The sequence below is a fragment of the Chelatococcus asaccharovorans genome (assembly GCF_003201475.1).
Taxonomy (GTDB): domain Bacteria; phylum Pseudomonadota; class Alphaproteobacteria; order Rhizobiales; family Beijerinckiaceae; genus Chelatococcus; species Chelatococcus asaccharovorans.
In genome coordinates this window covers 115,344-168,586 of record NZ_QJJK01000003.1, presented here as the reverse complement: position 1 = coordinate 168,586, position 53,243 = coordinate 115,344, and the positions used below count along the sequence as shown (strand labels likewise).

Here is a 53,243-nt window from a genome sequence, read left to right as displayed (position 1 = left end):
TCGAGCTTCTCCACGCCCTCCTCGAGACGCCGATAGTAATTGAGCGCGAGCTTGATGTTGGTCTTCGCGATCTCCTGGTTGACCCAGTCGCCTTCATCAATTTCCTCGATGAAGCCCCGCATATGCATCGTGATGCCGATCTTTGTGCCATCGCTAGACGCAAGTGCGCCGTGAATGGTGAACGGCTTGATGACGCCGGGCGCCAGGCCGAAGAGCGCGAAGCTCTGACGATGGACGCCATTCATCTCGATCTCGGCCCCGAGTTTCTCCGTTCCGAGATGCACCGGGAGCGGCGTATTCATGCCGCCGCCCATAAAGTCTTCAATGTGCATGGTCAGGACGGGCGGCCGAACCGTCGCCGCGTCGCCAATGCGGCCGACGCCATCAATGAAGACCGACATATTGTGGAGGACGTCGCGCATCGCGGACTCCCAAAAGAGAAGCCGCCCGGAGGGACGGGCGGCGAAAAACGATTGGGGACGTTAAGGATCAAGCCGCGGCGCGCTGGACCTGCGCGACGAGCTCTTCGTAGTAAGTGGCGTTCCGGTGCGCCCGGAAGGTCAGCCGCTCGATCGGCGCGGCCGGCTCAATGTCGAAGTCGACATGGACGTGTCCGGCCTGCAGAAGGGCTGGCGTGTTGATCGACGGGTCGACCCAGGCATTCCCGCCCACGATCGCGCCGTTGATCTGCAGGTGCCGCAGATACTCGCGGACGCTCTCCTGGATCTCGAGCAAAGAGTTCTTGCTGATGGGCCGGTCGATGGCCCAGAGCATGTTCGCTTCAATGCTCTCGTAGATCATATCCGCGGTGCGGCGGACGGACAGGAACGACCAGATCGGGTCGGTCGAGGTCGAGCGGTTGCCCCACAGGCGCACGCCCTGGTAGGCGACGATGGTCGCGACCTTCATTTCGTTCAGGTAGTTGGCTTCGCAATCCGGGTCGTTGGGCCGGAAGTCGATCGGCCGCGACGGGCCCAGAACGTTCAGAAGCTCCTGGTTGGACGCCGACCACCAGAACCCACGGTTGTTGTCCAGCCAGGCCTGCTGAGCGACCGCGTGGGGTGACGCAGGGCCATCGACGACTGCAGAAGTCGCGACGTCCCAGACTTGGGCGAGCGGATCGATGACGTAAAGACGATCGGAGCCCCAATCACTCGCGAAGGTCACGGCGGCGCCACGGGTCGTGCCGGGGCCGTCAGCCCAGACCGTGGCGCGGAAGCGCGGCGCCAAGCTAAGCAGCGCCGCGACAACGGGGTTCTTCACCGCGCCCAATGTGGCGGTCGCGGTAGCCAAGGTGCCCGCTCCGGCGATCGTGATGGTCGGAGCGCTTGAGTAGCCGAAGCCTGGATCGTCAACGACGATGGACGTAACAGCGCCCGCTACGACGACGGCATGCGCCTTTGCGGTGCGGCCACCAGCCGGAGCAGCCGCAACAGTCACGGTGGTGGTGCCCTGGACGTAACCGCTCCCCCCTGCCCCGACATTGATCGCGGCCACCCCCGTGGTCGGCCTGGCTCCGGTGAAACCCGGCGCGATCAGCATCCGCGGCTTGAGGCCGACTGGCGCGACGCCGCTGATCTGAGAGGTGTTCTTGAGGAAGGCATTCACCCCCGTCATCTGGGTGGCGTCGCCGATGATGTTGGACATCGTCTCAGGAGCCGTGGCGCCCTCGGTCACGCGGACGACGATGCACCAGGCCCAGACGCGCGACTGGATCGCGCGGAGCGCGTCTGGCAGCGTGCCCTCGACCCCGAGATCAATCGCATCACGCGGATTCAGTACGAGCACGGGTACGTCCAGAGGGAACTTTTCCACATCGGCGTCCGGGGCTGTGCCGATGATGCCGATGACAGACGAGCGCACGGTCTGGATGGGCCGGATGCCGTCCGAAATCTCGAGAGTCTCGAGTCCATGGAGGAATTGGGTCGCCATACTGGCCTCCAAAAGAAAAGGCCGCCTAGTGAGGGCGGCCTCAAACGTGGATTAGGTTATGCTTGTCGTTGACTTTGAGGGTCGAATATTCGCTAGAATTCGAGTTCCGGCGTCTTGATGTTGATGCTGTCTTTCTCGGCAGACCCGAGTACCACTTCGAGCACGGCCGGCGCTGATGTTCCCGCCGGACCGAAGATGCGGATTGAACGGACCCAGCCACCGTCGCCATCGGAGACGGTCTCGGTCACGACCACGTCGATCACCCCGGTGACCCGAAGCTTTTGGTTCATATGTTCGATGGACATGAGCCCCGCTCGCTATGTGCCGGGAACGCCGACCAGCTGGTAGGCTACGGTCGCGCCGTTGGTAGTTGTGAAATTCGAGCCGAAATTCGTAAAGCTTGCTCTTCCCCAGAGGCCACCACCGAAATCTTCGAGAGCCGATAGATCTATTGTGACGCCGTTAATAATGAGGGACCCAACGTTGGTTTTCATAATGAGGTCACCTCCACTTACTTGCGAAGGCGAGTCTGTCGTCCACGCAAACCGTGAAAAAACCAATGGATGCGTGACCGAACCGTAAGTGAACGCTCCGGTCGAGTATCCTCTACTAGAACTGTTCGATCCAACAGTTAGGGTGCCACCGACGGGCACCGCTGCGGCTGCGAAGACATACGGATTAATGATCAAGCTCACGTCTGGTACCCCACGAGCGTGACTTCCAGGCCGCGGGCCGACCCGTTGCCGATCTGGTCAACGTCAATCGTGACTTCATCGTCCGCAGAAAAACTCGACACCGAGATCACGGCAGCTGTGGCGGCCGTGGCGGAAGTCTTCTCGGTGTTGTCTATGGTGAGCTTCGTCGATAGCACCGTCGTGCCGTTCTTGTTGACGTCGACAGTGAAGATATTGCCGGACGCCTGCGCGGTCAGGAAAGAGGCTTTGACCGCTGTCAGGGTGAAGGCATAGGGCATACGGAGGTAGGCCTTGTTCGTACCCGCCGAAATCGCTGACGTGAGGTCGCTGCAGGCGAGGACGATCGTCTCAGGTTTGGCCTTGATGGCGGCGGCCTGTGCTGTCGAAACCGGCTTGTCTGCATCAGCGGTGTTATCGACGCTACCGAGGCCGACGTCGCCTTTCAGCAGGCCAATGGCGGTCTTGAGCGAGCTGCCTGTGATCGCACCTACGAGGCCGGCGACGGACGTCACCGCGTCGGTATTATCGATCTTGTCCCAGCTCGTGCCGTTCGACACGATCCAATCGCCGACACCCCAATCGCTGATCCCGCTGACAGAGGTCGTGCCAGCTGTCGAGACCTTGTAAAAGTAGCCCTTGTTGCCGCTGGACGCGGCCGGGATGGTCGGGCTATTGGTGTTGGCATTCCACGTGCCCTGGTAGGACATAGCGCCAAGAACGGCCGCAGGCAGTTGCGCCACAGGCACCTTGCCGCCACTGTCCAGTCCCGCATAGCCGTTGTTCGCGCCCTTGTTGGCCGCAGCCTCAGCGCCGATCACAGAGCGTGATACCGCCCCATCCGCGGCCGCCAAGAGCGATCTGGCGTGACTTGTCAGCGTCGCAAGCCCTACCGTGCCGGCGCCCGTCCCATAGATCAGCCGATCAGCGATCATCGTGAGCGCGGCGATATTGGTCAGGAGCGACGCAAGTGGTTGCTTGCCGTCCAGCGCTGTCTGCAGGCCTGAAACATCGCTGATAATGTGACCATGGCTGACCGGAGCGGCGCCTATATCCGCCGGCACAGAGGGTATGTTCGGCTTGTCGTCGAGGTCGACGTAGCTGTTACTTGTGGCCACGGTAGCCAGGTCAACAGCGTCCACCTTCGACACCAGTGCCATGGCGACATCGTCTGCATCAGCCTTATCCGCCAGCGCGGTGGATAGGCCGTCGATCGTCGAGATGGCCTGCGTTCCGGTGTGGTTCGCTCGGTTCAGCAGAGTGGAGTCGCTGGAGTTCGCCGTGGCGCCCGATGCGATCCCGTTGAGCTTCGTCTTGTCGGTCGCCGACATGAAGCCAGAGACTCCAGTCGTGGCGTCGGAGTGCCCGTGGCCGGCTGTGGCCAGGTCGCTGAGCTTCTTCCCCGAGTCCTTGCCAAGTTTACCCGTGCCACTCGCGAAAAGGATGATGTTGTCAGTTACCGCACCGGCCGGGCCGGAGAAGTCGCCGCTGCCAGCACCTGGCGGTCCAATGAGGCTGTAACCGCTATCTTGCCAAGTGCCAGATGCCTTCTCGTAGACGTTCCCGGTGACCAGATCGATCGCGAAGTCGTCGTTGTAGCCAAGACCAGCCGAAGGCGCGGCGTTGAAGGTCGCATACCAGCGGGTGCCGTTTCGGCCGTCCAAACCGGGCGGCCCCCGGAGCGCTTCGATGAACTCCGCTGCCGACCCGGTGTTGCCTTCGTCGAGCCAAGCTTGGTAGGCACTCGCGCCTGTAGGGCCAACGAGGCTCGCGAGAAACTCAGCTTCCGTGCCGACATTCCCCTGCGCCAACCAGAACTCATAGACGCTGGGGCCGGGGTCGCCTCGGTTACCGCGCAGAGCCTGCAGAAAGTCCGAGATCGACCCCGTATTTCCGGCGGCCAACCAGATCTGGTAGGCGCTGTCGCCGTTACTGCCAGGAGAGCCGGGTGGGCCAACAAGATCCGCGCCGTCCACAAAGCCTTCAGGCCCGAGAATATCGAGGCGGGTGCCTACCCACCGATGCGGGACCTTAAAGGAAGCCAGTGTGGCGGAGATCCGTGCCTCAGCGGATTGCGCGCGATCGTTCTGAGCAGTGGCGGCGGTCAGCGATCGGTTGGCATCAGTCAGGACACCACGAGCGATATCGATCGCCGCCAGCGCAGTCGCGCTGGCGCGCGTATCATACGATGTCATCGATGATTATCCCGCGTATGCAATTGCGCCGACGTAGGCGAGCTCGGCCGGTATCGTGATCGGCGACCAGCTCGCCCCGTGGTTCGTGCTCGTCTTCACAAAGGGGGTTGCCCCATCGTACCCCAGCAGGGCCATCCGACTGCCGCCAGATGTGATCTTGACGGGTTGCATGTCAGTCCATGTCACGAGCATCGACCATGCGGTGCCGTTCGTTGAGACGTAGCCGACATGATCTACGCCGTCCGTCGCTGCGGCGAAGAAAGCCGTGCCCGTGAAGGCAATAGTCATGACGTTCTTGCTTCCAGCGAAAAGATTGCGGACGGTCCAGCTGGTCCCATTATTCGCGGATGTGGCAAGAAGCCCTGCGGTCCCAATAACCACCCACATGCCCATAGCATAGATGGCGCCTGTTAGATTGCTCGCCGGTAGCGAGTTGGTCTTGGCTGCCCACGTCGTGCCATTTGTCGATGTGATGACATTTTGCGACGAGCCAACGGCCATCCAAATGCCATTCCCATAGGCGACGGCGCCGATCTGCCCGCTTGGGAAATTCGATGTCCGAAGAGTCCACGTCAGGCCATCGGGAGAGGTAACCAGGCGCCCGCCGGTGCCAGCGGCGACGAACAGGCCGTTCGCAAAAGCCATGCAATTGATCGTGGTGCCGTCCGGGACTGGCAGCATACCTGCGCTCGTCCAATCAAGCCCGTCGACCGATGTGAAGACCTCGTTGGTAGTGGCGATGGAAACCCAACGCCCAGCCCCCCGGCATACGTTGAACGAGGAGCCGGGGAAGGCGTCACCGCGGAACTCAAAGTTCACGCCATCAGAGGAGCCAGCCGCCTTCCACGGCCCGCTGTACGACGGGCCGCCCATCATCAGCCAGATATCAGGCGGCAGAGCCTCCTCACCCGAGCCGAGCATGTATTCCCAGAGCATTACTTGCTGTCCTTCTGGGACAGTGCCCAGCGGATCGTCGCGCCTGCGTCGCGGCTGATGCCGACGATGATGTCGACACCCGAGACGGTGAAGGCTGGCTGAGTTCCGCCCGGCCATTTCGCGCCGGACGGGAATGTCAAGGTCTTGGAACCGGGGTTGGTCAGCTCGAGAATGATTGGGAAAGCAACGCCGGACACTGGGGCTCCGGTGATCGTAAAGGTGGTGTTGCCCGTTACTGTCCCGCGAAAATGGTTCGCGTTGCTCAGGTTCAGGGCCACCGAGCCGGTAATGTTGTTCAGGTCGACGGTTGCGACGGACTGTGTCTTGACGTTCAGCAGCCCGGTCAACGTGCCGCCGGACAGCGCCAGCACCGCGGCCGCGGCAGCCTTCGCGGCCAAGGCGTCGGCCAGGCCGTTGATATTCGTCATGTCGTGAACGTGCGTGATCGCCGCCTTCGCGTCGAGCGCAGCTTGGAGGCCGGTGATGTTCGCAATGGTATGCAGGTGCGAGATCGCCGCCTTGAGCGCCAAGCCCTCTGTCAGCGCTGTGATAGTCGCCTTCTCGGCGAGCGCAGCCACTACGTCAGCTTGGTTCGCCTTCGACGCAAGCGCCGCTGGAAGGCCGGAAATCGATGAAATATCGCCGCCACCAACCTCGAGCCAGTCGCCCCAGGAGCCATCAGGACGGCGGAAGCGGATCTGACTGCCAGAGATCTCCTGCTCGGGAAAGAAGGTGTTGGAGGCCGAGATCCCGATACGCCAGTCCAGCGCACTACCAGCGCCGTTAGCCACAATGGCATTGACGGTGAGTTCGCCGGTATTCGCATCGTAGCCGCTGATCGGGCCACCCATTGAGAGGCTGGGATCGTTCGCAGCGGTCAGGTAAGCATAGGCTGGAATAGTCACCTGGCCGCGATATTGTGGCCACACCGTCACCATGCGCGGCCCGAGAGCGATCTCGACGTTGCCGGAAGCGCTGATATTTGACAGCGCGCCGACCTGCGCGATACCGGTGATCGACGCGACGAACTCCGCTAGAACGGCATTGACACGCTGATTGAAAGCCGAGATGGCCGCCTCTGTGCGCGTCTCGATATTGTCACGGCTGGCCTCACTCCCTTTGAGGCGGCCATCGATGTCCCCGAACAGACGGTTGAAGAAATCCGTCGTCAGTAGGGTATCGTCCGCGAATCGGTACAGATCGACCATTTCAGAGCTTTCGCGCTTCGCCGATCAGGTCTGTGATCTGGTTCAGGAGGAGTCCTTTGACCGAGGGATACTGCTGGTCGGGCCGCCACTGAATGCCCTGACGATCGGCTGGTTTCACAATCGTGACGGCGTAGAAGGCGTCGTCCTCGTAGGGCTTGTCGTCTTCGGGTTTCTTAGGCGTGGCCATTGATCCCTCACGTGGTCGCGTAGTGGCGGATAATCGAGACCAGGAACGGGTTGATGGCGGATGCCGTGGTCCCCGCGATCTTGATCTTGTAGTCGGTGATGTTGCCGCCGAGGGCGAAAGTGGACGTGCGCTCGATCGCGCCGCCCTCGACGATGCGATCCTGGACCGCGACGGCAGTGTGCGTCGTCGATCCTTCCTTTAGGGTGACGGCGCAGGTGTGGACGCCAGCGTCGAAACTCTCCAGCCGCGTCATGATCTTGAAGTTGTCACAGCCGGAGGGCAGGTGCTTGTTGTCAGACGCCCAGTTGAAAGCCGTCGCGCCGCGGCCATACAGCACGCGGGACTTGGTTCCAATGCCAATGCCGGGCATGAGATCCTTGGTGCCTGTGAACACGGCGCGGATCTGCAAGACGGCTGGAGGAACGGTGAAATCGACGCCGTTATCACCAGGGTCGAACGGCTGCCACCGGTTATCCACATAGGCTTCCCAGGTGAGCATGGTCGCCGCTGGGATATTGGCCTCATAGGTCAGATCGACCCACGTCACGCCGCCGACCAGCGAATAGGGCGCGAACTGTACGGTCGCGCGGTTGGAGCGGAATTGGGCCCCGTAGAACCGCAGCTTAATGTCAGTGACAAGGTCGCCGAGGAAGTAGCCGCCGTCGGTAGTGCGGAAGCAGGTCCCGTTAATGACGGCATTGTCGGCGGTTGTCGTCGCCAGATAGTGCTGGGCGTTGGCATTGACGATCAAGGCATAGCGCTGGCCGCCCTTGAGGAGGGTCGGCTGGATTGGCACCTTGGTCTCGCGAATGTTCGGGAGGCCCGCGCTGGCGTTGCCAGTGCCCACCTGGATGTCGGCGCGGTTCAGGGTAACGCGGGCGAGCACCTTGTTCATGTCGGGCTGACCGAGGAACGTCTCGGCGATCAGCACCTCCACATTGCCCGTAGCGGCGACGCGCGAGAAATAAAGCCCGACAGCGCTCAGCCAGCCATCGGCCGCCCATAGGAAGGTCTGGGCGACCTTCTGGCCCGAGATCGTGGCGGTCGAGGTGACCCGATCCCAGTAGTTCTCTTCGACCGTATCGACGAACATGCGCTTGAGGCGCACCTGGTAGTGCTGAAGGCGCAGGCCCTGCTGGTTCTGAACGTCCTGCCAGTTGACGACCTCGAAGGTCTCGCCGTTGTACCGCAGCGTGTGACTGATCGGATCGTATTGCCCAAGTCGCCAATAGTTGGAGTTGGTGCAGACGATGAAAGTCTCACCGTAGCGAATGCGTTCGCGCGTGCGGGTAAGCTGTACGATCTCAGTATTCGAGAAGACGTACTCGCCGATATTAATCTCGCCGGTATAGCCGGTGCAATCGAGGCGGATCGTGTCGTCGAACTTGGGGAGGATGAAGTTCGAGTTGATGACGATCGCCGGGTCGGTTGGATTGTAGAGAGCAAGAACATCAGGGGAGAGGAGATTGCTGGCCGCATTCGGGAAACGAATGCCTTCGTCGTGCACGGCCGAATAGCCAGCCTCAGCGGGATCACCGGTCGCCGGGTCGAGCAGATAATCCGTTTCATAGAGGACATAGGCGGCCGGCTGCGCGATATCTTTTTCGATCTGCGCGAACTTGTCCCAGATCTTGCGGATATCATCGTCAGTCGCGTAGAGCTCCAGCGAATCCTTGATGTTCGCCACGTCGGTGACGACGGTATCGATCCGTCGGCCTGTCTGATTGCGCCAGTTGGACAAGTCGGTGATCGCCGCGGCATTGCCGGCGACGGACGGGAGGCGGTTTGCCTCGACTTGCTCCACCTGAATGACTTCGTTGGGGTCGAGGGTCACATAGGCGATGATCAGATAATTCGCGTCGACCGCGGGAGCTTGCGGGTCCGGCGCTTCCGAGCCGGCCACAGAGCCGACCTCGGCGCGGCGCCGCTGCTCCATGGCCACGGATTCCGGCTCAGTCGCGCCTGTCTCGGGATCGACGAGGAAGTCACGCGGTTGAACGTCGACTTCGATCGTCGTGCCGTAGACCGTGATTGCGACCTTCTTCTTGGTCAGCAGCGGCATCACGTTGAACAGATCGATGACGGTGTCTTCCGCCTTGAAATAGACCGGACCGTTCGCATAGAAGCGCCCGCCCGAAACCGTCACCTGGTTGGCTCCGGTCTTCGTGACGGCGAAGCCGGTATAGCGGCGAACGCCGGCCGTCACCGCATCCTGGACAACGTGATCGATACTGTCGCGCGCAAAGCCCTGCTGGTTGCCAAGATCGCTGGACTGCAACTCTTGGCGGTCACGGAAGATGACCGAGCGCTCCATGTTAATTCCTCACAAGCATGCCCAAGCGGAAGCCGACCTTGAGACGGTCGCCGAGTCGGGGCGGACGTAGGGTTTTGGTTTCGAGAAGGATCTTGTCGCGGGCGCTCTTCGAGACGCCGACCGCGTGGCAGACCTTGTCGAGTGGCGCGCGGCTCGATTCCATGAGGTGACCACGCAGAAAGCGCCCTGCTGCGTACCGTGAGCGCTTGCCCCGGATCTCAACTTGCAGTTCGGCGTTGTAAGCCGGCATGCCGAGGCGGGTGTATCCGATGTGGGTCCAGCGCCGCCGAGCCTCCGGCAAGCGCGTCGGGTCCCACAGGTAAGTGCACTCGTAAATCCGCTCCCAGGCGGTCGAAGGCGGCAGGAAGGTCGTGCCGACGAAACGCGTGGGGAACGTCGCCTTCGCGGGCGCAACACCGGGTGCTTTCACGAGCTCGGGTTCGACCTGGATCGGGTCAAGCGATGGCACGATGGTCTGATAGCTGCGATTGCCGAGCGTGAAGGCGTAGCTGCGATCGATCCGCAGCGAGATGATCCGCTCCCGGACACCGGCCGGGCCGAAGAAGATACGCGTCTTCGGCCGTTGGCCCGCATAGATCGCGCCTGACGCGACTTGCGGAAGGATGATTTGCTCGAAATCGTAGGCTGTGAATCCGTCAAAGACTTCGCGGCGGACCTCCTTGTAGGTCAGCACCGTCTCAACGCCGCGATCCCAAAGCCGCGCCTCGCGGCGGTAGCGGTCGTAGGCGCGCGTGTCACGGGGGAACATGTGGCCGACAAAGGACATCTTCAGTCCCATCGACCCGTTGGTGGTGGTGATGAAGCGATCCTGTTCGCGCACGCGATAGGGATAGATGCGCAACTGCGGGAAGCGGGCCAGGAAGGACTGTCGCTCCTCATCCGTCAGCTTCGGCATCAGGAAGGTTTTCGCCGGAGGGACGGTAGCCTTAATGATCCGTCCGCCCATGATCGACACATGGGCTTTGATCCCTCCCAGCGTGCCTTTCGCGCGATGTAGTTGGAACGAGATCGATGCGATGTGGCGCTTCTTCTCGATCGGCCAGCTGTTGTCCCAAAGATCGACGGAGCGATCCCAGGCCAAGACCGGCAATACGGTTGGGTCGCACGTCAGCGGGCTGGTTTGCCTGACAATCCAGTGCGGATCGAGCTGTGACCACCGCCAGGCGTCAGTCAGCTCATGCGCGAGCTCCCAACGATTGGCTGAGGGAGGCAGCAGCGAGACCGGTTCAACCACGGAGCACCTGGATCGAAACGTTGACCCCCGTCAGACGGCCGAATTGGTAGCGTTCAGTCAGCACGTCATTCGTCGGCGTGACGTCTGTGACGTGGTCGACGCCACCCACATGGAGCGCAGCGACGACGGCCGAATGCGGCACGCCGCCAGCAAGTCGCTGGTAACGAGACGCCATGGCGTTGACGGATGTGATGGCTGCCTGGCGAATGACTTCCGGGTCAGGGCCTGACGGTACATGCAAGACGGCTGCGATCGTGTAGGGGATCGCGACAGCTCTCCGAACGGTCACGACGTCGGTGAGCATCTTGATATTCTCGGACAGCATCCGCCGCCGCACATCCTCCAGAAGGCTGTCGGAAGGCTCGCCGTTTCCGCTTGCGGACATGATGGTCAGCTCGACCGTGACATTCGGAGTGCCGCGGCCGAGCATCACGACTCCGACGTCATGGACATCGGGCGAGGTCGCCGTGGCGTGGTAGATGTAACCGCCGGGCGTCCCTGCCCCACCGAAGGCCTCAGGGGCGAGTTGGATGCGTGCGCGAAAGCGATCGTCGCTTTCCATGACGGCGTCCGCGCCGTTCATGGCGGGCGTGACCACAAGACGCGTCGTGCCGTATTCGATCCCCTTGAGATCGAGCAGGCGGCCCCGTCCAAAAGCCACGGTCAGATCGAGGGCGATATCGCGCATGGCTTGATGCGCGAGGAGCTCACGATAGGCAGACGTCTCCTGCCCCTTGATCGTGATGTCGCTTTCGAGGTTCTCGACGTTGAACGGGATGCCGGCAGCGCTAAGGCGGGCAAGGAGCCCCTCGGCACTGTGGATTCGCTCGTCCGTGAAGCCTTGGAAGGTGAGCGCCGGCCACAGCGAGGCCGGATCGAGGCTCGACAGGTCGAGCGTCGACGCGGTGAAGCGGGTCATGGGGAGCCCCTATGCGGCGCGCTGGATAGGGATGAAGATTGAACGGACGTCAGCCACCTTGAGATCGCCGAGGTGCGCCCGCGGCCGGTATTGCCCGATGATCTGCACGGTGAGGTGACCTGCGGTCGCGGCCTCGAGAAGCACCTGCGTCACCACGAAGCGGGGCTCCCAGCGATCCAGTGCTTCGTGGATGGCGAGCACGTAGTCGACGAGCGTGATGCGGTTCTGCGGCTGGTCAATGAGATCGGTCAGTCGGCTGCCGTAGTCTCGCAGCATCACGCGCGTACCGATGGGCGTGATCAAGATGTCCGCAATCGAGGCCTGGACGTGCTCCCAATCCGTCAGGAGTTGGCCTGTGAGCGGATTGGTGCCCGCCGAGTCCATCAGTCACCCGAGGGCTTCTTAGGCGACGGCTTCGGGTCAGGTTTGTCCTCTCGGGTGAGCTCGATCGACCCCGCGAGCAGATGGTATTTCGCCTGCTTCTCGGTCAGCGTGATGACGGCCTTCTCGTCCTGATAGGACTGGTTGAAGAAGCCGGCCTTGAGAACGGTGTAGCGGGGCATGATCATGTCTCCAGGAAGACGAGCGGTGAGCCGCTCGTGGCGTGGCCGCACGAGGCCTGGTGGCCCTCGCGGCACACGGGAATTGCGTTGATGAAGACGAAGGGCGAGCCGTGGACCATCGGGGGCGGCGGAGAGTGTGGCGGGAAGCCGTGGGCCTGAACGAGATCGCCCAGCACCACGACCTCGAAGCCTTCGCTGAAGACGAAATGCTGCTGGCCCGAGAGCTGATTCCCGCCCGCGATGTCCACGGGGCGGCGCGCGATGCCGTGCATCAGCCTTGCTCGAAATCCCAGCGGCCCATAACGGCCCTGATGCGATCAGCGCGCAGGGTGATGAGCCCATCCTCGACCGTGATGTACGAGGAGCCGCGCTTCATGCCGAAGAGATCTCCGCGGCTTTCGAAGGGCGGCTTCTTGTCATCCGTGTAGCTCGTCGGGAGGAAGAACCCGACGCCCGGCTCGCCCGACGGGGAGACTAGGTATCCCTTCTGTTTTTTCGAGGGCGGAAACCATGTCTGGTTGTCGCCCGCGACCTCGACCCACGGCACCTTGCTGGAAGGGAGCCCCCCGGCCGTGACAGAGACCCGATACTCGCTCGCGTGCGCTTCCGTGACCTCGGCAGGGCGAAACAGGTTGCGATGGCGCCGATTGGTCTCTTCGAGCTCGTTCCTCAGCCATTCGACCTCGCGCATGAGAATGCGGAAGGCTTGTTCGAGCTGGCTCATGGATAGACCTCGACGGGGATCTCGACATGATCGCCGATGTGCCCCGTGGCTGTGCCGTTGTTGATTTCCGTGATCTCGCCAAACCAGGGCGCTACATCGATCGGGTCATCGACCCCGCAGATGATCGGCACCTGAAACGCGAGGCCCCAGAGAGCTACGCCACGTTCCTCGAGCTCGGCGTTGTAGAGGTTGTCGGCGCGAAAGTTCTTGGGCCGCTCGGACTCAACGCCCGGTGTGCCCGGCTGCTGCCGGCGGACGGCGTGGAGCACCGCCTCGATCAGCTCCAAGGCCCCGGCGTCGCGATTTTTGCCCGGTACGTCGCTTGTCACGATGGCGGCGAGAAACTGGGTGTTGACAATGACGCGGCCGGTCGCCAGCGCCTCTGTTCCCGCGATCCCGACCACACCGATCTTCACGCCTGGCGGACGCAGGAGATGGCTATCCAGGCTTTTGCTGGTGAAGCGGCCCGCGAAGGGCTCCACACGCACCCCCGAGCCGAGCGTAGTCTGGACGCGCGTGACAAGCGCCTGGTGGTAGGTCGCGATGGTGCTCATTGCAGAACGTCCGCGATGAACGCTTCGATGACGTCGATGCACTCCTGCAGGTCGCCGCCTTCGAGCCCGAAGATCTCGCGCGCCGGCATGTGCTTGGTCCCGGTCTGGTGATAGACGCTATAGAAGACGTTGGTGCCGATGCGAGCCTCGAGCCCCACCACGTCGGAGGTGATCGAGTTCATAAGGCGGGCGCTCTCGACCAGGATGCCGCCGCCCTTGCGCTTTTGCGCGACAGTGGACGGCTTGAGCGGAGCCCAGGGCGTGCCGGACGGGTCGTGCTTGATGTTGAAGCGATCGACCGTCTGGCCGCGCACCGTCTCGGCGACCAGCATCGTCAGATTCGGAAGACCGATCCCAAGTGCGTTCAGCTTGGCTGTGATGTCGTCGAGCCCACTGATCCTGATCTCAATGGCAGTCACGCGCGTACCGCCTCACCGAACGTGCCCAGGGTTGGCACCGGGCCGAAAGTCGGCGGATCCCCCTCCCCTTCGGTCGATCCCAGGGTCGCCGTGCCCTTGGCGACGTCCTTCAGGAAGGAGAGCGCACGCTCATATCGGCGGGAGATCTCCAGCGTGATCGTCGCCCCGGTCTCGCCGGCCAGATAGTAGACGGCCATGTCGACGCAGACCCGGCGCAGCACGGTCGGAACCGGGGACACCGGGACCGCATAGCGCTGGCTGATGTAGGCGTCGATTTCGCCGGTTGCTTCTTGGAGCGCGCGGTCGACCGAAGGCTGGTCGACCGTGCCGCTGCGGTCTCGATCGGCGATGACTTTCAGGAGGTCTTCGCCATAGAGAGCGTCGATGTCGGCGGAGAGTGCGTAGGGCATGCGTCACCTTCATGGGTCACGCCTGGACCGCGCGAGCCTTCTCGATCAGCTTTTCGCGGCTCCATCGGCCATCCGGCCGAACGCCATTCTGAGCAAGGAAGAGCCGAAGGTCGTCGTCAGCCATCGCGCTGAAACGATCCGGCGTGGGTTCCGGGTCGACGACGGCGTCCGGTGGCACCGGCACAGGCTCAGGCTCCGCGGTAGGCTCGGGGCCGGGCGCCTCGGTGTCCGCGACGTCGCCAAAGGCCTCAGCCGCGAGACGCACTTCCTCATCCATGCGGTGGCGACGCCGGATCTCACGGATGTCCTGGCGAGACGCTTCGAGAGACCGACGATTGCGCGCCGCATCCTCGCGAGCTTTCCAGCCTTTCATGGGAATCTCCTTTCAGTCAGGAGAGGCCGGCCGGAGCCGGCCCCGCAGATCACGCAGCCAGCTTGTGGATGAACCGCACGATGCGGATGTCCTTGGCGTCGTAGATGCGTGCCCAGTTGGTGGCCGTCCCGAGCTCGGTGTTGCTCGGCGTCGCCTTGGCGGGAACACCGCCGCCAGGCGCCCACTTCACGCCGCGCGGATGCACGAGGTACTGGCGACGCTGGACGATGTACTCCATGCCGCCGCCTTGGAGGGGCTCACGCCCGGTCTCCACCGGCACTTCCGGGTCGGCCTGAGCGAAACCGAGCGCGCCTGGGCCGAACACGTAGGAGTGGTAGATGCCGCCCGAGAGCTTCGGCATGGCGTCGTCGACCACCACACGCTTGCCTTGGTAGGTCGGGACCTCGTCCTCGCCGTCCGACGGCTTTATGTACTCGATGAGGTCCGCCTTCTTCATAGCCGCCAGGGTATCGGAGTGCACCGCCACACCGCGCAGGCCGTCGGCGTGGTCCCCGAGCCTGTGGGTAGCGTCGATGAAGCTTTCGCCATCGAAGTACGCAGCCGCGCCGGAGAGCGCCGAGATGTCGAGGGTGTTGCCGGCCATAGAAGCGCCGGAAGCCGTGGTCGCCATCGCGCCCTTCACGACAGCCAGGGCAATCGCCTGGATGCGTCGGGACCAGTAGGCGGCGAAGCGATCCGCGATATGGCGCATCGGGTCAGCGCCGGAGATGTCGGCGGACAGATCGGAGGCACCGAAGACTTTGCCGCGGATCAGGCGAACAGCGACGTCCTGTCCTGTCGTGACGTTGTTGACCGACAGGTTGTAGCGATCGTCCAGAACTTCGTCTTCGCCCGTCAGGTCGTTGAAGTACGGCATGTTGACCGTCGTACCGCCCTGCAGGAGCGTAGCCAGTACAGTCGAGAGATCCTGCATGATGCCGGATTGAATGAAGGCCGTGAGCTCAGTCGTCCGCTGGGCCGTATAGGCCATGAAGACGCTGGGAACGATCATATTGGCGAGTTTCGTCTCGGCCATGGTTTAAACTCCAGAGCGGGGGCAGAGAGCCATTGGGGTGAGGGCACGCCGAAGTTCTCTGCTGTCCAGCCGGACAGAGAGCGAACTCGGTCTGCGATGTGAGGACGCGCGCGCAGCCAGCCCCGGCGGTAATCGGCGTGCCAATCCCACCAGTCGATGCCGCGAATGTGCCCCGCTGCGCCGTCGATCGGGACACCGCAGAGGACAATCTTGTGAAAATCGAAGATCTCGATTGCGATCTGGACCGCGTAAAGGCCCGACGAACCGCCCCAGCGATCCTCTCGCTGGAAGTCGATTCCGCCATCGTCGTCGTGACGCCAGGGCGACGCCGCGTAAAAGGGCGGTGCCCCTCCGCGGTGCCGCCGCCATCCGCCGAGCTTCTCGGGATGGAGTGTTGCCCAACAGAGAATCGGACCGGGGTAGTGAACCCCGGCGTCATTGACGGCGATGACAGCGTGCTGGCCTATCAGCGCGCGCGCCGCGGCGTATTCATCCCAAACAGACCGAGCCCCGCCGAGAACAACTACGCGGCGGATTTCAGACGCGCTGCGAGCTCCGGGTTCTCTCGGGAGATCCGCATCTGCTCGGTCAGGTTGAAGTTGTCCTTCGACCAAGGGTTTTTCTCCGTCGGGCGACCGCCACCGGCCGCGCCAGGCTTGGCGCCGCCACCAGAGGTGCCAGAGTTCGAGAACGCCTTGCCGAAGGGGTCCTTCCCGCGCATTTCGATCACGAGATCTTCGATGGTCATGAGAGCGCCCGACGCGTCCTTGATGCGGGCGATCCCCTTGTCGTCGATCACCTCGACGATGAAGCGGCCATCTTCGGTCTCCTTCACCCGCGTCTGCCGTTCGACATGCGGAAGAAGCAGCTCGATATCGCCGCCATGTTTGGCGAGTGCACCCTTCGCTTCGCTGGTGCTCATCAGGTAGTTGACCTGCTGCACGAGCCGCCCTTCGCGGTCCTCGTGCCTGGTCTTGAGCTCCTGAATGTCCTTCTGCACCTGGGTCTTGAAGGCGTCGATCTTCTCCGCGGCGAGCCGGTCCGATTCTTTGTCCGGGTCGATCTTGGAGACGCGTTCGAGGCGTTCGAGCTTCTGCCGCACGTCGGCGGCGTTGAGCCCCTCGAAATCCTTCAAGAGACGATCGTTCTTCTCGCGACGCTCGCGCTCGCTCGCCAGAGCGGACTTGAGCGTCTCGACATTCTCGATGCCGAAGCCGGCGACCGGCTCCACAGCGAGCACGAATTTGCCCCCGAGCGGGTGCTTGTCGTCCTCGACCTTGCGATAGAACTGGCGCAGGCCCTCATCCAGGGCCTCGATGTCATCAACGTAAGCTTTGAGCATGCATCACCTCTGGGCCTCACGCCCATCGGCTCCAGCCTCACGCGGGAGCCCATGAAAAACCCCGCCGAAGCGGGGGGTCGACAGCGGGCCTCGCGCCTCGCTGTATATACGGCAATGCCTTACTTTTTCAGTTGCCAAAACTACGGCAATGCCATAGTATGGAGTATGAAGAAGGCACCGCAAACTGTTATCCAGACAGCAGAATTTGACAGGCAAGCGAAGCGCATCGGCTTGAGCGAAGGGGAAGTCGCCGCCATGGTCGACGTGATTGCCAGCGACCCTCTTGCGGGAGATCTGATGGAGGGCACGGGCGGTGTTCGTAAGATGCGGCACCCCGGCCACGGCCAGGGCAAGAGCGGCGGGTATCGGACCATTCACTACTTTGGAGGCGACGATATCCCGGTGTTCCTGCTCGATGTCCTCGACAAGCGGGAGAAGACCAATCTGTCAAAGGCCGAGCGCAACCAGTTGGCCGGCGTGGTCACCCGCATCGCAGACGCATACAGGAAAGGCATCAAGCTATGACGAAGTTCGGAGAACGCCTCATTGCGAGCGCGAATGAGGCTCTCGCGATAGCCGAAGGCCGGGCCAATCCGGCAAAGGTGGTGCATGGCGGCGATGTCGATATCGCGGCCATCCGAAAGGGCCAGAAACTGACCCAAGTGGAGTTCGCACGCCGGTACGGCCTTTCGCTCTCGACCCTGCGCGACTGGGAGTATGGTCGCCGGTCGCCGGATGCGGCTGCCCTGACCTTGCTACGCGTGATCGATCGCGAGCCAGAGGCGGTCATGCGGGCCGTGAGCGCGAGCAAGGCGGCCTAGCCCTGCACCAGCGCGTGCCTGTATCGGAGTTCGAGCATGCCGATCGCGCCCCCGAGCGTATAGCGCGTGCCGCTGAGCCCGAGCCAGCCGGTGGCGATCTCTGTGTTGGGTGCAACGACCGCGTAACCGATCGCGGCAATCTCGCCCCGGCGAGCCTGGGCGAGCAGCTTTTCAAGGATCTGGACCATCTCGGGATCCGGCTCACCCGCCGGCCTGACTTCCATGCCGCGAATGGGGACGATGTCAGCCATCGGCTTCCTCACTTAAACGGCAGCCAGAGTTCAGCGCATGCTCGATAGGCAACATGCCACCAGAGCGCGATAATGAGGGCGTACACCACAACGCCAATCCCGATGTTGCATCAACTTCCCGCGTCCGGGACGCGATCAGCATGACGGCAGTGGTTATCGTTTTGCGCTATCAACAATTCGTCGGCGGATGGGTATTGCGACGCTCCCCTGGATCATACATAGCATCAGTTTTGACGTGCCGTGCATCGGCGTGATCTCAAGGGTCAGTTTCAGCAATGCACCTCATCTATTTCGACGAAGTGAAATATGACCCGCCTAACCAGACTTCCTTCTGGCTTGGGGGGATCTGTGTGCCACACCTCGAAGTCCAGGGCATAGAAAGGGAGTTGAACGAAATCTCATTCGACGCCTTCGGATCCCAAAACCTGGAGAAGAGTACTGAGTTTCACGGAATAGAGATATGCCGCGGGTCCGGGAATTTCAAAGGGAGACCTTATAACGACCGCCTAGAAATCCTGAAGAGACTGCTGACAGTTGCAGCGCGGCCCACAATTTCCAGGCTTTACGTCAAGATAAACCCCAAGAATATTGTTGCATCGAGCACGCCCCCTGACAAAATTGCGTTTATGTATTTTGTGGAACAGGCAGACGATTTGCTGTCCTCCAAGGAAACACTCGGCATGCTTTTTGGCGACTACGATGAACCGTCAATTAGCCCGTCTGTCGCGAGCTTGGCCGAATATAGGCTAGGGGTTACGCGTTGGGCTCGCGGTAAACGGATAAGGAATATCATCGATACTGTACATTATGCAAAGTCGCACCATAGTCGACTTATTCAACTGGCCGACGTGTTTCTATACTGCCTTCAATTTCACGCTCAAAATAACTCCGCCCCGTGGCGCCAGGGAATTGATTCCGTTATCTCAGGAAGCGGCATGCTCGCCTGCCGTAGAAAAATTTGGCCGCTCAGAGCGGAATGGCCCTAATATGAAGGACATGACCGGCGTTCCGAAGAACTGGCAAGGCTATGCGCCTTTGCGCTGCCGGTCATCACAGCCAGTATAAGGTGGGGTCGTTGGGTGTCAATTAGCGACGGCCTCCTTAGTGTGGACTCGCATCAGCGACAAGGTGGTTGCGAGACATCAATGACATGTAGTCCCGCAGGCATTCGCTGATCTACCGGCAGTGCCGGATGAAAAACTTGAGCCCGTGGCAGCGGGCGCAGGCCCACCAGAGCGAGCCGCCGTAGATGTTCCGCCCATCCTCTACGGTGCCCTTGCGAACCTGGATCAGGGCGGAGAACTCGTACTGAACCGAGTCGGAGCACTCTCGGCAGGCATAAGGCCGCGTCTCGCCTTTCGCGCGCGGCTTGCCAACGCGGGGCCGCGGGGCTTGCGGCTCGGGCTCTGCAGCTGGCCCGCCGTCTATGACGCGGAAACGAGACATCGCCGTAATATGACAGCGAGCGAATCACCGTGCAATCATGGCAAGTGCTCGATGTAGAGGGGGAGGCATGACACAGGCGCTGGAGCGGCTGTACACCGCGAGACGGGACCTGCAGCTTGCCAAGTTCTGTTGCGAGCATGTGCTCAGAAATGACTGGGACGCCGAAACGGTGAACTTCACTGGCCCGGTCGAGGATTTCTATCACCTACAGGCCTATATGACGGCGATGGTCGTCGCCTATGGACGCCCGTTCACCGACAGCGGATCGAAACATCGCCTTCCGCGCGAGTTTACGCCGCGCGCTTCAAAGCGCTGGCGCAACCTTCACGGCCGCGTCCTTGATGCCCGTCACAAAGCCTACGCGCACTCAGATCCCGGCCTTAACGAGGTCGCGCTGACCACCTCGCCGATCAACGTTACTTACACTCAGGTACTTCTGCTGTTCACACGTGAGGATCTTGAAGAACTATGCCAGATGATCGATGATGTGAGGGAGCGCCTGAAGGCAGAGATCGCTAGATATGTCTCTGAAGCCCCGCCCGCGCCCACGCCTCCGCCTCTCGCTTCTGGATCTCAACCAGCGTGAGCTCCTCGCCGGCCCGATTTACGAAACGGTCGATCTTGAGCTCGCCGTCGAGAAAAAGCTTCGCCTTGGTCGGCCCGAGGATGTCCTTCACGACTTCGCCGGGCTGGCGGCGCAGCCACGCGTCATAGGCGAGTTCCGATTCCCGCTTTGAGCCACGCGGCACGCCCACGATCGTCGAGCGGCAGTTTGGGTGGCCTGGCGGGACCGGTCCTTTGCCCGTCTCGTAGATCTGGCCAGCTCGAGCCCGGCAAATGGGGCTCGTCCGGCCATCCAGCACCGAGACCCACCGATAGCGCGGGAACAGCTGGATGTTCTCTTGCAGCGTCGCGTTGTGCGCGGCGTTCGTCACGTGATTGACGGCGGTGCGCACCACCATCTCGGCGGACCGACGGTTGATCTCGAAGACACCGTCCTTGAAGCTCGCTGCCCTGGTGCCACGGAGCCGGCGGATCATCTGGTCGATGCCCTCGCCTTCCGTGATGCCGATCAGGATCTGCTGCTTGACGCGGTCCAGAGTTGCCCGCTCGAGACCCGCCGCCCAGTCCTTGAGAAAGCGTCCCTGGAATGGGCGGCTGGTGACCAGGCTCCGCAGGGTCGCTGCCGACGGCACGTTGAACTGAAACCCCGCCCCCAGGGCCCGCGTGTACGCCTCGCGGCTCCAGTCGGCCTCGTGCTTGGCCGCATCCACCATGCCGGACGTGAGCTCGCCTCTCAGGGCTGCCTGGGCCTCGGCATTGAGGTCGCGGATGATCTTCAGGAGGTTCTGCAGCCGCTCGGACGTTGGGTCGAGCTCCCCTCCCCGATTGCCCAGGCGGTCGCGGATCTGGCGCTCCATGTCGTCCTCGACACGGGCGAGCAGCTTGGCGATGCGCAGCAGTACATGCGACGAGTAGCGCTCAAGTCCGACACGGTGGTAGGTCAGCGCCTCAGCGAGAGCTGCCTCATTCACGCGTCGTCACCCTCAGGGTCAGCCGGCTCGGGCTCAACGCCGCCATCGAGACCGCCCATCTGGAAGTCGGGCTCGCTGGCCAGCCGGCTATCTTCCTCGTCGGCGTCGAAGTCGGCGGACAGCACGCCCATGCGCTGCATTTCCTCGTAGGTGGTCAGGCGTGAGAGATCGCCGCGCCCGCGCAGGTCGAGGATCGCCTTGATGCGCTCGGCCTCGCCGGTCCCAAGCTGGAAGTCCGCGTTGACCATCACGAAGCCTGGCTCGTCGATGCCCGCCCACAAGCCCGTCACGACAAGAGCCTGATCCAGGGCGTCCTTCATCGCGAAGGACATTGCCTGGGCGGCCGAATGTGCCTCGGCCATCGAGATGGCGTTGAAGGTCGCGGTCACGTTGCCGGTCGTGGGCAGCAGCGGCTCCATCCCAAGAGCCTTCATCTCGACCTTGAGGGTTTCGAGATCCTGGTGCCCGGCCTGAATGGCGTTGCCTTGCGGCTCGACGTAGTACCATTTGCCGTTCGCGTCCGGCGTCTGCAGGACCTTCCGCGGGCCGACCACGAAGGGCTTGGGGTGGCCGTCGCTATCGACTTCCTGGGCCGTGCTGCCAGAGAGGGCCAGCATCGGGAAGCGCGCGAAGGTCAGAATGTTGCGCTGGTCGGAGGCTGACTGGAAATGCTCGAGGTTCTTGTTCGCGAGCTCCAGCAAGGGCGGAGCGGCCGTGTAGTCGTCCTCCATCTCGCCAGCGAAGTAAGAGATCAGAGGGACGCTGCTGAGGGGCCGCCCGCGGATCGTCATAGGGCGTTCGTCGGCGATGGCCCACGCGCCTTTACCGTCCGGCTTCCAGAGCCGGACAAGGCCGGGCTCCAGCTCCCGCACGACGGGCACGCGCTTCTGCACGAAGCCTTCGCGGATCGTTTCGCTCTCGAGAATGCGCGCGTAGGTGCAGACCATCTTGCCGCCGATCCGGGTCGCATCAGCGGCCAGGAGATTGAGCGCGGGCACGTGCATCCAGTAGGGCCGAGGCTCGAGCTGGCGCTCGGTCAGCGCATCGGCCTCCGCCGGCACGTCCGTATAGTCGACCAGGATATGCGATTGCCCGAAGGCGAGCGCATCCGCGAAGAAGGTCCGGGCGAAGCGATCGAGAGAGTTGCCCCGCAGATCGATGTCCTCGGTCCAGCCGTCGACGATCTCTGGCATGTCTTCCGACATGGAGAGCGGTTTGGCGAAGACGCGGCCGGTGATGTTGCGCACGGCCAGCCGAAAGGCCGGGTAGAGGAAGGACCGGCTCTTGCGGGCCGCGTAGGCCGCATCCGTCTCGGCCTCGTATTGCGGCAGGTATTCCGGCGTGCGGAGCGCCTTGGCACCCTTCAGCAACCCGGCGATGAGGCGCCAGTCGTCCGCCAGATCCTGTTGGGCGATGCCCGGTGTCAGCGGGTTAGCGCTCATGCGATCATGTCCCGAATGGCTGGTGTGCCGGTGCTGTTAAGGGCGAGGAATGCACCTGATGCAGCGTCGACCTGGTCGTCGTGCCGGCCGTTCGGGAACAAGCCGAACTCCTCGATGAAGTCGTGATTCCAGTCCGCCTTCAGGAGGACAACGTTGCCGGCCTCCGCCTGCCCCGCGAACGGGTCCGCGCGGGCGATCTTGTCCCCCATCTCGCCTTCCTGAGCGATGCGGGCCGGATAGGGTTGCAACAGCCTGACGAGGCGCTGCGCGACCATCTTGCCAGCCGCACCTGGATCTTGTGGGACCCACTGCGTGACACCCATCCCGTCCTGGCGGGCCGTGTTCAGGATCGCCTGCTCAACTTCCAGCGGCGAGCCGCGGAGCCGAACGACATCCTCGATCCAGAGCATGCCGTCGTGGGTCTTCAGCATCCGCACGCCGACGGTCCAGTCAGGGTCGGACTTCGGGCGCTTTTCGGTGGCTGCAAGATCCCAGCGTCGCGCCCGCACGCCGCCGCCAGGTGCCGCGCGCTGGATGACGAACCACCACTTCTTGAAGAGGCCGCCTTCGCGGGGTGCCGGACGCTGCTGGAGCTGGCCGGCGGTCGCATACGGCCCGAACTCGATTTCGCGCTCGCGATGAGCCTCGGGCGTGAAGCGATCAGACCAGAGAAGGTCACCCTCCCCGCGCGGGTCCGTGAACCCAATCGATGACCGCACCGGATGCGGATGCGTCCGCTCGTAGACCTCCGGCAGGCAAAGGTGATCCCAACCCATCTCGCGAGATAGGATGTAACCGGTCAGGTCCTGCTCGTGCAGGCGCTGCATGACAAGGATGAAGACGCCGTTGACCGGGTCATTGACGCGGCTCTTGATCGTCTCGCTGTAGGTGACGAGCGTGGCCTCGCGACTGGCGTCCGACATGCCTGACGTGGGGTGCGGATCGTCGATCATGACGATGTCGCCGCCCTCACCCAGGCTGCCGGCGTTGGTGGAGCCCGTGTAGCGGGCGCCCATCGCGGTGTTGCGATAGCGTCCTTTGGCGCCCTCATCCGGCGCGAATGCGACGCGGCGGCCCCAGTGCCCTTGATACCAGGGGCTCGTCATCACACGCCGCGACAGCATGGCGTCACGTTCGGACAGGTCGACCTTGTGCGAGAAGGTCAGGAACTTGACGCCAGGCCCCATCCAGGTGCCGGGCCGTATGGGAAGCCCGTGTCCCTCATTGTTCGGATCTGGGTTCTGGGCCCACACCCAGGAGGGGAAGAAGACGCCGCAGGACAGCGATTTCATGTGCCGCGGCGGGATATTGATGATCAGGCGCCGGATCTCGCGCCGCGCCACGGCTTCCAGATGGTCCGCAATGGCGTCGATGTGCCAGTTGTGCTGGTAGCTGGCCGTCTCGACCGTATGCCAGCCGCGCTTGATGTATTCGGAAAGGCGGCCCTCGGCGATCCTGCGGTCAAGCTCCTGCAGGCTGGGGATTTGCGGCACGCTTCGCGAGCTCTTCAAGTCTGAGGGCGTCGTCGACTGAAAGATTGTCCGCGCTGACCTGCACGCTCACCGGCCGGCCGTTCGGCCCCGTCACCTCAGAGCGCTCCACGTAGCCGCGCTGCTTGCCCTTCGTCTTCAGGTAGAAGATCAGGGCCGTCATGTTCTTGTCCCGAATCTGCTCCAGCAGGCCGGCCTCGGCGAGATCGAGCGTCTCCTCCTCGATCTCTCGGCGGACATCGTGCAGCTCTGGGTGCCGGTCGAAATACTGGTAGAGGGCGGTGCGTGAGATCTTCAGACGGGCGGCAGCGAGGCTGATGACGCCGGCTGCCTGGCGCAGCGCTTCTGCGATGGTCGGGACATCGAACTGCTCCCGCCGCCCGCCGAGACGCTCGCGGGGCGCTGTGGTGTCTTTATTCGTCAAGTTTGATAACCCTTCCGCTGAGCGGGATACTCACGCGAGTCGATCAACGAAGGCGTAGAGCGGGAATTTTGGCCATGGCTGAAGAAAAGCGCGAAGCTCTCAAGTCGGAGTTCGACGGGATCAAGCTGACTGTGCCAGGAACTTCACAGGCCTATTTTTCAGGCGCGCCGCGGAAGCGTCCTGTAGGTATCGAAGTCCGAGAGCTGTTCCTTGAAGGTATCGTATCCCGCGACGAGGCGGGCGAAACAAGACACATGCAAACCTTGTATGGCCGAGGGACAATAGACCCAGGGACTCGCCTCAGAGTGGCCGGCTGGGGGGATGGCTGCGACGAGCTTGTCATTGGCATCCATCGCTCCCCGACGCCAGGCACAGTGCGCCCATGGGAGGCGCGTATATCATTTCATCCCGTCGACGATGAAGGCATGCTCCGGGACGAATGGTGGTGTGACTTCTTCCTCGGGGACCACGAGTTCGACGCCCTTGTCGCAGCGCACCGAGCAGGAGAAGTGGAGACACTCCACGCACAGGTGAGGCTTGACGCTTGGGTGACAGAATATGATCTGTCGCCACACCCTGATGAAACCCTTTCTCGCTACCTTGTCCCGCGACGCGAACACGCCAGCAAATCGCCTGAACCAGCCCATGGGGAAGTTCGAAGACTGATTTGGAAGGACCTTAAGGCGCCTGAGCAGGACGAGCCGAGAACCACAATCGAGACGAAGGCGGACCCCGCTGTGAGCACGGTGGCCTCAGCAGAACTGGGTGCCTACCTGTTCCGGCTCGAGAAGACGTGCAGGTACGGTGCGATTCTCGTGGCGGCTGCCATCGTGGTCGGTTGGTTCACATAGCCTCGATCGGGGTCCAAATCGGTCGAATTCTTTTCGGGCGAAATTTTGATAACTCTCATCAGCCACGCAAGGGCACCGAGGGGGATCGCGAAAGGGGGACCCATGTCACTGAAAGAATTGAAGCCGGCGATCGAGCGCTTCTTGTACGCGCCGCGGCCAGAGGTTCTATGTGTTGTCGGCGCCTGGGGGGCGGGGAAGACCCACGCATGGAAATGGATTGCGGAACAGGCATCTCAAACGCCTGATCGCGCGCTGCGGGATTACGCCTACGTGTCGCTGTTTGGCTTAAAAAGCCTCGACGAGGTGAAGACCGCCATTTTGACGAACACAGTGCCTGCGTCAGAGATGAGAAAGCCACCGAGCTCGGCCCAGTTCATGAAAACGTGGGCGGGATCGCCAGGACGGCGTTCAACAATGGCGGAGGTTGCGAAGAAATTGCCGCTGGGCGGCCTTCAGCATGCAGCTCTAGCGCTCATGTTCCTTGATCTAAGAAACATTACGATATGCCTCGATGATCTGGAGCGCGCGGCGATCCCAATGAGCGATGTCCTCGGGCTCGCATGCCAACTCAAGGACGCGCACGGATGTAATGTGGGGCTGATATTGAATGAAGAACGATTGGAGAAGTCGGAGAGGACTACCTTCGACGCTCAGATCGAAAAGGTGGCTGACACTCTAATCCGGTTTGAACCAACACCTGAGGACGTCGCGCGGATCGCTTTAGATGAGAGATACTCATTTCACGACGAGCTGTTTGACCGTGTGTGCGCCCTGAGGATCAAGAACATCCGAACCGTGCAAAAGGCCGAACGGCATTGCCAACAAGCCTTGGAAATCTTGAAAGACTTTGGACCACCAATTCATGTTCAGGTGGTGCAAACACTTGCTCTGGCGGTGTTCAGCAAGTTCCAGCCTATCGATGCCCCGCCTATGAGCATGGTTAAAGACACAAGTTCTTGGCTTCTGAAGGCCATGAAGGAAGCGGAGGGTAAGGAGGGGCCCGAGCAAGATGGACTTGCCGAGAAGCGCCAGGTCCTGGCCGCATACGGGTTTTATTTCGATCGCCGATTAGACGCCGCGCTTATTGACGGCGTGGATCGTGGATACTTCGATGTGGATCAGCTGTTGAAAGAAGCTCGGGCTAAGGCCGCAGACATAGGAAAAGAGGAAGCAGTTAACAGTGTTCGGGCCGCTTGGCAGAACGTGACCTACTCGTTCGATTCTGAGGCCGGGGATCCAGTGGCAGAGCTATGCGCGACGATCTGCCGACATCTCGGTCACCTTCGGGTGAGTACCCTCGATCAAGCAATCACCTTGTTCTCCGAGCTTGGCAGAAGCGATCTTTCAGACCAGCTGCTCGGCGCCGTGGATCTTTTCTCCGGTGACTTTGACTACGAATATGCCGACATGGATGACGAAGTTAGATCGTTCAAAAGCTCCAGGCTCAAGGAACTGCTGCTCAGACGCGACAGCGCGCAAGCCCCTCGGCCGCTCGCGGAACTCCTCGTTGCAATTTCCAAAGGCGCGCTCAGCGACAAGCTGATTCAAGAGGCCGGCCAATACGAGGTTGCCGCCTACCACGACCTGTTCTCAAACAAATCGGGAAACGAGCTCCAAGCCCTGATTGCTGGTGGATTGAAATTTCGCCAAATGACCAACCCGACCGCGGACATGCGAGCTGTCGTTGAACGAGCAACCGTCGCCCTTCAGATGCTCGGCAGCCTAAGCGATCTCAACGCATACCGCGTGCGTCAGTTCGGCGTGGAAATCCCAGCGGTCCCGGCCTCTGCGTGCGAAGCAAGCGCATCTTCACCGAGTTGATCGAGACGCTCCAACGCCAGCTCGCTCATGACCAGGAACGCGAGCGCGGAGTTGACGATCCCGCGCTCGACTTTCACGCGCACAATGGCATCGAAGAGGGCATCGAAGTCTGCCAGGCGCGCCACGTGCGTTGCCCTCACCTTCTGAGCGCCGGCTTTCAGCCTGTCGATGTTGGCTTCCAGGGTCTGGGCATCATCAGGCAGGAAGGACAGCCGGATCTCCTCGTAGGTAGGATTCTGACTCGACAGGGCGGTGAGGTCGATGCGGTCGACGCCGTCCAGAATGTCGTCGGTCAGGCCAGAGAACATTTTCGCGTCGAGCGACAGGCTCCGGTACATGTCCTGCAGGATGGACGGGTTGTCCTTGCCCGTAATCGCATTGTGCGAGAGCTGCAGGGCCGCCTTGCGGTCCTCGTCCAGCGGAGTCGTGATAACGATGACGTCGATTTCTTCGACGCCGGCCGCGACCGCCGCTTCTGTCCGGTGATGGCCTGACAGGATCTCCAGGCTGCCGTCCGAGTTCTGGCAGGCCAGCACCGCGGACGTCAGGGCGCCATCAGTCGAGACGTTATCGACGAGCCGCTTGAACTCGCCGGGGTCCATATAGCGGGCATTCACTTCACGCGGCTTCAGGCGCCGGGGATCGATGCGCCTTTGTTCCGTCGCGAGCTGCGGCCACTTGCGCTTCGCCATCGCGATTCCACCACCATTCATAGGCCTGCTGAGGGGACTCATCGCGCACGGGCGAGCCGTAGTTGATGAGATAGCGGCTTGTACCGTCCGGGTTCTCCCGGCGGTTGATGACTTTCCAGCTGCCCCGGTACTTCATGGCCTCCGGATGATCCGAGAAGGCCGTGGTCAGCAGTCGGTCGAAGTGCTCCAGGGTAGCCCGCTCGAAGGGACGGATGACGCTACGCAGGGTTGCTATGCGGGCGATCAGCTTTGCCAGCCGCCCTGCCCTCGTGGTCGCGAAGTCACTCAGCAGGTAAAGCTGGTCGGCCGTCTCTGGCGTGAACGCGAAGGTGGAGCGCTGATAGATGATCGCGCCAGCGAGCATGTCGTCCAGGAAGACGAGAGCCTGGTAGTCGCCGGACGCGAACTGGATGGACTTCTGCAGATACGTGCTGCGGAGGAAGTCGACCTGCGCGCCAGTTGCCTTGACGATCCGAACTTCGGTTGCCGGGCCGAGCCGTGTGAGATCGATCGGCCTGTACGCGAAGGGTTTCCCGCCGTAGCGCCGCACCCGGAAACTCGTCTCCTTGGCGCGGCCATAGCCATAGATGACGCGCTTCCCTGCCTGGTCAAGGCGGATGACCGGGTCGAGACCGTCCACCGGCTGGTCGCAGTAGACGAAATAGGGCGAGGCACTATTCTCCAGCCCGCGCACGACCTCGCCGATGTCCTTCGGGTCGAACATCCGGTACGGCGGCGGCTGCCAGTCGACGTTGGCGTGCAGCACCTCGAACAGCTTCTCGTAGCCGCCCCGGAAGGTCGGCGGATAGGCGATGACCCCCGCGCCGCGCTCGATAGCCTCAGCGATGTGATCGCGGAAGTCCCCGCCGAAGTAGCTCGTAATGCGCATCTGGTGCAGCACCTTGTCGAGCTTCGGCCGGGTCGCCTGGACGAGATCCCAGAAATGCTCTCGGTAATGGGCCGCGTGCGCGACCTTGAACCTGTTGGCCTTGCCGCGCAGGAAGGCCGAATAGTCCAGTGCAACCAGGATCGCGGCCATCCGGTCGCGCGGGTCCTGAAGGCCAAGGTTCTCGATGAAGGCGAGATCGCCCTTGAACGTGAAGTCGAGCGGCTCAGTCGTCGCCAAGCGCCCAAGCGCTGTCGAGAAGAGACTGACGTCGTTGGAGCGCACAACCAGGTCGGGAAACCGCCCGGCCAAGCCGCGCTCCGTCCTGAACGTGCCCGAACAGGCGACGAAGACCTCCTTCCATTCATCGGGCCGGCAAAGCCGTATGATCGCCCCTACGAGCGTCGCGGGCACCACGCCCAGAAAGCCGCGTGCGAACATGGGTCACCTGAGGGAGGGTGGAGCGGCGCCGAGGAGTTGAACCTCGTCTCGGCAGGGGGTGCCCGCCGGTCTCGACGGAGGCGCCGCGCAACCTAATCTGTGATTCCGTTAAATGGCGGACGTTCAATGGCCGCTCTTACAGCCGCGACTATCGTGTTCCGATCTACTCCTGGCGCGCTCGCGTGAGTGATCGCTCCACGCCGTTGTACAGCTGGGGCAAAAAGGCCCAACCCATACCGCTGGGGGCTTCTCAGCCCCCAATAGCGACTGGAGCGCAGGCAAATGACGACTCGCTCTCCACGTTCCGCCTGTGGGAAAAGTATGTCCTGCGCCCACCCGAGGCATGCCCGGCTGGAGGGCAACGCCGCCAAGTATGTATAGTCGGTCATTTGCGAAGAATGGTACGGGCACATATTCAGATAGGCGATCTTGTCACGCAGGTGCCGCCACTCACCGAATATTCGCGTGCGCTCTTCCCACCATTCCCAAGCCGGCCGGTGCTCATCAGGCCCTAGCAGCGGCGAATAGCCAGATCGCGCCTGGAAATAACGAAACTGCGCGTTTAGATCGCCTGCGTCCAAATGATCTTGCGCGCTCAGACCTGGATTTAGAAATAGCAAAACGACCCGAGCGGTTCTTAGTGGGCCGCCCCAAGGCAATGGAAGGCACCCCAGATCGAATGGACAGTCAGCTAGCGTGGCGTTCACAAGCCTACCGAGCACTTCCAGGTCTTTGGGATGCACCCTGGCTTCGCCCGGAACTCCGCGCCAATACTCGAAAATGTCTAGTGTCACCCTAAACCCCGCCCGCTTGATCCAGCGCCTTGAACTCTTTCCCAGTCAGCTAGCGAAGGTCAAGGTCGAGGACTGGCACAATTTCGTCGCCCAGGTGGCAGCGCTAGCCAATCGCATGCAAATATCTGTAAATAAAGTGCTTTTTCAGTTTTTGACATCTATAATATTCCGGTTCCCCCTACCACGGAGCCAGAGATGTTAAAGCGCATTCCGCTTGAGAGGGTCGTTCCGAACCCCGACCAGCCTCGCAAAGAATTTGAAACCAAGGCTCTCCACGAGCTCGCTGCCTCGATTCTGCAGAACGGGCTGATGCAGCCCATCACGGTGACGCCGCGAGGCGACGGCACGTTCATGATCATTGCGGGTGAGCGGCGCTGGCGTGCGCACTGCCTGCTCGCCGGTCGTGGCCAGTTGGAGGATCAATCGATCCTAGCCCATGTTCGCAGGACGACCGATGACGAGGTGGCCGTCATGGCCATCGTCGAAAACCTGCAACGCCAAGACATCAGCCCGCTTGAGGAAGCGACAGCCTTCCAGGCGATGGTCGATCGCGGCTATGCGGTCGAGAAGCTGGCCGAGATGCTCGGGTGTGACGCCTATCGCATCCGCGAGAAGCTCGCCCTGCTGGGGTTAGACGAACAACTCCGCAAGCTGGTCCAGACCGGACAGCTCGGATACACGACCGGCGCTCTGATTGGACGCCTTGAGAAGCATCAGCAGCAAACCATTGCGAGCGGAATTGCGAAGGGCAAGATCGGCAGCGGTTATTACGACGTCGCCGCGGCAGTCAAAGCCTTCCAGAATCCCGAGACCCAGCAGAACCTGATGGACTTGCCTGTTGTCTCTCAGAAGGATCAGGAAGCTTTGTCGGCACTCGAGCGCAAGATCGAACAGATCAGCGTGATGGTGGCGGCAGGTTTCAAAGACGGCGAATGCGTCGCCGCACAGCGCGTTGATCCGAACCGCTACAAGCTGATGATCGAGAAGCTGGCCCTTATCAAGACGGCGATCTACCGCATGGAGCGGCAACTGCGCGATGCTGACGCCCAGGCCGCGCTCTTCGCCGCCTGAGGCATAAATGCATCAACGGGAGCTTTGAAGGCTACTTTCTCGCTTTTTGTTTGCCTTTAATGATGTAATCATACATCATTCTTGCATATCCCCTACCACGGAGATCGTGATGGATACCTTCACGGAACCAGCGCTCAATGCTTTGAGCGCGGCGGTCGCGCGCCTGAGCGGCAGCGACCGCTCATTCGCAGAAAGCTTGCTCTCGCAAGCCGCGAGCCGCCCGCTATCCGACAAGCAAATGTTCTGGGTCAGAGAACTGACCGGCCGTGCGTCGCAGCCGAAGCCTGCCCCCGTCGACATTGGCGAGATGGCCGGCATCCTGCGGTTGTTCGACACTGCTCAGAAGCACCTGAAGCGCCCAGCGATCGTGCTGCAGGTGGCTGGCGTCGGCGAGGTCCGCATTTCGCGCGCAGGGGTCAACGCCCGCGTGCCCGGCTCGCTGAACGTGTCCGAGAATGCCCCCTATGGCGTTGGCCGCTGGTTCGGACGCGTGCTCACCAGCGGGCAGTTCGAGACCAGGGGCTGCGCACCGGACGGATTGGTAGAAGGGCTCAAGGCATTCGCCGAGGACCCCGCTGGAGTCGCTTCCGAGCACGGCCGGATGACCGGGCGCTGCTGCTTCTGCAACAGCAAGCTGACCGACGAGCGATCGACCGGTGTGGGGTACGGGCAGACTTGCGCCAAGCACTTCGGCCTGCCCTGGGGCGCCAAAGTCCCGAGCGATGATCTCTTCGCGAGGGCGCTGTGATGGAGACGCAGTCCCCACAGGCCATGCCTGAGCGCGTCGAGACGGCGGCGAAGGCGACGAGGCAGACGCTGGCGGCTATCGCTCAGGCTCACGGGCTTCGGTACAGCGATCTGTGGTCGCGTTCTCGAGAGAAGAACTACTTCCTCGCCCGCCGGGACGCCTACCAGTACCTGCACGACGTCAAGAGCTTCAGCCTCTCGCGGATCGGGCTGTACTTCGGGTTTCATCACACGACGGTCATGAACGCCCTCGGCCGAGGTGACCGCCCGCGCGATCGAGCTGCTCGACGAGAAGTCTTGCTCGACCGGATGGCAATGGCGATCGCCGCAGCCCCCGCCACTCTCTCTGATCGGCGAGCCCTTCGCGCTGTCCTGCTGAAGGACGGCGTCACCAACGACGAGATCAACCGCCTGTTCACCCTGGCAATCGTGCGCGCCCGCAGGCTGCGACGCGCCGAGGATGAAAGCCAAGCCCAACTGGAGACCTCAAATGCTCGTTGAACAAGACGTTATGACCGCGCTCAGCGCCGCGGAAACGCAAGGCAATTGCCTCCGCCTCGTGGGACAGCTGGAGCGCAAGCTCTACCTAAGCGTGAATAAGGTGCTCGAAGCCGCGGGCGGCAAGTGGAGTGCCAAGGCCAAGGCTCACGTGTTCGATGGCGATGCGGCGGACGTCATTGAGCCCATTCTGCTCACCGGCACGTATCAGCGGACGAAGCAGGATTTCGGCCAGTTCGACAGTCCGCCCGAGGTCGTCGCCGCGCTTATGGCCCTAGCAGGCATCCAGCCCGGCATGAAGGTGTACGAGCCGAGCGCCGGCATCGGGAACATCGTCGAGGGTGTCGTCGGCGAGCTCAAAGGCGGCGCGACCGTCTTTGCGAATGAGATCGATCCGAAGCGCCTGACCGTGTGCCGCGAGCGCTTCTTCAATGCGTTCGGCGCAGGGGGGCTGACCTGTCGGGATTTCCTCTCGATTGACCCAGCCCCGGTCTTCGACCGAGTGGTGATGAACCCGCCCTTCGCGAAGCAGGCCGACATCTCTCATGTCCTGCATGCCGCCCAGTTTCTCAAGGCGGGCGGGCGGCTCGTCTCGGTGATGAGTGCGGGCGTCACATTCCGTCAGGACGGCAGGACCAAGCGCTTTCGCGAGTTCCTCACCGAGCGTGCCGGCGAGATCCAAGCCTTGCCCGCTAACGCTTTCCGCGAGTCCGGGACATCCGTGAACACGGTGATCGTCGCTTTCGACCAGTGACGCCAGCCCGCGCCGGCTCGCGAGGGCCGGCCAGGGGTGCCGTTGCACCTTCCCTACCACAGGAGATCACGATGAACGTTCACACGAGCCCATATCGCGTCGGTAATTTTGAGCAGGGCGAGATGCGTGGCGATGTCTCGCGCCAATGGTTCGCTAGGCCGGCCGATGAACGGTTTCTGAGCCTCGACGATCTGAGTGCCTGCGTTCACACCCGCGCTGCGGCCTCAGTCGAGGCCCGTGTTGCGACGAAGACGATCGAGCTGTTCGCTCCCGAGCCAAAGAGTGTGGAAGACGCTCACAAGCTCTATGTAGCCCAGCCTGCGGGCCTCGTGCCCTTCACGCACTGGTCATTCAGCCAGGTCGCGACGTTGGCGAAGGCCCCGGCTGGCTTCCTGCGCGAATTGCCGGCTCAGATGGTTGCCGATGTCTTGACCTATAGGCTGCGGTTCGCGCGCGAGGCCGAACAGATCAAGCTCTATTCGACACCGGAGGAACTCAGGGCCGCCACCGGCCCGGACTATGGCCGCATCTATGACCACGAGGTGGTGGCTGCCGTTCAGCAGATAGCCGGCAACGGAACGGGCGATACGAACTGGAAAGTGCCTGGCGTCCTGAACTGGCGCACGCACATGTACGATCCTGAGGCGCCCGTCACGACCGACAGCACGACGCTTTACGCGTCGGACCGCGACGTCTTCATTTTCCTCGTCGATGACCGAAACCCGATCGAGGTCGGGAAGCTGCCCGACGGATCGCCGGATCTAATGTTCCGCGGCTTCTACGTGCAGAACTCCGAGGTCGGCTCCCGCGCTCTCAAGCTTGCGGCCTTCTACCTGCGAGCCGTCTGCATGAACCGCAATCTCTGGGGCGTCGAGGGGTTCGAGGAAGTATCGATCCGCCACACCCGGCTCGCGCCCTCTCGCTTCATCGAGGAGATCCGCCCCGCGCTGCAGTCCTTCGCAAATGGCTCAGACAATAAGCTCATCGAGGGTGTTCAAGCCGCGAAAGACGCCAAGATTGCCGACAACGACGAGGAAGCCCTCGCGTGGCTTCAGAACCGCGGCCTGTCCAGCAAGAGGGCTAAGGACCTCATCGCCATCGTGGAGCGAGACGAGCAGCACCCCGTGCGTTCGGTCTGGGATGCCGCGCAGGGCATGACGCGCATGTCTCAGGACGTTCTGCACCAGGACGCGCGCCTCGACCTGGAGCTCGAAGCCAAGCGCTGGCTCGACAAGGTCGCGTAATCCCTTCCCCACCCCGAAACATCGGCCTGGGAGCCGCCCAGGCCGTCAAATGTGAGGCTCCAATGGATTCAAACCAGGACATTCGACTGTTGCTTCAGGACGTGGGAAGCACCATGAACGCCCATCTGAAGCAATGGCATGCTCGGGGGCAAACGACCCAGGAAATCGACGCCAGCCTTCTCAGCTTCGCAACGCAGATCGCTGGTGCGACGATCGGGATCGTTTGCGGCCACTACGTCGATTCAGGCCGCGTTCTCAGCGAATCCTTGCCCGAGGCGGTGGCCCAGATCGCGACCATCGCCGCCTCGGCGCTGGAAAAAGAGGAGACTAGGCAAGCGGGGGTGCAATGAAGTCCTACACCGCCCGCCAATTTGGGATCGTGTCGATCACTGAGGGCGCCACGCTGCGCCCTCTCCCTCCCCGCCTCGACCTACGCGATCACAGCCCTACCGGTTTTGCCTGGGGCTATGGGGGCTCGGGTCCCGCGCAACTCGCCCTTGCCCTACTGTGCGACGTGCTGGGCGATGAGGCGCGCGCCCTCCGGCTCTATCAGCGCTTCAAGTTCCGCGCGATTGCGCCTCTCCCCCAGAACGAACCCTTCCGCATGACATCCGAAGATGTGCTCGCCCATGTGCGAGACATCGAAGCCGAGGAGGCCAGGTATGCCGTTTGATAATCAGAAGCTTTTCGAGCTCGCACACGGCTATGCAGCCGGTTCGTTTCATGATCGCGGCCAAGTGCTCACCACGTTCTTCATGCAAAGCCCGGCCGGCGATCTCGTCATCATCGAGGCGCCATTCGAGAACGATCGGCACAGAGGCATCGTCTTGAACGCGCTGCGGAACAGCTTCCGTGAGGCTGGCATTCCGCGGTACGCCGTGGTCAGCGAAGCGTGGATCGCAAGCGCCGACGACGGCCGGCCCCCTGTTGCGCCCAAGGATAGCGAAGATCGCCAGGAAGGCGTGCTGGTCATCGCGGCCGATCACTCAGGGCATGTGGCCGGGCGGTGCCTGATCGAGCGCCCCTGGGACGGCAGTCACCCGACACTAGGCCCGCTGGAGACCTGGAATTGCGGAAGCGGCGCTCTCACGAACCTGCTCCACGACAGCTCCCCAGCGGAGGCATAAATAACTGACAAATAACGCTTTTAAGTGGTCCTGCGAGCGTATTGATGTATACTTACATCATCCCTCTACCACAGGAGCCAACCCAATGAACCGCGATGCCATCATCAGACGCATCAAGGCGCTGCTTGCGAAAACCGCCGAAAACGGATGCACGGAAGGCGAAGCCCTTGCCGCGGCCGAGCGCGCCCAGGCTTTGCTGAGGCAGTATCAGATCGAATTGGCAGGTCTCGAAACCGATGGTTTCGAGTACACCCGGTATCGGGAGCCTCGCAGCTACAAGACGTCGGCGGCGGAACGCATGGCATATTGGATAGGACAGTATTGCGAGGTATTACCCTGCAGACGTGAGGGCGCCGTTTACTTTGTGGGCCTCTCCTCAGACGTCATGTTCGCGACGTGGCTCACGGAAAGTCTCGATATCTTCGTGAACCGCAAGTCGGCCGAGTATCTGATGACAGCCGCTCGGCCGAAGCATAGCGGAAGCTGCCGGCGACGAGACACCCGCCAGGGCGACATGTTCGGCTCGTCGGCCCAGCGCAGCTACGGCTGGTCACCCTACGAGGTGGAGCGTCAGCGCCAATCCTTCCAGGAAGGCATCATTCGTCGGATCAATGAGCGCTTGAGAGACATCTGCGCGGCCCGCCCCGTCGACGCGCGCAAGCGCGACCTGATCACTGCCGAAATGGCCAAGCGCGATATGAAGTTGGGCACTCCCTACCGGCCGCATGGGCCCACACCCGGCGATTACGCGGCATACCAACAGGGTCGCGATGCTGGTGATCGAGCGGGGTTCGGCAAGCCCGTCAACGGCGGTGCGGCGCCGCTGCAGATTGGAGCTCTCTCATGAAAAAGAGCAGAGCCCAGATCATCAAGGAGCAGTCTAGCCGGTTTGCGAACCTGCTCGATCACGCTGTTCATGATTTCATCGCGACTGATGACAATCCGAGTAGCGACGAGCTCCGGCGCGTCGCCGACCGCTTCAAGCGCGCCGACGAAGCGCTTCTTGCCTTGCTGGCCTTTCTGGCCAGGGAAGTCGAAGCGCCGCTTGCGGATATCCAGAACCTCGACGCCTTCGAGGATGCCCTGCGGGCCCAAGCCAACCGGATAGACGAGGAAGCCGATCCCGAGCCGGTCGAGCGCCTCAGCGCCCGCGAACTCGGGCTTTCCAGCCGGAGGTGGCCATGACTCGCACCAAGCTCTGCCTCGTGTGGGCCGGCGAAGCGCTGGCCTTCCAGTCCCTCATTCTCGGCCTTGGCTGCCTTGTGGGGCTCCTGGCCATCGCGCTGGGGGCTTGAATGCCTGAGCCCTCCTACTACTCGCTTCCGGCCTTCTACGACCCGCGCACCCAGCATTTCCTGGCTTATGTGGTGGAAACCCGGAGCGGCAAATCCTACGCGCTCGCCCTCGACATGAGCGAGCGCCGTGCGAACGAAAAGGCGGCTGAGATTACCGCCGCGCTCAATGAAAGGAACCAGCCAGATGAGCGCTGACCCTATCACCATCTTCTCCGGCGAGGCGACCGCCGATGAGCTTCTCGTCGCTCTGATGAATGTCCTGCCATATGCCGAAAGTCGCGCCGAGGACATGATCGACGCAGGCGAGGACGAATACTCACGGAAGGCTGTGGCTGCCGTCAACGACGCCAAGGCGATCATTACCAGGATCGGCGGCTCCATCAAATCCGAGACCGACAAGCTCCGCGCCGACATCTCTGCGATCGGCGACAAGATGGACGCTGATCCGATCCTGCGTGCGGCGCCGGCGATGCTGGCGCTTCTCATGCGCGCCGTGAACGACTGGCCGCAATTCGCCGTCGCCTCGGATACGCCACCGCAGCCCGGATGCCAGCCCGACGACAACAACAGCGTCAACGGCGGCGACCTGGTCGAATGGTTCGGAGAATGGGTCACCACTGTCCGTGAGGTTGTCGCCAAAGCGGAGGGCCTGCAATGAAAGACCGTCGCTTTATGTGCGGCGCCTGTCACAAGCGCTTCACGACCATCCAGGCCGTCAAACAGCACGCTGCCACCCACAAACGCGCGTTGATCGAGATCTTCGAGCGCGTCGGGCGCGCACCAGCCGACGACGAGCCATCAATCGCAAGCCGCGTCATCGACGCCGAGCTTGACCGCGCGATGGGCCTGCCAATTGATCCAGACGTTGAGGGGTATTTGCTATGACCGACAAACCAGACGGCGGGCCGGTGTTTCCCAGCGAGCAAGGCCAAACACCGGACGGCGCATGGAATCAGACCTATTGCCAAGGCATGTGTCTACGCGACTACTACGCCGCCCATGCCCCGGTCGACTACCTGGCGGCGATGGCGGTACACGGCGGACGGCCTAACCTCAACAATGACCAGGAGCGCGCGGCGTTCTTCGCCGTATGGGCACTGATGCGCTACGAGTACGCCGATGCCATGATCGCGGAGGCGCATGGCAATGGCCGATGAACCAGATGCGCTCGAACTCAGAGAAGACCAGGAAGGTCGCGTCGGCGGCACATGGCGCAACTGCACCATCGCGTCATGGGAGGCGCTTCTCGAAGCATCCGGCGGTAACGCCAGGGCATTCGTGTGGCCCGATGAAGGGCGCTTCAAGCGCACCGGCTCGTTCGAGTTCAATGCGGACCATCAAGGCTTCCAGCCACTGCTGATCGACAAGATCTCAGCCGACATGATCCGCGCTCTGCATGACGCACTGCAGAAGCCCGAGAACCAGGCGAAGCTGCGCGAGTGGATCGGCAAGTGCCGCGGGCACTTCGCTAAAATTTGGGAGCTGACCCAGGAGCGTGTGACGATCATGGGCTTCAGGGCGCATAACCGTTGACATCTCCCGCAAAACGAGAGCTTACGCGCCCACATTGATGTATAGTTACATCATAGGGTGACATGAGGACCGGCCTTACAGCCGGCCCTCTGGTCCAATCCCTACCACAGGATCGCTCGCAGTTGCGGGCGGAGGACCTAAGATTGATGACACACGCAAGCCAGGCTCGCAACGAGCCCCGCGCCAGAAGCCCACCAGGAAGAGTGTTTGGTCATCCCCAGGGAACAGAAGAGACGTCAGATGATCGAAATCTATACCGCTTCGTGGTTCGCTCAATTGCCCGACGGCATCGTCCGTGTCGGGGTTTCTCGCGGGGTCCCACGCGGACAGCCCGCCGGCTATCGCCGATACACCAAACTGAACCCCGGCTCCTGGTTTAACAGTGTCGGCAGCGAGGAGTATTTGCGACGCTACAAGGCCGAAGTTCTCGGCCGCCTGATGCCCGACCAAGTCGCGAAGGACCTGGAGGCATTGACGGGAGGCAAGCCCGCCGCACTGCTCTGCTACGAGAGCCCGCTGAGGATCGAGGCGGGCAGCCAGTGGTGCCATCGGCACATCGTTGCCGCCTGGCTCGAACACCACCTCGGTATCAAGGTCGAGGAGGTGGATTATCCGCAGCTCGATCGCTTCGCTCAGTTGAAGCGAGAAGGGGTATCGCCTCCGACATTCGGCTGAGCGAGACCCCGCGTGCTCAGGGCAGAGATTGTGGGGTCTCGCCAGCGAAAGATCGGGTATTACCCAATCGCCGCGGGCAGGATGGCAGTTTGAGACACGGTGTCGAGCCAAAACGCTGACTCGTTTGGTCGGTAGCATTCAATCAAGAACGCAAGCGTTTCCCGCGCTTGCGTTTTTTCTTGTCACGTTTCGTCCGCCGCAAGCGCACATAAATCAGCCCTTCGGGCCCGGTCTGTCGCGGTTCGCCGTCGCTCCAGTGCTTTGGTGAGGCATCCGGGGCGAGCGAATCAGGATCGATAAGACCAAGCGATGCGAGATGGTCGAGGTCAGCGCTCTCGAAGCCGGCTTTGCTCTGGTTGAGCCCGTCGCTAATCGCCTTCAGCCCCTTCTCGAGGCGACGGTAGGCGGTTCTTGGCACCCAGCCGCGGGCCCTACAGACGTCCTGGAATGACGTCCCGAAGATCCGGCAGAAGCAAAAGCGCCAAAGCGTTCGCGCGATGACCTTGTCGAGGTAGCGAATATGCCAGTCAGCGGCCTCTTCGGCCCTGCGGATCGCGTCACGCTTCGGCCGCGCCAAGCGCGTGAGAGACTGGTGCCATTCCTGCTTTTCCCGTGTCTCCTCTTGCGAGTTCGCATCCGCCCAGGTCTCGCGGAGGACTTCTGGCATCTGGGATCGGTAGCCGGCCGGCCCGATATGAACGGGTAGGCGTCGCTCGGTATCCGCCGCCTCGATAAAGCGCAGTAGAACGTCCCCTGGGGTCCAGGTCGTCACTTGCATATCCATACCCAGGGGGCCTCCACTCCGATAATGCCGCGAGACCGCAAATGTGTGCCGGCCGCCGCGAAGACCTTGTCGAATTTCGCGTCGTCTTCAGTGAACAGAAGCCCACCGCGCCGGCACGCGTCCCGCCAGATCTGCCATTTCACGCGCTTGCCGCCGCCCGGCGCTCCGTCGGTGCCGCTATCGAGGATGGCCTGCACCAAGCACTGGTAGGCGATCTTGTTTTTCTCGACGAGGCGGGTCTCAGGCCGCTGGACGCGCTCGGTCTCATCAGTCGGCACGATCACGCAGGACGAGATCTCCCTGCCGAGGGCATCCTCTTTGATGACCAGGCGCTTCAGGCGGAACCTCACGCGAGATCCGTCAGCCTCATCCTTCACCTTAGACGCACGCGCTGTGATGAGCCGGGACTCGTCCTTCTGGAGTTCAATCTCCGCATCCACTGCCCCCTTCAGGCCAGACCAGCCGCGCGCGCCCCTCTCCCGGTCCTTTCCGGTATGGTGCACGGCCACGACTTGCGTGCGGGTCGTTTCGGAGATGCGCTGGATTGCCTCGACCGCCAGGCTCATGCCCTCGGCGTTCTCGTTTGCACCCGGCATCGATCGAGCCAGCGTATCGAAGACGATCAGGCCGGGCCGGATCAGCATGGTTTTCCCGAGATGTTCGACCTCGCGAATGAACTCCAGCACGGATTCGGGGTCGAGAAGGTTCACGCGCTTGGTCATCAGGATGAAGGGTGCGCCGGTCGGAGCCCCGTGCTCCTGTGCCCAGGCTTGGAACCGCTTAGGCACCCCCCACTGGCCCTCGGCCGAGACATAGATGACGCCAGCCTGCCGCACGTCGTACCCCATCCAGGTCCAGCCGAGCGCCACGTGCAACGCCACGTCGAGCAGGAAGAATGTTTTCGCTGTGCCAGGTGGACCGAAGACGACCGAGAACCCCGTCTCCTGCAGAAAGCCCCGGACGAGCCAACGCTCCTCTATTGTCAGGGTCAGCACCTCGTTGACGGTCATGGCGCCGAACGATGATCTAAAGGGCGCCGTCACGAGGGGAGCTGATGCGCTCTCGAAATCCTCGAAGCTCTGGATTGGAGGAAGGTCGGTCATGCCGCCACCCTCGCGCGAGCGCGATCAGCGGCTTCCTGCTTGGTCTTCGCCACATGCATCGCCGGCAAAAGGACCTGCAGATTGCTTGGGCCCCAGTATCGTAAGATGTCGGGCCAGCGGTGGCTCTCGGCCTCGGCACGCACCTGCCACAGAGGGATACGGTGGTCGATCTCGATGCGCGTCGCGTAACGTGTGGCCATCATCTCTGTCGTGCCATCCGGTTGGTCGATCTGGCGTTCGCGGATGATCTGCAGCGGCTCGCCCGAGATGGCGCATTTCCAGTTCTGGCGGGCAGAAAGATATCCGCCGAGATCCGAATATGCTGTCCAGTTTCGCCATGTCTGGACGCAGCACGCATGCCAGAATCGGTTATGCGTCGCGGGCCCAGCGACCGGCCACCAGGCTCCCATGTCGTAGGTCGGCTGGCGGCACAGCGGGCACGTGGCTTTTTCATGAACGAAGCGGACTGGCGGACGCCGCCCTCGCAGGAGGCTTCGCCAATCTTCGGGCTCCGGGCTTCGCCTCATCAGCGCCAGCGTGGCGGTCTCAGAAAGCAGCGGGTGTGTGACGCAGAAGGCCGCGAGCGATGTTGGGAGAATCATACCTGCTCCCTCAGAACGTCGTTGAAGTCCTTGCCGCCCGGCGCCATGCAGTAGAAGACTTGTCGGCCAAGGTCCTGGAATCGCCTCCCGGCAACAAGCAGGCGGGCCCGCGTCATGGCCTCGTCGCTGTCCCCGTCACCGATGAGCGTCACCTCCTCAATTTCGATCGGGAGTACGACGCCCGGTCGATCCGGGTCCGGTTCACCGTTTGGTATCAGGGCTTTCTCGCGGCTTGGATGCTTGATCGAGCCGGTGGCGCCGCCACTGAGGTTCCCGAGCGACACGGCCGATGCGATGGAGATGCCATCCCCGCCATATCCGAGATCGTACCATGACCGGGACGTCTCGATACCCTCGCCCATCGCCAGGTGCCGCGACGGGGGCGACAGACGGATCATCCCGCCCCGCATCTCGCCGAGCACTTTCTTGGCCTTGTTGCGCCGGAGATCGCCCGGAGGTGTCAGCTTCTGTTGACCGGACGAGTCCAGATAAGTGCGATGGACACCAATCAGGTCGCCGCGGACATCCCGGATGGCGGCCAGCATGGCAGGGAATTCACCAAGCCGAGTGGGCTCATCAGTGTTGGCGTCCGCAAAGCCGGTATAACGTAGAGCCGGATGGAAACGCAGATCAAAAGTCCAGGTGGGAGAGACGAAAAGCGCCCGCGCCTTGAGATACGCCTCAACCAGCGTGCCGCCGATCTGTTGCCCCTCATCGAACTGGCGCACCACCAAAGCGCGTGATTTCTCTCGCTCCCGCTGTTCCTCAGCTTCAATCTCCTCGCGGCGTTCCAGCACCGCGCGCTTTTGGTCAGGGGTAAGCCTCCGTACACCTCCCAGCTCCTCGACTGCCTCACGGAAGCTGACGCCCCGGAGATGCACGAGGGCATCGATATGGTCACCAGCCGCGCCGCAACCAAAGCACTTGAACGTCCCGCGCTTGTCGTCGACCAAACAGCTCGGGGTGCGCTCGGCGTGAAATGGGCAAGAGCACATCTGGGCTCTGCCGGATGCACGCACGCGGATGCCAAACCGTGCAAAAATAGAGGACAGCGGTGTGCGAGACTTCAGATCGTCAATTTCGTCGGGGTCGTAGCGGCCACGCGCGGACGTGCTCATTTCTTTGCGCTCTCCCGCGTCTTTGGCTGGTCCTCGCGGTGATCGGCGCAGTACCAACGTCCGAGCTTTCCCTCGGTTAGACGTACCCCGAAGCCGAATGAAGCGGGCTTTCCGCATACCAGGCAGATCTTGGTCGCGAGAAACTGACGGATCTCAGACATCGGCTTCCTTCTCCGCAAGCGCGCGCAGGCGAGCGCGGGATTTAGGGGGGAGTGACCATCCCTTTGCCCGGACGGTCTGAATGGGGATGCGAAATCGACGAAGCTTCCGCCGTATCCGCATCACGAACACGTCGAATACTTGCGGATTCGGTCGCTCATCTTTCGGCAAGTGGCTGTACAGTCCGCCGAGCAGGACCCGGCGTGTTACCATGGGTCGCGCCATCAGCATGCGCATCATGTTGCTTTCGCTGCGTGTAAGCCCGAGGCAGGCCGGGACCGCGTCAGCGGAGAACAGGGCGTCTTCCAGCTCCGCGATGCGCGTTCGCAGGCGCTCGTTCTCGTCCCGCAGGCTTTCGATATCGCTGGGCATCTCTGATCCTCGCCAGAGCGTTGTAGACAAAGGCCTCGCTGACTCGCAGACAGGCTGCGATCTCGGCTGTGTTCATGCCCCGGCGCCAGCCCGCTTGGATGGCCTCGACCACGCCGATCGTCATCGCCCGCTCCCAAGCACGACCGTAAGATCTTGAACGAGCAAGCGCGTCAGGGCTCCGGGTGTGCCAAGTTTCCTGGCCTCTGCTCGCAAGCGGTCTATCCTGAGCCCACGAAGGGCCGTCACAAGACCGCGCCAATCCTTCACCCAGAGGGGGTTCATGCGGACGATCTCAGCCAATGACCGAACGAGATCCGCGCGCGGGCCGTCGGAAAAGCCGACTTCGCAAAGCAACCGAAGCGTCGTGCTGACCACGATCTCACCGTGGCTTTCCACGAGCCGCATCGCCGTGCCAAGCGGATAGAAGTCCCGCCCGCGCCAACGGGACGGCTGCTGCCGGTGAGCGGGCACGCGCATTCCGGTCGACTTCAGGATCTGCTCAACCACCACGGCCTCGGGCACACGAGCTGCCACCTGTGCTGCGAACGTCCGCATCGTCAGCCTCCATAGCTCAAGAGCTTTTGGCCTGAGCTTCGCCAATTCCAGACGAACCAGGCATGGTTTTGCGAGGGACTGGCACCGTCGCGCTCGATCCAGACGATGCGGCGCGTGAGAACGATTTTTCGGCAGAAGGCAGGATGCTCGCGGAAGAAGCGCGCGCGCGTCTTAGCGCTGTCGAAATCAACCGCCAGCAACATGGCGACTGAGCCCATGTGCCCCCGCGTGTATTCCAGGGCTCGATGGATAAAGGCCTCGGCAATGCGCCCCTGCCGGCCATAGGGCGGGTTCGTGACGATGTCGGCGTCGATCGGCCAAGGGCAGGCCTCGGTGAGAAAATTGAGCCGTTTTGCCTGCGGGATACCGACCGGCTCGATGTCGGAGCCGTAGACGGTGTGCCCGCGTTTCCCGAGCGCCTCCATGATCGCGCCGTTCCCACAGGCAGGCTCCCAGATCACCGGCCGAAAGGCATGCTGACTCGCCACGACCTCGGTCACCCAAGCCGGCGTGACATAGAAGTCGCGCTCGGCTCGCTCGTACGTTGCACCTCTAGCGACCATTGGGCGCTCCCTTGGCTGGTGCTGGCCGATAGGCGACCTCGCAGTGAGCAGCACAGTAGGGGCGGATTCCGCTCCGAGGCTGTCCGCAGAACAGGCCTGGTGACGCTTGGAACGACCAAAGCGGATACCGGCAATGACGATCACGCAGTCCCATCAGATCGACAGGGCGATCTGGCTCGGGCTCGGGCACGAGCGAGATGCGATTGACAAACTCAGCCGGACGCCGCTGCACTATGGCTGATTTCGACGAAGACGAGGGCGCCGGGCTGCGCCGAGAGCGTTTTCGGCCGCGGAAGAGTTGGCCGCAATCCTTCGGCCGGCGCACTGTCATACCTTTCTTGATGCAGCGATCGATGAAGCCCGCCACAGCCGAGCGGCTGACGCTTAGGATCGTCCCAATTTCCGAGAAAGTTGCCCCGCGGTCCCAAAGCCGCAGGGCAGCTTCGCGACGGCCATCCGTCCAGGACGTGCCGGAAAGATCATGCCCCGAGGCGATCTGGGAAAAGATCTCGCTGTTGTCCATGGTTCGACCGGCGCCCCTGAGCCCACACCAAAATGCCTGCCGCTTCGGCCTCGTCCGGCCCGGACACATCGAACCCGCGCAGCCTGCACTCCTCCAGGGCACGGGCTTTCAGCCAGGCCCTGCCGTCCTTGACGCCCCTTGGAGCCCGCGCGCAGCCCAGGAAGGGCTTCCGCCATTTTGCGGGCTCGACCTCCGTGACCGACACGTTGCGTTCGTGCGCGACCGCGATCAGGTGGGCGCGAATACCAAACAACACGAGCCTGGAGGCGATCGAGACGGTCTTACCGTGAGGGAGGATTGGCGCTTCCAGTATCACTTCGTGGATGGGGCCCATCAGGGCCTCCCGCATCCATTGCCGGGCAGCGAGGAACACAGCGCCTTCGCTAGATCCGGTCAGGGACTGAACCCCGGTCTTGATGCCCCTGCTGTGCTCCGAAGCAAAGCCAAGGCTGCGTCCGGGGTCGATCGCCAGCAGCACTACGCGGCTTGCAACAGCTTGGCGCCGTCCAGGCGGCCAGCCTCCCAGCGCTGTCCGAGCGGGTTGTCGAGCGTCCAAGGGTTCGCAGCTGTCTCGACGCCGCGTTTCCCGGCGACGACGCCCTTCCCGTAGGCCTCGTCGAGCATCTCGTCCTCCGAAGCCTCTTCGGGGCGGAACATCTCAAGCTGCTGGATGACTGGCGTGCGCAGATACTTTGCGTATTGGATGAGCCGATTGATCAGCGACATCAGCTCATCGCGGGTGAAACCGTTGAGCTTGCGGATGAGGTCAAACTCCTTGAGGCTGACCCCAGCGCCTTGCGCCAGCTTCCTGGCGTTCCGCAGGCCGGAGACGCACTCATCCTTGCGCCGCTCCGCGCTCTCGATCTCACGCAGATGCGTGAAGAACTTGTTCTCGTCCAGATCCACGTTCGACGCTTGATCCTCGGCCATCGTCTTCCCTCAGTTTATGCCGAGCTTCGACCACCAGAGCTTCAGCCTCATCCAGACGAGCCTTAGCCACAGCATTGGTCTTCCCAACGGTTGCCTTCACGAAAAGGATGTCCTGCTCCAAACGGCGTATCTCGTCCTCGACGAGCTGGGCATAGATCGCCAACAGCCGCTCGAACCATTCTGTCTTGATGTCACGGGGCCGGTAGCGGAGCGCCCAGAAGAAGCTACGCGGGAACCCGAACCGGCTCGCTGCAGAGCTGAGGGCCTCGACCGTGCCCTCCCCGGTTCGGCGGGCCTCGCTTTCGACCACGCGATCAGCGAGGACTTGGGCGGCCTGCAAAGATTTTTTGCAGTCTTGCAAAGATTTGCGTGTCATTGAGGGAGGGCTCCTTCTTCAGGAGGGCTCGACTCGCCTTCGTCAAGCCTGAGAACTTCTGCGCGGGTCGAATTTCGATCCCCGCGTGGCAGTTCTTGAAGGATGGAGAGCCTACGCCTGAGACGCTCGTAGAGGTCGATCGTGAACCCGCCGCCCCCGATCATGTTGCGAACTAGCCGCTGGCATATCCCGACGCGTGCAGCAACGCCCGAAAGGGCGCATCCATGCGCCTCCATTACGGCATCCACATGGGCCCGTAGTTCGGCGACAAGTGTGGCCTTGATGGAGGAGCGCGGTGTGATCATGAGCCAAAGCTATGATGTAATCATACATCAAAGTCAAGCGCGTTGTACATCATTGCGCTCGGTCGCGGCCGGATTGAACCGATCGCGCGGGTCGGTCTAATGGCCATCGCCATGACCAGAGCCAAGGGCCCGAATTACTCGATCGATCCGCAGCTCCTTCGCGATCTCATCCAGAGCCGCGACTTATCGCTGCGCGAGGTCGCGCGACGGTCCGGTCTGAAGGAAACCTACCTGATCCAAATCGCCGCCGGCAGGATCAAGGCGCCTGGCATTGACAAGGCGCAAGCCATTGCCCGCGGTCTGAACGTGCCTCTCGAAAGATTGAGCGGCGCAAATCCGCCCCCTGTTAAGCTGATCGCGCCGGCTGTGTCCAAAATTCAGGTCACGGCTGGAGTAGCTGTCGGGATTTTTAGGGGGCGTGTAATGGAGTTGGAGGAAACGGTCGAAGTCGTTCCTGATAGCAGGTTCGGCGGGGCAACGCCAAGCGCATTTCGCATGGACGACGATTCCGGCTTGGGTGGTGGTGTTCCGCGAGGGTTCTATCTAATCGCCTACCGGCTCAGCGATATCGAGATCGAGCCTTTTGATGGAATGCAGGTTTTGGTCGAGCGCGCCTATGACGGCGGCTTGACGGAATGGACGCTTCGTCACGTGACGCAACGGCAGCGTAAGCTGTTTGTCGATCTCTACGAACCCATCCCGAAGAACGTCGCGGGTATGCCTGATGTATCCCTCCCGATCGATCATTCGTCGATCGCTCAGATCTGGTACGTGCGCGACGTGCTCCGCAGAAACCGGCTACCCCGCGAAAGCTAGCGCAGTCGTCCAAGTGTGAACTTGGGCCGCCACTCAGTTCTCGCGCGGAACCTCTGAACTTCACTACATTTCTGGTTTTGCTTCAACCCTGATGAAGAGCGCTACGCGCTTCAACGTTGGGAGCTAAGCTACACGTTCATCGTAGAGCCCTACGATATAGGTTTATAGGTTCGTGTTTCCGCGCGAGCGCTCGCATACGCGCGCGCAGACTTGTCCACAGTTTTCATCGGGCTTTTAGCGCCAAGCGTACATCGCGGCTTCGCCATTTTTGATGTATTTTGACATTGACGCCGATGCGTATCGATGTACGATTACATCATTCTCAAAGGGCAGAGATGATGGATTGGCAAACTGACATCCAGGGAATTGACGATGCAGCCCGGCTCTTCGCGAACCGGGCCCCCAAGAGCCTGGAGCGGAGTGTCCAAAGCTATCGGGAAAAGCGCCTTCCGAGTGTAGCGATCGGCATGGAGGTTGAGCTTCGCCTCTCCGGCATCGATCCCCGCATTTACGGCATCTACGCGCTCAGGACGGTTTCGCGGGCAGACGCGATGCGGCTCGACCAGATCGAGTTCGTACTGACGGTTCTGATCGAAGCCGGTCTACCGCGCGACAACGCCTTTCTCGCAAGGGCTCTCGCGCTCTCCGACGGGATCTCCCCAGACCCCTCGAACGTCATGCCCCTGATCGCCCGCATCCGCGAGGCGCACGCTGAGGTGCCAGCATGAAACCATCTCCCATCCGGCACGCTGACGGCGTCTATTTCAACCTGGATGCGGATGAGTACCACGCGGATGACGCGCTTGGCTCAACAGACATCCGGCGCCTGTTGATCTCGCCCGCGGAATGGTGGTGGCATTCGCAGCGGAACCCGGTCGCGCAGGAGCGGTCAGAATCCGAAGCGCTACTGTGGGGGCGCGCATTCCATGCCCTGATCTGTGAGGGGCGCGGCGCGTTCGAGGCGCGATACTTCCGCGGACCGAGCAAGAGTGACTTTGAGGATCTCCTCGTCACTATCGACGACCTGAAGCGCTGGCTGCTCCAGCGCGGGTTCGCGCAGACCGGTGCCAAGGCGGAGCTGGTCAAGCGCGTGCTTTCGGCCGATGCGAGCGCGCCCGTGTGGGATCGCATCGTGGAACAAGCCGAGGTATTGGCCCAAGGGCGCGAAGTCCTAAAGCCTGAAACCTACGACGAGATTTCTATATCGTCGAAGATGATCACGAAGAACCCGCATCTCGCGAAGGCGTTTACAGGCGGAATGCCCGAGGTGTCGGTGTTTTGGACACGCGATGGCGTTCGGTGCAAGGCACGCTTTGACTACCTGAAGCCCCGTGCCGTGATTGACCTCAAGTCATTCCGGAATGCGCGCGATATGCCGATCGACCGGGCGATCATGAATACCATCGCCCAGCGGCGTTATGACGTCCAAGCGGCACACTACATCGACGCGCGAGAGCAAATCGCCGGCTTCGTGGAATCCAAAAAGGTCTTCGGAGATCACTCCGAGGCTTGGCTGACGAAGGTCGTGGCGGCGCAGCAGTTCACGTGGGTGTGGGTATTCTACCAGGCCGAAGGCAGCCCCATCGCCCGCGCGCTGCAGTTCAACACCGACACGCGGGCCTTTGAGATGGCCCGGCAGGACGTCGATGCCGGGCTGCGCAGCTGGCGCAAATACAACGAGGTTTTCGGTGACGACATCTGGGTGGATGCGAACCCGGTGCACGTCATTGCCGATGAAGAATGGCCGGTATGGCTCGGAAGGGCGGCAGCATGAGCATGCAGATAACGCGCTCGGAAGGGGTGCCGATACAGCAGACCCAGGGCGGGGGGACGCTCGCGCCCAGGTCGATGGGCGAAGTCCTGAAGGCGGCTGAGCTGATGGCGAATGCCGGCCCGGCGGTGCCGAAGCACTGCCGCAAAGAGCCTGGCGTGTGCTTTGCGATCCTGATGCGGGCTTTGCGGTGGGAGATGGACCCCTTCGCGGTGGCGTCCAAATCCTACCTGGTGAACGACATCATCGCCTACGAGGCGCAGCTCATCAACGCGGTCGTGAATGCGCGCGCGGGTCTGAAGGGGCTCCTGAAGGTCGAGTATTTCGGCGAGGGCGCGGATCGCTCGTGCCGGATCACAGGCGAATTTCGGTCGGGCGAAATCAGGACTTACGACAGCCCGAAGTTCAAGGACATCAAGGTCAAGAACAGCCCCCTGTGGGTAGCGGATACCGACCAGCAGTTCTTCTACTACGCATCCCGCGCATGGGCGCGGCGCTGGTGTCCCGAGGTCATCCTCGGCCTGGTGACGCCCGATGAGGCGAAAGAAATCTCGCTGGAGCGCACCGAATACCGGGAGGTTGATCGCGTCACAGCTCTGCCGAAGGACAATCCCTTCGAGGATAACCCTTTGGACGACCCTGACGCGCCGGACGCCACAGCACCGCTGCTCCATCGCTACAGCTATGCGCTGGAGCAGGCGAAGACTGAGGACGAGGTCAAGGCCATCGCGCTGCAGTTCGATGACGAGATCTCGGAAGTATTTCCCGACGATCGCGAGCCCATCCGTAACCTTTATGCGGCGCACCTCAAGCGCACGCGAGGAGACGCACCTGAAGGCGAAGTGATGGCGTTCTCGATGTCTCTGCGCGAGCAAGTCCCGGAGTCCGTCCGATGAACACCGATGACATCAATTGGAACGCCTTGCAGCACGTTTACTGCCGCGACGCCCTCCGGCGCTACATCGAACACGGGATACAGCCAGGTGGCTTCCTGACTGCCGTTCTGTCCAACGATCTGCGCGAGGCGTGCGCACGTGCCGACGCCATGAACCGCCACCTCCTCTTTGACTACGTGCAGTTTCTCTACAACGAGGCGCCCGGCGGCTGCTGGGGTTCGCCTGAAGTTGTCGATGCATGGATCAGTCACGGCGGACTGACAGGGCTGCAGCGCCACCTGGAGGCTGTGTGATGCTTGCGATGATCCACCTGGACTGGAAGGCTTCCACAACCATCCGCGAACTCCCAAGAGACAAGTGGGAAGATCTCCGGCAGGGCGTGCGTCAGCTCAATCTCCCCGAATGGAAAGAGGCGGACGAGAAGGCGCCCTACTTCCATTTATCAGAGGAAATTCTAGTCGATCTCGCGACGCATGGCGGATGTCTAACCCGCAATGGCGTGCGTTTCGAGATCACGCATTTCGAGCACGCCTATCGGACCCGCGGAACCGACGAGCGCGGCGACGAGCATCACCTGCATGTCCATGTGCCCGATCAGTCCCTTTTGTCGATCAGCGAGGTCGAGCAGATCCCGAATGCGGACCTCTGGGACGTGCAGCGTCGGCTTGATGACGGCTGGCACATTCTTGCCGTCTGCCCGCCCAACGGCACCATGAAGCCAGACTTCATCATGGGTCGCTCCCGAAGGGCCGAGGCATGAAGACGGTCTTCGAGATCCTTCGGGCCGACGGCACGTGCGAGACCCACGAGACGGATCTCCCGGCAGAGCCAGGCTTCGAGGCGCTTAAGGCTCTGATAGAGCCACATCTCGAGGGTGGTCGGATGGAGCACGTGAGCGTGCTCGTCCAGAAATGCCACTGCGATATGTTCGTCGACGAAATCGGCTTGTTGAAAGACTTGCCGCGCAACGAAGCGGCGACCGAGGTTTATCGCGCCAACGCGCTGGCGTGGAACCCTGAAGTCGATCCCGAGGCGCTCCCCTACATCGCCGGACCCGCTGTCCTCTTCCATCGACGGGTGTGGTTCTGATGGGCTCGAAAGTTTCCATCTCCGTAGAAGTGGACAGTGACACTGTCACCGTAACGGTCACTGCCACAGGTTCGCGCGGGATGGACACGGTATCCTTGCCAAATAGGGCATGTGAGGCGGCAACCGAAAGGCCCGCAATGGTCGAGCCAAGCTCGGCTGAGTTCGAGGGAGAGGGGCAACCTTCGGTGATCTCGAACCCGACCGGACGGACAGCCGGCGCCAACGTCAGCGGCCCCACAAGGGCGGGCGTGACAGCCGGGAGAGACCGGCAATCGATTTCTGCAGCAACGCCAAAGCTGCCACCGCATCCAAACATCCGTCCCAAGCCAACGCCCGAAGAACTGGAGATCCCAGCCTGCCTGGATCGTCGGACGAAAGGGCCAAATAAGGACCCCCGTCATGTGTGAACGCTGTCTTGCCGGCCTGCTTGAGCAAACGATTTCGGCATACGCCGAGATCCGCGGTGAGAAGGTCAACGGAGAATCCGCCCTACATGCGACTGTCCTCTTTGGCGCGCTCGCAATCGTTGCCGCGGATGCCATTGTGAAAGCTCCCAGCGGTCGGCAAGCAGAGACGTTGGACTTTGTACACCAATGCATTGATGCCGCATTGGACGTTGAACGCACTGGCGAACCACGCGAGGTTCACGCCACGTCCGGGGCGCACTGATGACACTCCGGCCGGCCCAGCTCGGTGCCCTGCTGAAGCAGCCCGCAACTAAGCGGCGCGTTGCCAGGTCGGGGAAGTCCGAGAGGCACTTGGCGTTCCTTCGGGAACTGCCATGCCTTGGGTGCGGCTGCGAGCCATGCGGCGAGGCCGCGCACCTCAGGATGGCGAGCGCGGCATACCGCAAGCTTGAGACCGGCGTCGGCATCAAGCCGGCTGACAGGTGGGCGCTTCCTCTATGCGCGATATGCCACCGCGAGGGTAATGAAGCCCAGCATCGCATCGGTGAATTGAAGTTCTGGAGACGGCTGGGGGTCGACCCGTTCAGGGTCGCGTGCCGCCTTCACGAAGTGAGTGGAAACCGCGAGCACGGTCGGGCTGTGGTGCTCCAAGCCAGGAGGTCGCTGTGCAGCGAACCCTGAGGGAGGCCTTGCGGCTCGTTAATCGCGAAGGTGCCCGAAATATCAAAATCGAGGACGGCGGCCGGCACACCATCCTGGCCTTCGACAGCGAGGGAAAGCGCTTCCGCATCCCGATCCACAAGGGCGTGAAATTGAAAAGTTACGAGCTCAGTCGGTTGCGATCGCAGTTACGCGGTCGGGCCGGAGAGAAGCGGCCATAGCCGCAAAAAAGAGGCCCCGGAGAACCGAGGCCAGGCCACTAAGCAACGAGGAAAATGATGAACAGCATGTCACCTGTCAAGACCGACTGGTCAACCGTCGATACGCAGGTCCGCCACGACGGCAAAGAGATCGTGCTACCAGGCGATCCGACACGCATGGGTTATGACGACGCGATCCGCACGATCCAGCGGATCAAAGAGCAAGAGGAGCAAGTCTTCGACGTCACGGAGACGGTCGCGGGACCTGCCTGGGACGCCATCGTGGCACTCAACCGCGCGATGCAGGACATCTATGGCGTTGTGTTGGCCCAGAGCCGCATGACTTTCTTCGGGGAGATTAAACCCGACCTTTTGACCGTCATCACGGGCCCGCACGTCGCTGACCGCGTCCAGGTCCCGGTTGGTCAAATGTCGCTCCCGAATGTCTCGGCTCCGGTTATCGTCGGTCTCTTCGGTGGCGGCGCTTACATTAAGGGCGAAGTTCGGCGCAAGGACCGCACGATCCTGATCGAGATCGCCAACCGGGCCCGGCAGTTCATGCGGGAAGCGTCGATTTATCGGGGGCGGGCGATCAGCCTCCTGGTCGACGACGATGGCGATATCAGCCTCAGCCAGCAGCCTGAATTCATGGACCTGGCGGGCGTGACTGAAAGCCAGATGATCCATACGGCCGAGACGGAAGCGCTGATCAGGACGAACATCCTGTCGCCTCTTCGGAATACGGCAGCGTGCCGGAAGCACAAGATCCCGTTGAAGCGCGGCATCTTGCTGGAAGGTCGCTATGGCACCGGCAAGACACTCACAGCCCGCGTTACCGCCAAGGTCGCGATCGACAACGGCTGGACGTTCGTGATGCTGAATCGCTCGCAGGGCCTTAAGGCAGCCATTGAGTTCGCGAAGGCCTACCAGCCTTGCGTGATCTTCGCGGAAGATATCGACCGGGCGGCCGATCGCGAAGACGAAGAGGTCAATGATCTCGTCAACATGCTCGACGGCCTGATCACGAAAGATATGGAGATGATGGTCGTCCTGACCACCAACTTCATCGACAAGATCGATCGCGCTCTCCTTCGGCCCGGTCGGTTCGACGCAGTGA

Annotated in this window: 69 protein-coding genes (2 of these 69 cut by a window edge); 31 read left to right on the top strand and 38 right to left on the bottom strand. The window is 62.0% G+C overall.

The window, feature by feature from the left end; all coding sequences use genetic code 11:
* From C7450_RS08295 to C7450_RS08200, 20 genes are all read right to left on the bottom strand, one after another.
* Nucleotides 1-422 carry the 5' portion of a phage major tail tube protein gene (locus C7450_RS08295; protein ID WP_110373969.1) on the bottom strand. It extends 79 nt beyond the left edge of the window, so 422 of the gene's 501 nt are visible here — the first part of the coding sequence; the start codon lies at nt 420-422; its stop codon lies beyond the left edge, outside the window.
* A 67-nt stretch (nt 423-489) separates the two neighbouring features.
* A complete protein-coding gene (locus C7450_RS08290) occupies nt 490-1,932 on the bottom strand; it encodes a phage tail sheath C-terminal domain-containing protein (protein WP_110373968.1) in 1,443 nt (480 codons plus the stop codon).
* Between the two features lie 92 nt (nt 1,933-2,024).
* Entirely contained in the window at nt 2,025-2,237 is a 213-nt protein-coding gene (locus tag C7450_RS08285) for a hypothetical protein (RefSeq protein WP_110373967.1), read from the bottom strand.
* A gap of 386 nt (nt 2,238-2,623) precedes the next feature.
* Nucleotides 2,624-4,819 carry a hypothetical protein gene (locus C7450_RS08280; protein WP_110373966.1) on the bottom strand — a complete coding sequence of 732 codons (2,196 nt, stop codon included), beginning with the start codon at nt 4,817-4,819 and terminating at the stop codon, nt 2,624-2,626.
* Between the two features lie 6 nt (nt 4,820-4,825).
* The gene (locus C7450_RS08275; RefSeq protein ID WP_110373965.1) at nt 4,826-5,755 is read right to left on the bottom strand and encodes a WD40/YVTN/BNR-like repeat-containing protein; all 930 of its coding nucleotides are present in this window, start codon (nt 5,753-5,755) and stop codon (nt 4,826-4,828) included.
* Nucleotides 5,755-6,963: a phage tail fiber repeat family protein gene (locus C7450_RS08270; RefSeq protein WP_110373964.1), complete on the bottom strand. Its 1,209-nt coding sequence runs from the start codon at nt 6,961-6,963 to the stop codon at nt 5,755-5,757. The genes C7450_RS08275 and C7450_RS08270 overlap by 1 nt, the downstream gene beginning before the upstream one ends.
* A gap of 1 nt (nt 6,964) precedes the next feature.
* Entirely contained in the window at nt 6,965-7,150 is a 186-nt protein-coding gene (locus C7450_RS08265; RefSeq protein ID WP_110373963.1) for a hypothetical protein, read from the bottom strand.
* Nucleotides 7,151-7,157: 7 nt separating this feature from the next.
* Nucleotides 7,158-9,464 carry a hypothetical protein gene (locus C7450_RS08260; RefSeq protein ID WP_110373962.1) on the bottom strand — a complete coding sequence of 769 codons (2,307 nt, stop codon included), beginning with the start codon at nt 9,462-9,464 and terminating at the stop codon, nt 7,158-7,160.
* Nucleotide 9,465: 1 nt separating this feature from the next.
* The gene (locus tag C7450_RS08255; RefSeq protein WP_110373961.1) at nt 9,466-10,719 is read right to left on the bottom strand and encodes a phage tail protein I; all 1,254 of its coding nucleotides are present in this window, start codon (nt 10,717-10,719) and stop codon (nt 9,466-9,468) included.
* Entirely contained in the window at nt 10,712-11,638 is a 927-nt protein-coding gene (locus C7450_RS08250) for a baseplate assembly protein (RefSeq protein ID WP_110373960.1), read from the bottom strand. Before C7450_RS08250 ends, C7450_RS08255 begins: the two co-directional genes overlap by 8 nt.
* Nucleotides 11,639-11,647: 9 nt before the next feature.
* On the bottom strand, nt 11,648-12,022 hold the full coding sequence (locus C7450_RS08245) for a GPW/gp25 family protein (protein ID WP_110373959.1): 375 nt from the start codon (nt 12,020-12,022) through the stop codon (nt 11,648-11,650).
* Nucleotides 12,022-12,201 (bottom strand): hypothetical protein, encoded by a 180-nt coding sequence (locus tag C7450_RS08240; protein WP_146227298.1) that lies wholly within the window; start codon nt 12,199-12,201, stop codon nt 12,022-12,024. Before C7450_RS08240 ends, C7450_RS08245 begins: the two co-directional genes overlap by 1 nt.
* Nucleotides 12,202-12,203: 2 nt before the next feature.
* Nucleotides 12,204-12,473 (bottom strand): PAAR domain-containing protein, encoded by a 270-nt coding sequence (locus C7450_RS08235; RefSeq protein ID WP_110373957.1) that lies wholly within the window; start codon nt 12,471-12,473, stop codon nt 12,204-12,206.
* Nucleotides 12,473-12,925 carry a phage baseplate assembly protein V gene (locus C7450_RS08230; protein ID WP_110373956.1) on the bottom strand — a complete coding sequence of 151 codons (453 nt, stop codon included), beginning with the start codon at nt 12,923-12,925 and terminating at the stop codon, nt 12,473-12,475. Before C7450_RS08230 ends, C7450_RS08235 begins: the two co-directional genes overlap by 1 nt.
* Nucleotides 12,922-13,479 (bottom strand): phage protein Gp37, encoded by a 558-nt coding sequence (locus tag C7450_RS08225; RefSeq protein WP_110373955.1) that lies wholly within the window; start codon nt 13,477-13,479, stop codon nt 12,922-12,924. The genes C7450_RS08230 and C7450_RS08225 overlap by 4 nt, the downstream gene beginning before the upstream one ends.
* Nucleotides 13,476-13,898, bottom strand: a complete 423-nt coding sequence (locus tag C7450_RS08220) for a phage virion morphogenesis protein (RefSeq protein WP_110373954.1) — start codon at nt 13,896-13,898, stop codon at nt 13,476-13,478. Before C7450_RS08220 ends, C7450_RS08225 begins: the two co-directional genes overlap by 4 nt.
* Nucleotides 13,895-14,308, bottom strand: a complete 414-nt coding sequence (locus tag C7450_RS08215; RefSeq protein ID WP_110373953.1) for a gp436 family protein — start codon at nt 14,306-14,308, stop codon at nt 13,895-13,897. The genes C7450_RS08220 and C7450_RS08215 overlap by 4 nt, the downstream gene beginning before the upstream one ends.
* A gap of 16 nt (nt 14,309-14,324) precedes the next feature.
* Nucleotides 14,325-14,681: a hypothetical protein gene (locus C7450_RS08210; RefSeq protein ID WP_110373952.1), complete on the bottom strand. Its 357-nt coding sequence runs from the start codon at nt 14,679-14,681 to the stop codon at nt 14,325-14,327.
* 49 nt (nt 14,682-14,730) lie between these two features.
* On the bottom strand, nt 14,731-15,717 hold the full coding sequence (locus C7450_RS08205; RefSeq protein WP_110373951.1) for a methyltransferase: 987 nt from the start codon (nt 15,715-15,717) through the stop codon (nt 14,731-14,733).
* 523 nt (nt 15,718-16,240) lie between these two features.
* A complete protein-coding gene (locus tag C7450_RS08200; RefSeq protein ID WP_110373950.1) occupies nt 16,241-17,059 on the bottom strand; it encodes a hypothetical protein in 819 nt (272 codons plus the stop codon).
* Between the two features lie 165 nt (nt 17,060-17,224).
* Between C7450_RS08200 and C7450_RS08195 the strand changes: the two genes are divergently transcribed.
* Together C7450_RS08195 and C7450_RS08190 are read left to right on the top strand one after the other, a co-directional pair.
* Nucleotides 17,225-17,584: a type II toxin-antitoxin system RelE/ParE family toxin gene (locus tag C7450_RS08195; RefSeq protein ID WP_110373949.1), complete on the top strand. Its 360-nt coding sequence runs from the start codon at nt 17,225-17,227 to the stop codon at nt 17,582-17,584.
* Nucleotides 17,581-17,880, top strand: a complete 300-nt coding sequence (locus C7450_RS08190; protein WP_110373948.1) for a helix-turn-helix domain-containing protein — start codon at nt 17,581-17,583, stop codon at nt 17,878-17,880. Before C7450_RS08195 ends, C7450_RS08190 begins: the two co-directional genes overlap by 4 nt.
* Here C7450_RS08190 and C7450_RS08185 read toward each other — a convergent pair.
* The gene (locus C7450_RS08185) at nt 17,877-18,131 is read right to left on the bottom strand and encodes a hypothetical protein (protein ID WP_110373947.1); all 255 of its coding nucleotides are present in this window, start codon (nt 18,129-18,131) and stop codon (nt 17,877-17,879) included. The genes C7450_RS08190 and C7450_RS08185 overlap by 4 nt on opposite strands.
* 275 nt (nt 18,132-18,406) lie before the next feature.
* Between C7450_RS08185 and C7450_RS08180 the strand changes: the two genes are divergently transcribed.
* Both C7450_RS08180 and C7450_RS33495 read left to right on the top strand, forming a co-directional pair.
* Nucleotides 18,407-19,117 (top strand): DUF3800 domain-containing protein, encoded by a 711-nt coding sequence (locus C7450_RS08180; RefSeq protein WP_110373946.1) that lies wholly within the window; start codon nt 18,407-18,409, stop codon nt 19,115-19,117.
* A 527-nt stretch (nt 19,118-19,644) separates the two neighbouring features.
* Nucleotides 19,645-20,163: a hypothetical protein gene (locus tag C7450_RS33495; protein WP_146227297.1), complete on the top strand. Its 519-nt coding sequence runs from the start codon at nt 19,645-19,647 to the stop codon at nt 20,161-20,163.
* Here C7450_RS33495 and C7450_RS08170 read toward each other — a convergent pair.
* Genes C7450_RS08170 through C7450_RS08155 form a run of 4 tightly spaced genes read right to left on the bottom strand, consistent with a single transcriptional unit; the run spans nt 20,093 to nt 24,468 of the window.
* Entirely contained in the window at nt 20,093-21,112 is a 1,020-nt protein-coding gene (locus C7450_RS08170; protein WP_110373944.1) for a minor capsid protein, read from the bottom strand. The genes C7450_RS33495 and C7450_RS08170 overlap by 71 nt on opposite strands.
* On the bottom strand, nt 21,109-22,554 hold the full coding sequence (locus C7450_RS08165) for a DUF4055 domain-containing protein (protein WP_110373943.1): 1,446 nt from the start codon (nt 22,552-22,554) through the stop codon (nt 21,109-21,111). The genes C7450_RS08170 and C7450_RS08165 overlap by 4 nt, the downstream gene beginning before the upstream one ends.
* Entirely contained in the window at nt 22,551-24,047 is a 1,497-nt protein-coding gene (gene terL / locus C7450_RS08160) for a phage terminase large subunit (protein WP_110373942.1), read from the bottom strand. The genes C7450_RS08165 and terL overlap by 4 nt, the downstream gene beginning before the upstream one ends.
* Nucleotides 24,016-24,468 (bottom strand): helix-turn-helix domain-containing protein, encoded by a 453-nt coding sequence (locus tag C7450_RS08155; protein WP_110373941.1) that lies wholly within the window; start codon nt 24,466-24,468, stop codon nt 24,016-24,018. Before C7450_RS08155 ends, terL begins: the two co-directional genes overlap by 32 nt.
* Before the next feature lie 74 nt (nt 24,469-24,542).
* Between C7450_RS08155 and C7450_RS08150 the strand changes: the two genes are divergently transcribed.
* Both C7450_RS08150 and C7450_RS08145 read left to right on the top strand, forming a co-directional pair.
* Nucleotides 24,543-25,319 carry a hypothetical protein gene (locus C7450_RS08150; protein WP_110373940.1) on the top strand — a complete coding sequence of 259 codons (777 nt, stop codon included), beginning with the start codon at nt 24,543-24,545 and terminating at the stop codon, nt 25,317-25,319.
* 102 nt (nt 25,320-25,421) lie between these two features.
* Nucleotides 25,422-27,140 (top strand): hypothetical protein, encoded by a 1,719-nt coding sequence (locus C7450_RS08145; RefSeq protein ID WP_110373939.1) that lies wholly within the window; start codon nt 25,422-25,424, stop codon nt 27,138-27,140.
* On the opposite strand, the gene C7450_RS08140 is transcribed toward C7450_RS08145, so the two are convergent.
* A complete protein-coding gene (locus C7450_RS08140) occupies nt 27,071-27,832 on the bottom strand; it encodes a ParB/RepB/Spo0J family partition protein (protein ID WP_170147141.1) in 762 nt (253 codons plus the stop codon). The two genes, C7450_RS08145 and C7450_RS08140, sit on opposite strands and share 70 nt — an antisense overlap.
* A complete protein-coding gene (locus C7450_RS33490; RefSeq protein ID WP_146227296.1) occupies nt 27,759-29,159 on the bottom strand; it encodes a putative antirestriction adenine methyltransferase in 1,401 nt (466 codons plus the stop codon). Before C7450_RS33490 ends, C7450_RS08140 begins: the two co-directional genes overlap by 74 nt.
* Before the next feature lie 989 nt (nt 29,160-30,148).
* Here C7450_RS33490 and C7450_RS08135 point away from each other — a divergent pair.
* The 16 genes from C7450_RS08135 (at nt 30,149) to C7450_RS08060 (ending at nt 38,897) form a co-directional block, all read left to right on the top strand.
* Nucleotides 30,149-31,024 carry a ParB/RepB/Spo0J family partition protein gene (locus tag C7450_RS08135; RefSeq protein WP_110373937.1) on the top strand — a complete coding sequence of 292 codons (876 nt, stop codon included), beginning with the start codon at nt 30,149-30,151 and terminating at the stop codon, nt 31,022-31,024.
* 109 nt (nt 31,025-31,133) lie between these two features.
* A complete protein-coding gene (locus C7450_RS08130; protein ID WP_110373936.1) occupies nt 31,134-31,772 on the top strand; it encodes a DUF6011 domain-containing protein in 639 nt (212 codons plus the stop codon).
* Nucleotides 31,772-32,272 carry a helix-turn-helix domain-containing protein gene (locus tag C7450_RS08125; protein ID WP_110373935.1) on the top strand — a complete coding sequence of 167 codons (501 nt, stop codon included), beginning with the start codon at nt 31,772-31,774 and terminating at the stop codon, nt 32,270-32,272. Before C7450_RS08130 ends, C7450_RS08125 begins: the two co-directional genes overlap by 1 nt.
* 10 nt (nt 32,273-32,282) lie before the next feature.
* A complete protein-coding gene (locus C7450_RS08120) occupies nt 32,283-33,023 on the top strand; it encodes a DNA methyltransferase family protein (RefSeq protein WP_210206401.1) in 741 nt (246 codons plus the stop codon).
* Nucleotides 33,024-33,094: 71 nt separating this feature from the next.
* Entirely contained in the window at nt 33,095-34,267 is a 1,173-nt protein-coding gene (locus C7450_RS08115; RefSeq protein ID WP_110373933.1) for a DUF932 domain-containing protein, read from the top strand.
* Between the two features lie 62 nt (nt 34,268-34,329).
* Complete coding sequence (locus C7450_RS08110) at nt 34,330-34,617, top strand: hypothetical protein (RefSeq protein ID WP_110373932.1); 288 nt, start codon at nt 34,330-34,332, stop codon at nt 34,615-34,617.
* Nucleotides 34,614-34,940, top strand: coding sequence for a DUF6166 domain-containing protein (locus tag C7450_RS08105; protein WP_110373931.1), 327 nt, complete (start codon nt 34,614-34,616; stop codon nt 34,938-34,940). The genes C7450_RS08110 and C7450_RS08105 overlap by 4 nt, the downstream gene beginning before the upstream one ends.
* Entirely contained in the window at nt 34,930-35,394 is a 465-nt protein-coding gene (locus C7450_RS08100; protein WP_110373930.1) for a hypothetical protein, read from the top strand. Before C7450_RS08105 ends, C7450_RS08100 begins: the two co-directional genes overlap by 11 nt.
* Nucleotides 35,395-35,479: 85 nt before the next feature.
* Nucleotides 35,480-36,241 (top strand): DUF2786 domain-containing protein, encoded by a 762-nt coding sequence (locus C7450_RS08095; protein WP_110373929.1) that lies wholly within the window; start codon nt 35,480-35,482, stop codon nt 36,239-36,241.
* Nucleotides 36,238-36,579, top strand: coding sequence for a hypothetical protein (locus tag C7450_RS08090; protein WP_110373928.1), 342 nt, complete (start codon nt 36,238-36,240; stop codon nt 36,577-36,579). The genes C7450_RS08095 and C7450_RS08090 overlap by 4 nt, the downstream gene beginning before the upstream one ends.
* A gap of 110 nt (nt 36,580-36,689) precedes the next feature.
* Nucleotides 36,690-36,884 (top strand): hypothetical protein, encoded by a 195-nt coding sequence (locus C7450_RS08085; RefSeq protein ID WP_110373927.1) that lies wholly within the window; start codon nt 36,690-36,692, stop codon nt 36,882-36,884.
* Nucleotides 36,874-37,347 carry a hypothetical protein gene (locus C7450_RS08080; protein WP_110373926.1) on the top strand — a complete coding sequence of 158 codons (474 nt, stop codon included), beginning with the start codon at nt 36,874-36,876 and terminating at the stop codon, nt 37,345-37,347. The genes C7450_RS08085 and C7450_RS08080 overlap by 11 nt, the downstream gene beginning before the upstream one ends.
* Nucleotides 37,344-37,574, top strand: a complete 231-nt coding sequence (locus C7450_RS08075; protein WP_146227295.1) for a hypothetical protein — start codon at nt 37,344-37,346, stop codon at nt 37,572-37,574. The genes C7450_RS08080 and C7450_RS08075 overlap by 4 nt, the downstream gene beginning before the upstream one ends.
* Nucleotides 37,571-37,846, top strand: a complete 276-nt coding sequence (locus C7450_RS08070) for a hypothetical protein (protein WP_110373924.1) — start codon at nt 37,571-37,573, stop codon at nt 37,844-37,846. The genes C7450_RS08075 and C7450_RS08070 overlap by 4 nt, the downstream gene beginning before the upstream one ends.
* Complete coding sequence (locus C7450_RS08065) at nt 37,836-38,222, top strand: hypothetical protein (RefSeq protein ID WP_110373923.1); 387 nt, start codon at nt 37,836-37,838, stop codon at nt 38,220-38,222. The genes C7450_RS08070 and C7450_RS08065 overlap by 11 nt, the downstream gene beginning before the upstream one ends.
* 240 nt (nt 38,223-38,462) lie before the next feature.
* Entirely contained in the window at nt 38,463-38,897 is a 435-nt protein-coding gene (locus C7450_RS08060) for a DUF488 family protein, N3 subclade (protein WP_110373922.1), read from the top strand.
* A gap of 142 nt (nt 38,898-39,039) precedes the next feature.
* Here the strand turns inward: C7450_RS08060 and C7450_RS08055 are convergent, their stop codons facing one another.
* The 11 genes from C7450_RS08055 to C7450_RS33480 form a co-directional block, all read right to left on the bottom strand.
* Entirely contained in the window at nt 39,040-39,669 is a 630-nt protein-coding gene (locus C7450_RS08055; protein ID WP_110373921.1) for a DUF6362 family protein, read from the bottom strand.
* Nucleotides 39,666-40,784, bottom strand: a complete 1,119-nt coding sequence (locus C7450_RS08050; protein WP_110373920.1) for an AAA family ATPase — start codon at nt 40,782-40,784, stop codon at nt 39,666-39,668. Before C7450_RS08050 ends, C7450_RS08055 begins: the two co-directional genes overlap by 4 nt.
* Nucleotides 40,781-41,386, bottom strand: coding sequence for a hypothetical protein (locus tag C7450_RS08045; protein WP_110373919.1), 606 nt, complete (start codon nt 41,384-41,386; stop codon nt 40,781-40,783). Before C7450_RS08045 ends, C7450_RS08050 begins: the two co-directional genes overlap by 4 nt.
* The gene (locus tag C7450_RS08040; protein ID WP_170147140.1) at nt 41,383-42,504 is read right to left on the bottom strand and encodes a DUF7146 domain-containing protein; all 1,122 of its coding nucleotides are present in this window, start codon (nt 42,502-42,504) and stop codon (nt 41,383-41,385) included. Before C7450_RS08040 ends, C7450_RS08045 begins: the two co-directional genes overlap by 4 nt.
* Nucleotides 42,505-42,657: 153 nt before the next feature.
* On the bottom strand, nt 42,658-43,035 hold the full coding sequence (locus C7450_RS08035) for a coiled-coil domain-containing protein (protein WP_110373917.1): 378 nt from the start codon (nt 43,033-43,035) through the stop codon (nt 42,658-42,660).
* A 120-nt stretch (nt 43,036-43,155) separates the two neighbouring features.
* The gene (locus tag C7450_RS08030) at nt 43,156-43,590 is read right to left on the bottom strand and encodes a hypothetical protein (RefSeq protein WP_110373916.1); all 435 of its coding nucleotides are present in this window, start codon (nt 43,588-43,590) and stop codon (nt 43,156-43,158) included.
* 2 nt (nt 43,591-43,592) lie between these two features.
* On the bottom strand, nt 43,593-44,153 hold the full coding sequence (locus C7450_RS08025; RefSeq protein ID WP_110373915.1) for a TRM11 family methyltransferase: 561 nt from the start codon (nt 44,151-44,153) through the stop codon (nt 43,593-43,595).
* On the bottom strand, nt 44,143-44,676 hold the full coding sequence (locus C7450_RS35075; protein WP_170147139.1) for a GcrA family cell cycle regulator: 534 nt from the start codon (nt 44,674-44,676) through the stop codon (nt 44,143-44,145). Before C7450_RS35075 ends, C7450_RS08025 begins: the two co-directional genes overlap by 11 nt.
* The gene (locus tag C7450_RS33485) at nt 44,633-45,154 is read right to left on the bottom strand and encodes a hypothetical protein (protein WP_146227294.1); all 522 of its coding nucleotides are present in this window, start codon (nt 45,152-45,154) and stop codon (nt 44,633-44,635) included. The genes C7450_RS35075 and C7450_RS33485 overlap by 44 nt, the downstream gene beginning before the upstream one ends.
* Nucleotides 45,154-45,606 (bottom strand): hypothetical protein, encoded by a 453-nt coding sequence (locus tag C7450_RS08015; protein WP_110373913.1) that lies wholly within the window; start codon nt 45,604-45,606, stop codon nt 45,154-45,156. Before C7450_RS08015 ends, C7450_RS33485 begins: the two co-directional genes overlap by 1 nt.
* Nucleotides 45,542-45,982, bottom strand: a complete 441-nt coding sequence (locus C7450_RS33480; protein ID WP_146227293.1) for a hypothetical protein — start codon at nt 45,980-45,982, stop codon at nt 45,542-45,544. The genes C7450_RS08015 and C7450_RS33480 overlap by 65 nt, the downstream gene beginning before the upstream one ends.
* Before the next feature lie 404 nt (nt 45,983-46,386).
* On the opposite strand from C7450_RS33480, the gene C7450_RS08005 reads away from it, so the two are divergent.
* From C7450_RS08005 to C7450_RS07955, 9 genes are all read left to right on the top strand, one after another.
* Entirely contained in the window at nt 46,387-47,103 is a 717-nt protein-coding gene (locus C7450_RS08005; RefSeq protein ID WP_146227292.1) for a helix-turn-helix domain-containing protein, read from the top strand.
* Between the two features lie 338 nt (nt 47,104-47,441).
* Nucleotides 47,442-47,831, top strand: coding sequence for a hypothetical protein (locus C7450_RS08000; RefSeq protein ID WP_146227291.1), 390 nt, complete (start codon nt 47,442-47,444; stop codon nt 47,829-47,831).
* Nucleotides 47,832-47,932: 101 nt separating this feature from the next.
* Nucleotides 47,933-48,877, top strand: a complete 945-nt coding sequence (locus C7450_RS07995) for a PD-(D/E)XK nuclease-like domain-containing protein (protein ID WP_170147138.1) — start codon at nt 47,933-47,935, stop codon at nt 48,875-48,877.
* Nucleotides 48,874-49,770 carry a recombinase RecT gene (locus C7450_RS07990; protein ID WP_170147137.1) on the top strand — a complete coding sequence of 299 codons (897 nt, stop codon included), beginning with the start codon at nt 48,874-48,876 and terminating at the stop codon, nt 49,768-49,770. The genes C7450_RS07995 and C7450_RS07990 overlap by 4 nt, the downstream gene beginning before the upstream one ends.
* Nucleotides 49,767-50,063 carry a hypothetical protein gene (locus C7450_RS07985; RefSeq protein ID WP_110373907.1) on the top strand — a complete coding sequence of 99 codons (297 nt, stop codon included), beginning with the start codon at nt 49,767-49,769 and terminating at the stop codon, nt 50,061-50,063. Before C7450_RS07990 ends, C7450_RS07985 begins: the two co-directional genes overlap by 4 nt.
* Nucleotides 50,063-50,530 (top strand): hypothetical protein, encoded by a 468-nt coding sequence (locus tag C7450_RS07980; protein ID WP_110373906.1) that lies wholly within the window; start codon nt 50,063-50,065, stop codon nt 50,528-50,530. The genes C7450_RS07985 and C7450_RS07980 overlap by 1 nt, the downstream gene beginning before the upstream one ends.
* Nucleotides 50,527-50,859: a hypothetical protein gene (locus C7450_RS07975; protein WP_110373905.1), complete on the top strand. Its 333-nt coding sequence runs from the start codon at nt 50,527-50,529 to the stop codon at nt 50,857-50,859. Before C7450_RS07980 ends, C7450_RS07975 begins: the two co-directional genes overlap by 4 nt.
* Nucleotides 50,860-51,931: 1,072 nt before the next feature.
* On the top strand, nt 51,932-52,147 hold the full coding sequence (locus C7450_RS07960; RefSeq protein WP_110373902.1) for a hypothetical protein: 216 nt from the start codon (nt 51,932-51,934) through the stop codon (nt 52,145-52,147).
* Between the two features lie 66 nt (nt 52,148-52,213).
* Nucleotides 52,214-53,243, top strand: the 5' portion of a protein-coding gene (locus C7450_RS07955) for an AAA family ATPase (RefSeq protein ID WP_245449535.1). It continues 512 nt past the right edge of the window; only the first 1,030 of its 1,542 coding nucleotides appear in the window; it begins with the start codon at nt 52,214-52,216; the stop codon falls past the right edge of the window.

Coding starts and splice junctions, on each gene's coding strand:
- C7450_RS08290 (WP_110373968.1), bottom strand. CDS start 1,932: ATGGCGACCCAATTCCTCCATGGACTCGAGACTCTCGAGATTTCGGAC.
- C7450_RS08285 (WP_110373967.1), bottom strand. CDS start 2,237: ATGTCCATCGAACATATGAACCAAAAGCTTCGGGTCACCGGGGTGATC.
- C7450_RS08280 (WP_110373966.1), bottom strand. CDS start 4,819: ATGACATCGTATGATACGCGCGCCAGCGCGACTGCGCTGGCGGCGATC.
- C7450_RS08275 (WP_110373965.1), bottom strand. CDS start 5,755: ATGCTCTGGGAATACATGCTCGGCTCGGGTGAGGAGGCTCTGCCGCCT.
- C7450_RS08270 (WP_110373964.1), bottom strand. CDS start 6,963: ATGGTCGATCTGTACCGATTCGCGGACGATACCCTACTGACGACGGAT.
- C7450_RS08265 (WP_110373963.1), bottom strand. CDS start 7,150: ATGGCCACGCCTAAGAAACCCGAAGACGACAAGCCCTACGAGGACGAC.
- C7450_RS08260 (WP_110373962.1), bottom strand. CDS start 9,464: ATGGAGCGCTCGGTCATCTTCCGTGACCGCCAAGAGTTGCAGTCCAGC.
- C7450_RS08250 (WP_110373960.1), bottom strand. CDS start 11,638: ATGACCCGCTTCACCGCGTCGACGCTCGACCTGTCGAGCCTCGATCCG.
- C7450_RS08245 (WP_110373959.1), bottom strand. CDS start 12,022: ATGGACTCGGCGGGCACCAATCCGCTCACAGGCCAACTCCTGACGGAT.
- C7450_RS08240 (WP_146227298.1), bottom strand. CDS start 12,201: ATGCCCCGCTACACCGTTCTCAAGGCCGGCTTCTTCAACCAGTCCTAT.
- C7450_RS08235 (WP_110373957.1), bottom strand. CDS start 12,473: ATGCACGGCATCGCGCGCCGCCCCGTGGACATCGCGGGCGGGAATCAG.
- C7450_RS08230 (WP_110373956.1), bottom strand. CDS start 12,925: ATGAGCCAGCTCGAACAAGCCTTCCGCATTCTCATGCGCGAGGTCGAA.
- C7450_RS08225 (WP_110373955.1), bottom strand. CDS start 13,479: ATGAGCACCATCGCGACCTACCACCAGGCGCTTGTCACGCGCGTCCAG.
- C7450_RS08215 (WP_110373953.1), bottom strand. CDS start 14,308: ATGCCCTACGCACTCTCCGCCGACATCGACGCTCTCTATGGCGAAGAC.
- C7450_RS08210 (WP_110373952.1), bottom strand. CDS start 14,681: ATGAAAGGCTGGAAAGCTCGCGAGGATGCGGCGCGCAATCGTCGGTCT.
- C7450_RS08205 (WP_110373951.1), bottom strand. CDS start 15,717: ATGGCCGAGACGAAACTCGCCAATATGATCGTTCCCAGCGTCTTCATG.
- C7450_RS08200 (WP_110373950.1), bottom strand. CDS start 17,059: ATGCTCAAAGCTTACGTTGATGACATCGAGGCCCTGGATGAGGGCCTG.
- C7450_RS08195 (WP_110373949.1), top strand. CDS start 17,225: ATGAAGAAGGCACCGCAAACTGTTATCCAGACAGCAGAATTTGACAGG.
- C7450_RS08190 (WP_110373948.1), top strand. CDS start 17,581: ATGACGAAGTTCGGAGAACGCCTCATTGCGAGCGCGAATGAGGCTCTC.
- C7450_RS08185 (WP_110373947.1), bottom strand. CDS start 18,131: ATGGCTGACATCGTCCCCATTCGCGGCATGGAAGTCAGGCCGGCGGGT.
- C7450_RS08180 (WP_110373946.1), top strand. CDS start 18,407: ATGCACCTCATCTATTTCGACGAAGTGAAATATGACCCGCCTAACCAG.
- C7450_RS33495 (WP_146227297.1), top strand. CDS start 19,645: ATGACACAGGCGCTGGAGCGGCTGTACACCGCGAGACGGGACCTGCAG.
- C7450_RS08165 (WP_110373943.1), bottom strand. CDS start 22,554: ATGAGCGCTAACCCGCTGACACCGGGCATCGCCCAACAGGATCTGGCG.
- C7450_RS08150 (WP_110373940.1), top strand. CDS start 24,543: ATGGCTGAAGAAAAGCGCGAAGCTCTCAAGTCGGAGTTCGACGGGATC.
- C7450_RS08145 (WP_110373939.1), top strand. CDS start 25,422: ATGTCACTGAAAGAATTGAAGCCGGCGATCGAGCGCTTCTTGTACGCG.
- C7450_RS08140 (WP_170147141.1), bottom strand. CDS start 27,832: ATGGCGAAGCGCAAGTGGCCGCAGCTCGCGACGGAACAAAGGCGCATC.
- C7450_RS33490 (WP_146227296.1), bottom strand. CDS start 29,159: ATGTTCGCACGCGGCTTTCTGGGCGTGGTGCCCGCGACGCTCGTAGGG.
- C7450_RS08135 (WP_110373937.1), top strand. CDS start 30,149: ATGTTAAAGCGCATTCCGCTTGAGAGGGTCGTTCCGAACCCCGACCAG.
- C7450_RS08130 (WP_110373936.1), top strand. CDS start 31,134: ATGGATACCTTCACGGAACCAGCGCTCAATGCTTTGAGCGCGGCGGTC.
- C7450_RS08125 (WP_110373935.1), top strand. CDS start 31,772: ATGGAGACGCAGTCCCCACAGGCCATGCCTGAGCGCGTCGAGACGGCG.
- C7450_RS08120 (WP_210206401.1), top strand. CDS start 32,283: ATGACCGCGCTCAGCGCCGCGGAAACGCAAGGCAATTGCCTCCGCCTC.
- C7450_RS08115 (WP_110373933.1), top strand. CDS start 33,095: ATGAACGTTCACACGAGCCCATATCGCGTCGGTAATTTTGAGCAGGGC.
- C7450_RS08110 (WP_110373932.1), top strand. CDS start 34,330: ATGGATTCAAACCAGGACATTCGACTGTTGCTTCAGGACGTGGGAAGC.
- C7450_RS08105 (WP_110373931.1), top strand. CDS start 34,614: ATGAAGTCCTACACCGCCCGCCAATTTGGGATCGTGTCGATCACTGAG.
- C7450_RS08100 (WP_110373930.1), top strand. CDS start 34,930: ATGCCGTTTGATAATCAGAAGCTTTTCGAGCTCGCACACGGCTATGCA.
- C7450_RS08095 (WP_110373929.1), top strand. CDS start 35,480: ATGAACCGCGATGCCATCATCAGACGCATCAAGGCGCTGCTTGCGAAA.
- C7450_RS08090 (WP_110373928.1), top strand. CDS start 36,238: ATGAAAAAGAGCAGAGCCCAGATCATCAAGGAGCAGTCTAGCCGGTTT.
- C7450_RS08085 (WP_110373927.1), top strand. CDS start 36,690: ATGCCTGAGCCCTCCTACTACTCGCTTCCGGCCTTCTACGACCCGCGC.
- C7450_RS08080 (WP_110373926.1), top strand. CDS start 36,874: ATGAGCGCTGACCCTATCACCATCTTCTCCGGCGAGGCGACCGCCGAT.
- C7450_RS08075 (WP_146227295.1), top strand. CDS start 37,344: ATGAAAGACCGTCGCTTTATGTGCGGCGCCTGTCACAAGCGCTTCACG.
- C7450_RS08070 (WP_110373924.1), top strand. CDS start 37,571: ATGACCGACAAACCAGACGGCGGGCCGGTGTTTCCCAGCGAGCAAGGC.
- C7450_RS08065 (WP_110373923.1), top strand. CDS start 37,836: ATGGCCGATGAACCAGATGCGCTCGAACTCAGAGAAGACCAGGAAGGT.
- C7450_RS08060 (WP_110373922.1), top strand. CDS start 38,463: ATGATCGAAATCTATACCGCTTCGTGGTTCGCTCAATTGCCCGACGGC.
- C7450_RS08050 (WP_110373920.1), bottom strand. CDS start 40,784: ATGACCGACCTTCCTCCAATCCAGAGCTTCGAGGATTTCGAGAGCGCA.
- C7450_RS08045 (WP_110373919.1), bottom strand. CDS start 41,386: ATGATTCTCCCAACATCGCTCGCGGCCTTCTGCGTCACACACCCGCTG.
- C7450_RS08040 (WP_170147140.1), bottom strand. CDS start 42,504: ATGAGCACGTCCGCGCGTGGCCGCTACGACCCCGACGAAATTGACGAT.
- C7450_RS08035 (WP_110373917.1), bottom strand. CDS start 43,035: ATGCCCAGCGATATCGAAAGCCTGCGGGACGAGAACGAGCGCCTGCGA.
- C7450_RS08030 (WP_110373916.1), bottom strand. CDS start 43,590: ATGCGGACGTTCGCAGCACAGGTGGCAGCTCGTGTGCCCGAGGCCGTG.
- C7450_RS08025 (WP_110373915.1), bottom strand. CDS start 44,153: ATGGTCGCTAGAGGTGCAACGTACGAGCGAGCCGAGCGCGACTTCTAT.
- C7450_RS35075 (WP_170147139.1), bottom strand. CDS start 44,676: ATGGACAACAGCGAGATCTTTTCCCAGATCGCCTCGGGGCATGATCTT.
- C7450_RS08015 (WP_110373913.1), bottom strand. CDS start 45,606: ATGGCCGAGGATCAAGCGTCGAACGTGGATCTGGACGAGAACAAGTTC.
- C7450_RS33480 (WP_146227293.1), bottom strand. CDS start 45,982: ATGACACGCAAATCTTTGCAAGACTGCAAAAAATCTTTGCAGGCCGCC.
- C7450_RS08005 (WP_146227292.1), top strand. CDS start 46,387: ATGGCCATCGCCATGACCAGAGCCAAGGGCCCGAATTACTCGATCGAT.
- C7450_RS08000 (WP_146227291.1), top strand. CDS start 47,442: ATGGATTGGCAAACTGACATCCAGGGAATTGACGATGCAGCCCGGCTC.
- C7450_RS07990 (WP_170147137.1), top strand. CDS start 48,874: ATGAGCATGCAGATAACGCGCTCGGAAGGGGTGCCGATACAGCAGACC.
- C7450_RS07985 (WP_110373907.1), top strand. CDS start 49,767: ATGAACACCGATGACATCAATTGGAACGCCTTGCAGCACGTTTACTGC.
- C7450_RS07980 (WP_110373906.1), top strand. CDS start 50,063: ATGCTTGCGATGATCCACCTGGACTGGAAGGCTTCCACAACCATCCGC.
- C7450_RS07975 (WP_110373905.1), top strand. CDS start 50,527: ATGAAGACGGTCTTCGAGATCCTTCGGGCCGACGGCACGTGCGAGACC.